The sequence below is a fragment of the Pantoea sp. AG1095 genome, assembly GCF_003208415.1.
GTDB lineage: Bacteria > Pseudomonadota > Gammaproteobacteria > Enterobacterales > Enterobacteriaceae > Pantoea > Pantoea leporis.
In genome coordinates this window covers 172,219-229,889 of the sequence record NZ_QKMJ01000003.1, presented here as the reverse complement: position 1 = coordinate 229,889, position 57,671 = coordinate 172,219, and the positions used below count along the sequence as shown (strand labels likewise).

Below are 57,671 nucleotides of genomic sequence, written 5' to 3'. Positions count from 1 at the left end.
TAATTCACAAGCGAAGCCTGAAAATAAACTCACCGCATTGTTTAAATCATTGCCAGACTTAAACCAGGTCAATCGGAGAGAACATAATGAAAAAGCCAGGCCCGCCAGAGCTCAACGGCGAAATTATTCACGAACGCAGATTAATGCCGCTCGGATTAATTTCTCTGTATGAAGTTACCTTCAACAATGGCAAATATGCCGTTATGCGTCTGGATAAATCTCAACCCTTTCATCAGGGTGACGTTTTTAAACGTGTTAATGACTGCTGGTATTGTGATGAACAACTGATACATCCTTACGCTTTTCAGTTTGTCGATCAGGCTGAAGCGCAACGGTCATTTATCGAATATGAGCGATAATATTATCTTGTGCTCTTTCATATCGGCGAATGAAACGCAGCGAGTTGGTCCGGTTGCGCTGGCGGCAATGACATCCAGAAATTCACCTCTTTGCTGGTTTCATATTCCGCATGCGCTTCAAGGAAAATATGCTCGCCGCTGCGCGATTGCCCGCCATAAAGCCAGCCGCCCTGCACCTCACCATTTTCAAATTGCACGATGCACTCCTGCTTGTAGCCGGGCGCTTGTTCATTTACATCAATCCATTCAAGAATATGGCGCATTCGCTTACTCCTCAGCAATAAACAGTGATTTACAGTGCGGGCACAACATAGCCTGTCCGCGCGCTTGCTTTAAGGAAGATTGTGGGCAAAACTTTTTACAGACTGGACACTGAGTTTTGACTTCCCGGCGTGATAAGCTTTCTAAAAATTGATTTAACCAGCTCATAATTCATTTCCTTTTTCCGTTAACTGATTCTAACACACCTGATTATTTTCATTGCCACTCACACTTGACAACCACGTTAAAGATCCTCAACCCCATCATTACGTTCAGTTAAATGTTCTAAATTAACTTTTATTTTATAAACCAACCGTAAGATCGATTTGGCACTATACTCAAAACAGACAAATATTTTCCCTCGCCCTCTCTTATACCGTCAACTTTCCTGTTGATAGTGCTGACTTTTATAATCCATTGGATTTTTTGCGACGCCATTATGAAAAATAAACTTTCCACCGGGCCATTCATTAGCAGTAGTGCGCTTCCTGCAACGGCACGCAGTAGTTTTGAGTTTTTACATCACAGCGGTGTTTACCAGGCGAACCGGCCAGATGTTTTTTCCGAGCGGCAAATGGAAATATATGGCGAGCGTCTGGCAAAAACGCATCATCTTTCCGACGCCAAAAAAAGCTATAAATTATTGCAGCGGCTGACGGAAAACGAACAGGCGCTGATAAAAAGCGCTGAAATATTAAGTACCGGTGAGAAGCGTAATTTGACACCGGCTGGCGAATGGTTGCTGGATAATTTTTATATTATTGAAGAGCAAATTCGGATGGTGCGCCATCTGTTGCCCACCAAATTTGGTCAGGGTTTACCTGCGCTGAAAGACCCCGCGCACTCTTTGCGCATTCAGGCGATCGCGGATGAGATGATCAGCCACAGTGATGGCCGCTTAGAGTCAGCAGTGTTGGCGACCTTTATTCATGCTTATCAACGCGTGACGCCGCTGCTGATGGGTGAACTCTGGGCGCTTCCCGCCATGCTGCGCTTTGCGCTGCTCGATAACCTCGCACGTATTGCGCAAGGCGTTGCTGAGATTCATCAGGAGCGCAGCCAGGCCGAAGCGTGGATTAATGAGATCGTTCATCACTCCGCCAGGGACGCCACTCGCGTGATTCAGGTGATCGCCGATATGGCGCACAAAAACGATCAGCTTTCCGGCGCGTTTGTCGCCGAACTGGCGCGTAAACTGAATGGGCAGAATCACTCGCTGGCGCTAACGTGGGTGGAGCAACACCTGCTGAACACCGGGCGTAATACTGCGGATGTGATTGAACAATTCAACCGCCAGCTGGCACTGAGTCAGCTCTCGGTCAGCAACAGCATTGCCGGATTGCGCCAGCTTGGCGAAATCAACTGGCAGGATTTGGTGGAGTCGCTGAGCCTCGTCGAGCAGGTGTTGGCGCAGGATCCCGCCGGAATTTATCCGCAGATGCATTTTGACAGCCGCGATCAATATCGGCATGTGATTGAAGAGCTGGCTCGCCAGAGCGAATTCGACGAGCTAAACGTGGCCAATCAGGTGCTGGCGCTGAGCCGTCAGGCCGCATTGCCAGCGCGCCAACAGCATATTGGTTACTTCCTGCTGGATAAAGGGCGTGCGCAGCTTGAGCAACAGCTAAAGCCGCGCCGTTCCTGGCTGAATCAGGCGCGCCATCATCTCAGCCAAACGCCGCTGCTCTCCTGGCTGGGCAGCCTGACGTTACTGACCACCGCTTTCAGCGCCGAAGCGCTGTTTTTCACTCATCAATCCGCGATGTCGGTGGTGCTGTGGCTATTACTGGTGCCGGCGGTGATCTTAATCAGCAGCCAGCTCGCCCTGCAGCTGCTCAGCGAAGTGACAACCCGCACCCGCCATCCGGTACCGCTTCCGCGACTTGATTACGAGCTGGCGGTACCGGATGGCGATCGCACGCTGGTGGTGATCCCCTGTTTAATCAGCAGCAAACATGGCACCGATGCGCTGTTGCGGTCGCTGGAAACCAGCTATCTCGGTAATGCGCTCGACAACATCAGCTTTATGCTGCTGGCCGATTTCACCGACAGCGCGGCCGAACACGATGACGATGATGCCGAAATCATCGGTTACGCAGTGCTGAAAATTCAGGCGCTCAACCGCCGTTACAGCAGCAAGTCGCACAATGATGTGCTGTTTTCTCTGCTGCATCGCAACCGCGTGCACAACCCTTCGCAGGGCGTGTGGATGGGTTATGAGCGTAAGCGCGGCAAACTGCATGCGCTCAATCGCTGGCTGCAGGGCGAAGCGGAGATGTTTAACGTCATCGTCGGCGCCAGCCAAGCGCAAATGCGCACGGTGAAATACGTCATTACCCTCGATAGCGACACCATTCTGCCGCGAGAAACCGCGCACAAGCTGATTGGCATTATGGCGCATCCGCTCAATGCGCCGGTGTTTGATGACAGCCTGAATCGCGTGGTGGAAGGTTATGCCATTCTGCAGCCCCGTCTGGCGGAGGAGATTCCGCCCTTCGGCCAGGGCCGCTACGCGCGTCTCTCCAGCAGCGTGCCGGGCAACGATGCGTATTCATCGATGTCTTCCGATATCTATCAGGATCTGTTTGGCGAAGGTTCGTTTGTCGGCAAAGGCATTTACGATGTGGCTGCCTTTACCCGCGCGACGCGTAATACCTGCCCGGAAAATCTGGTGCTCAGCCACGATCTGCTGGAAGGCTGTTATGCGCGTTCTGGCGTGGTCAGCAATGTGGTGCTGTACGAACACTACCCGGATAACTATCTCAGCGATGTCGCGCGGCGTTTTCGCTGGGTACGCGGTGACTGGCAGCTGCTGAACTGGCTAAAACTGCGCGTGCGTCTGGAGGATGGCGGCTATCAGGCCAATCCGCTTAGTGCACTGTCGCGCTGGAAATTGTTCGACAACCTGCGTCGCAGTCTGATTGCGCCCGCCTTGCTGCTGCTGATGTTCCTGGCATTTAGTTGGGTAGCGAATCCGCCGTTTTGGCTCGGCTGCATTGCGCTGTTCCTGCTGTTGCCCAGCGCCTTAGCGTTGAGCATGGAAGGCATGCGCAAAAGCAAGACGCGCGCCTGGCAGCATCATCTCTCTATCCTGTCTTTGGATGCGTTAATGCGCCTGAGCCGCGCGGGACTGACGCTGGCGACACTACCGCATGAAAGCTACTGGTCGCTGAAGGCGATTATCGTCACGCTGTGGCGACTCAACGTGAGCGGGCAGTTTCTCCATGAATGGAAAAGCGCCTCGGCGGGCAGTTCATCGCCCACGCCGTCACTGCGCCATTTTTATCAGGCGATGTGGTTTAACCCAGCAGCTGGCGTTGCACTGTCACTTTTAACCGCGCTGGTTAATCCTGAATTGATTGCGCTGGCGTTGCCGATCTCGCTGCTGTGGCTAATCACACCGTGGCTGTTGTGGCAGTTGAGTAAACCGGCCCATTCGCGCCAGAAAAAGCTCTCCGCTGAGCAGCAACAGTTTTTGCGCCACACCGCTCGTCACACCTGGGCTTGGTTTGAAGATTTCGTCACCGCCGAACATAACCACTTGCCACCGGATAACTTTCAGGAAGTGTTGCAGCCGGTGGTGGCGCATCGCACCTCGCCAACCAATATCGGCCTGTCGCTGCTGGCCAATTTAACCGCATGGGATTTTGGCTACATTACGCAGAAACCGGTGATAGCCCGTTCGCTCGCCGCGCTGGATAGCCTCGATCGCATGGAGCATTTTCGTGGACATCTCTACAACTGGTATGACACTTACACGCTGAAGCCATTAAATCCGCGCTACGTCTCCACCGTCGATAGCGGCAATCTCGCCGCGCACCTCGCCACCCTGCAGGCCGGGCTTGCGCAGTGGAAGCATCTGCCGGTGCTCGCCTTGCCAGTGATCATGGCCGGTCTGCATGACACCTTGCTGCTGGCGAAAGCGCAGATGGGCACAGAGCGTAACGATCGCTGGGATGAGTTAACCGCGCAGTTTGATGCGCTGCAACAGGCCGCGCCCGTTGCGATTGCCAGTCATCTCTCGTCGCTGATCGCGCAGAGTGAAATTCTGCTGGCGCAGATGCAGCTGCCGCCGTTGCAGGTGAAATGGTTCGAACGGTTTATCCACCAGCTCAGCGATTTGCAGCAGGAGTGGACGCTGTTTTTCAGCTGGCTCACGCCGGATGATGATCTGCCTGCCGCCTTACCTTCTCTGCTGTGGCTGAGTGAGTTGGAACTTCATCGCCCCGGCCTCAACTCTCAGCTCGCGGCGTCTGTGATGTGGGCCGCACGTGAACGCATGGCGACCTTGCTGGAGCTGGAAGGACGGCTGGAAGATCATGCAAAAATGGATTTCCGCTTTCTCTATGTCGAAAAAACCGCGCTGCTCAGCGTGGGTTACAATCTTGACAGCGGCGCGCTCGATAAAGGCCATTACGATCTCTTCCCGTCCGAAGTGCGCCTGACGCACTACTACGCCATCTCTGCTAATCAGCTGCCGGTAAAAAGCTGGTTCGTGCTGGGCCGTTTGTTCACCCAACTGGATAACAAACCGGCGGTGATGTCGTGGAGCGGCTCGATGTTTGAGTACCTGATGCCGCATCTGGTGATGCCGGTTTACCCGGATACGCTGCTGGAAAAAATGGCACTGTCGGCGGTGAAGCAGCAGATCGCGTCCGGTGATGCCGCGCAGATTCCGTGGGGCGTCTCCGAGTCGGCTTACGCCGCGTTCGATGACAGCCAAAACTATCAATACAAAGCCTTTGGTACGCCAGAGTTAGGGCTGAAGCGTGGCCTCAACGATGATCATGTGGTTGCGCCCTACGCCTCGCTGTTGGCGCTGATGGTGCTGCCGCATCAGGCCACCGACAACCTGATGCGACTGAAGAAAATGGGTGCCTGCGGCAAATACGGTTTTTACGAGGCGCTCGATTTCACCGCGCAGCGCCTGGTGCGCGGCCAGCAATTTGTCGCGGTGAAAACCTACATGGCGCATCACCAGGGCATGGGTTTTCTGGCGATTTCGCACCTGCTGCATGAAGCGCCGATGGTGGCGCGGTTTATGTCGAGTGCGCGCTTCCAGTCTTCCTACTTGCTGCTGCAGGAGCGCGTGCCGGATGACATTGAGCTGTATACCCCGCGTCGGCAGTTCGTTGACACCAGCGAGATCAAACCGCGTTCAGATACGCCCGAACTGCGCGAGTTCAGCGGCTCGGCGGCGCATCTGCCGCAAATCCAGCTGCTGTCGAATGCCAATTATCATGTGATGGTGACGCAATCCGGCACCGGGTATAGCCAGTGGAAAGGATTGGCGTTAACCCGCTGGCGCGCCGATGGCACCAGCAATCAGCACGGTATCTTCTGCTACATCCGCGATCGCCAATCCGGCGAGCTGATTAGCCCGACGTTCCAGCCCAGCGGTGATGCGCGCCCGCAGCACATTGCGCGCTTTACCGACGCCGGCGCGGAGTTTGAATCGCGCATGGAAACGCTCAGCACCCGCACTCAGGTGGTGGTGTCGCCAGAAGATGATGTGGAAATCCGCCGCATCGTCCTGACCAACCATTCACGCCAGCTGCGTGAAATAGACATCACCAGCTACGCGGAAGTGGTGCTGGCTTCTGCCGCCAGCGATATGGCGCATCCGGCGTTCAGCAACCTGTTTGTGCAAACCGAAATCGTCACTGAACTGGAAGCGATCCTGGCGCATCGCCGCCCGCGCGATGAGAAAACCGAACCGCTGTGGATGTTCCACGCCCTGCTGATTCATGGCACCAGCGAGCGCGATACGCATTATGAAACTGACCGCGCACAGTTTATTGGTCGCGGCAGAACCGCCGCCGATCCGCAGGCGATGGCAGCCGATGGTGTACTCAGCGGCAGCGCCGGTGCGGTGCTCGATCCGCTAATGTCGATTCGCCAGAAAATCGCCATCAAAGCGGGTAAATCAGTCACCCTCGATCTGGTGTATGGCGTCACCACGCAGCGTGATGTCTGCCTTGGCTTGATTGAGAAGTATCGCAACAATGTCTACGCCAATCGGGTATTTGAAATGGCGGCCTCGCACAGTCAGGTGGCGCTGCGTCAGCTGAATATCCTCGCTGAAGATGCCAGTTTGTATAACCAGCTCGCCAGCGCGGTGATTTTTGCCAGCCCTGAAATGCGCGGCGACAGCCAACGTCTGCAGCAGAATCGCCTGGGACAATCGTCGCTGTGGCGACACTCGCTGTCTGGCGACTTACCGATCGTGCTGGTGCGCATCGAAAACGGTACCCAGCTCAGCCTGGTGAGCAATATGATTAAAGCGCATCAATACTGGCGCCAGAAAGGATTGACGGTAGATTTGGTGATCCTCAACGGCGAGCAAATCGGCTATCAGCAGCTGTTGCAAAATCAGCTGATCAAAATGATTTCATCAGGCGAGATGCAGATGCTGACCGATAAGCCTGGCGGCATCTTCCTGCGCCAAAGCGAGCACTTTGCGCCCGAAGATGTCACGCTGCTACTCAGCGTAGCTGCCGTGGTGCTGGAAGGCCGCAACGGCAGTTTGGCCGACCAGCTGACGGTGCTGTTAAAACCGCAGCCGGTGGCGCCGCCTTGCCGCTTCCTGGCGCATAAACAGGCCTTTGCTGCGCCCGCCCGCCTCGCTGAGCCGGAAAACATGCAGTTGTTTAATGGCACCGGCGGCTACAGCGCCGATGGCAGTGAATATCACATTTTGTTGTCCCCACATCAGCAGACGCCCGCTCCCTGGTGCAATGTGCTGGCAAATAAACAGTTTGGTAGCGTGATTTCAGAAAGTGGTCAGGCCTACACATGGTATGAAAATGCGCATGAATACCGCCTGACGCCGTGGCACAACGATCCGGTCAGCGATACGTCGGGCGAAGCCTTTTATTTGCGCGATGAGGAGAGCGGCGATGTCTGGTCACCTATGCCGCTGCCGATGCGCGGCGCCGGAGATTATCTGGCGCAGCACGGCATGGGTTACAGCCGCTTTATGCATCAGGAGCAAGGCATTAGCAGCACGCTCACCACTTTCGTGGCTGGCGAAAAGGCGGTGAAAATCACCCTGATTCAGCTCAGTAATCTGTCTGGCAAAACCCGTCATTTGTCGATCACCGGCTACGTCGAATGGGTGCTGGGTGAGCTGGTGAGCCAATCTGCCCGCCATGTACAAACTTCTTCGGCGATAGTGGCAGATGGCAGCGCCATTCTGGCGGTAAATCCCTATACCAGCAGCGGATCGATGCGCACCGCCTTCTTCGCCGCATCCGGCAATCAGATTGCTTTCAGCGGTAATCGCCTTGAGTGTCTGGGCCGCAATGGTTCGACGCGCAAGCCCGCGATGATGCAAGCGCGAGGCTTGTCGGGTAACACCGGCGCGGGACTCGATCCCTGCGCCACTCTGCAAACGCTGGTCACCTTGATTGACGGCGATACGCGCACGCTGGTGTTCGTGTTAGGCGCGGCGGAAGATACCGCAGCGGCGTTGACGCTGATGCAGCAATTTCTGCCCACCGAACAAGCAGAAGCCGAGCTGCAGCAGGTACAACAGCAATGGCGCGGTTTGCTCAACAAAGTCGAGGTGCAGACGCCCGATGCGGCGGTGAATCTGCTGGCGAATAACTGGCTGCTGTACCAAACGATGGCCAGCCGTTTGCTGGCGCGCAGCGGTTATTATCAGTCCGGTGGCGCGTTTGGCTTCCGCGATCAGTTGCAGGATACGTTGTCGCTCACCCACGCCGCGCCAAACTTACTGCGCGATCAGCTGGTGCTATGCGCTTCCCGCCAGTTCCCTGAAGGCGATGTGCAGCATTGGTGGCATCCGCCTGCCGGACGCGGCGTGCGCACCCGCTGCTCAGATGATTATCTCTGGCTGCCCTTTGCACTCTGCCACTACATCACCGCCACGGAGGATCTTGCGCTGTTAGAACAGCCGATTAGCTATCTTGAAGCGCCACTGCTCACCGCCGAAGAAGAGTCAGTTTACAGCCTGCCGAACGTCAGTCAGCTGCAGGAAAACCTGTGGCAGCATGGCTTGCGTGCCATCCAGCATGGTCTGCGGTTTGGTGAGCATGGTTTGCCGCTGATGGGTTCCGGCGACTGGAATGACGGCATGAGCGAAGTGGGTATTGCCGGTAAAGGTGAAAGCGTCTGGCTCGGCTTTTTCCTCTACAGCGTGCTCACGCGCTTTGCCGCGCTCTCCACACGTATCGATCAGCCGGAAGCCGCCAGCTTGTGCGAACAACAGGCGGAGAAGCTGAAAACGGCGCTCAATCAGCTCGCCTGGGATGGTGAATGGTTCCTGCGTGGCTACTTCGATAACGGTGAAACCCTGGGTTCACAGCGCAACGCCGAATGTCGCATTGATGCCATCGCGCAGAGTTGGTCGGTGCTGTCTGCGGCTGGCGATCACGACAAATGCGCCTCGGCGATGCAGGCGCTCGATCAGCAATTGGTGGATAGCGATAACGGCCTGATTAAACTGCTGACGCCGCCGTTCAATGGCGCAGGCCCCAATCCGGGATACATTCGCGGTTATCTGCCTGGCATCCGTGAAAACGGTGGGCAATACACGCACGGCGCGCTGTGGGCAATTATGGCGTTCGCCGAGATGGGCCAGGTCGAGCGCGCATGGGCGTTGCTGGCGCTGATCAATCCGATCAATCACAGCCTGGATGCGAATGCTGTTGCAACTTACAAAGTCGAACCTTACGTGATGGCGGCGGATGTCTACAGCGCCGAGAACCATGAAGGTCGCGGCGGCTGGACGTGGTACACCGGGTCGGCGGGCTGGACTTATCAGCTGATCATCGAAAGCCTGCTCGGCATCACGCGCCACGGCGAAAAATTGCGGCTGCGTCCGCGTCTGCCCAAAGCATGGCCGGGCGCAAAGGTGATTTATCATGAAGGGTCCGCGCGCTATGAGATTGAGATGCGGCACACGCCCGGCGCTTATCAGCTGTGGCTGGATGATGTGCTGAGTGCCGATGATGCCATCACACTCAGCTGCGACGTCGGAAATCATCAGGTACGAATTCATCTCGCTGAGTAGCAATCACTGCGGTCATTAGTTTTCACCATAGCCAGCAGTGGAAAATATCGCAGCGCCCTGCCAGCGGCTATTTTAGGGTTATTCTCCCCTACAAGGAGAATAATTCATGAGCCTCTTATCACCCGGCAATCGCCGGGATTTTCTTTCCGCCGGCATGAAACTCACCGCCGCAGGCACCTTGCTCAGCGCGGGCATGAGCCGCAGCATTCAGGCGGTAGAAACCTGCCAACCGGCGCCTGCCGGCCGCGTTGATGTCATGCACTTTCTGCTGCGTAATGTGCGCCTGGAGGAAGCCTTTATCCGCAAACAGGATGTCATCACCGCCACGCAAACCGGTTTTTATGATGTTGAGGTGAATGCTGGCAAGATTGCCGCCGTTCATCCTGCGGGCGTCAGCATTAATCTGCCAACGTGGGACGCCGCAGGTTATCTGCTGCTGCCCGCCACGCGCGACATGCATATTCATCTCGATAAAACCTTTTACGGCGAAAGCTGGCGCGCCCCGCTGCCGCGCCACAGCGTGATCGATATGATTCATCAGGAAGAACAGATCCTGCCCGAACTGCTGCCGACTTCTGAAATCCGTGCCGGGAAACTGATTGGCCTGCTGCAATCCAAAGGCAGCAGTTCTGCACGAAGCCATTGCAACATCGATCCGGTCAGCAAATTACACGGTCTGGAGCATCTGCAGCAGGCGATTGCCAACCATCGTGATGATTTTCATGCCGACATTGTCGCCTTCCCACAACACGGATTACTTCGCTCAAACGTCGAAGGCATGATGCGCGAAGCGATGAAGATGGGCGCGAACTATGTCGGTGGACTGGATCCAACCAACGTTGACGGCGCGATGGAAAAGTCACTGGATACCCTGTTCAGCATCGCGCTCGATTTCGCTGCACCGATCGATATTCATCTTCATGAAACCGAACCGCACGGTGTGGCGGCGATCCGCTACATGCTGAAAACGGTGCGCGACAATCCGCAGCTAAAAGGCAAAGTCACCCTCAGTCACGCCTTTGCCCTGGGGACGTTACAGGGTAACGAACTGACGGCGATGATTGAGGAGCTGAAAGAGCAGCAGTTTAGTATCGCCACCACCGTACCGATTGGTCGCGTAATCATGCCGCTGCCGCAGTTGCGCGCCGCTGGCGTGCCGGTGTGGTCGGGCACCGACACCATCGCCGATCACTGGCAGCCCTTTGGCAGCGGCAGCATGCTGGAGAAAGCCAACGTCTATTCGCAGCTCTATCGTGGGCCGGATGAGTATTCTCTGAGCCGCGCGTTGGGTATCGCCACCAACGAGGTGTTGCCGCTGAATAGCCACGGCGAACAGCAATGGCCGAAAGCGCAGGACCACGCCACTATGATGCTGGTTAACGCCAGTTGCTCTGCGGAAGCTGTTGCGCACATCGCGCCGGTGATGGCGACGTTCTTTAACGGCAAACAGACGTTTGGCAGCCTGAAAAAGGTGTAAATTTCGACCTGGTGCGCATCAATGCGCACCCTAAAAAAGCTGTATGGCGAAAGCCAGCAATTCATAGTCAATTTAGGCATTTGCCTGCGGCCGTCCTTTTCCATAGCTTGAAATCATCAACAGGAGAGGAACTTATGACAGCATCAGTATTACCGGTCGCGATTGTCACCGGCGGCAACAGCGGCATTGGCCTGGAAACCGTGAAGTTATTGGCGGCCGACCATCAGGTTTACGCGATTGGGCGCAATCAGCAAACGTTGCAGGCTTTAGAACAGGTCACCAATGTAATTCCGGTTGCACTGGATATCACAGATTTTGCCGCCGTGGCCGCGTTCACCGCCACATTAAATCGGGTTGATGTACTGGTGCATTCGGCGGCGATCTCGATTCTCAGCACTACCTTCTCCGCCACGCCAGAACTGTGGCAACAACACCTGAACATTAATGTCATTGCGCCTGCAGAACTCACGCGCTTAACCTTGCCCGCCCTGCGCGCCTCACAGGGCAAAGTGGTGTTTATCAACTCCGGTTCGGGGACGCTGGCGTTAGCGGGACACGTCATTTACTCCGCCTCCAAATTTGCCCTTACCGCGCTGGCGCATGCGCTGCGTAGCGAAGAGAGCGAACATGGCGTGCGGGTCGCGACAGTCGCGCCCGGCCCAACCGATACGCCGATGAATCAAGCCTCGCGTGCCCGCGCGGGTAACCATGCGCCGATCAATCCGCAGGAGTATCTCGATGCGAGTTCGGTGGCGCGCGCCGTGCGGTTTATTGTGGATAGTCCGGAAGATACGCAGATTGCAGATATTGTTATTCGTCCACGCCGCGATAAAGCCAGGCGCTGATTCAGCAGTAAAAAATCCATAACGCGAGGCTGCCATCCGGCGGCCTTTTTCTTTTTTACGTTTTTTTCAGCAATATTCTCACTGCTCATTCGTCTACCTCATCACCAGCAGTTATCCGTTAATGTCATGAGGACAAAACATTGAGAGATTTTGATATGCACAGACACGGTCATCGGGATCATTTTGGCGGTCATCGCCTGGCGAAACCGCTGCTGATGGGCGCGGTGATTATCGCCGCGCTGGGCTTGTTGGTGATGTCGCTGTGGAATGCGTTGCTGCCGGGCATCATCGGTGTGAAAAGCATCGGTTTCTGGCAGGCGCTGGGCTTGCTGGCGTTGTGCCGCATCTTGTTTGGCGGTTTGGGATTCCGTCCGGGCATGTTCGGCATGGCGCGTCGCCGCATGCACGAACGTTGGATGCAGATGACGCCGGAACAACGCGAAGAGTTTATGCAGCATCGCCGCAATCGCTTTGGTCATCGTGGTCATCACGATCGTTGCGACTGGCATGGTCGTTGTGATGAGCGAGGTGAAACGCGTCCGCAGCCAGAGAATAATCCGCCCAAATCCAGCGACGCCGGGTAAGCGTGATGGCGCAGGATTCACTGCTGATGTCGGCAATCACCGCCTGCCGCACTAAGCTGAATGCGTTCATTCGCGGGCGAACCGCGGTACGTGAAGATGCCGACGATATCTTGCAGGAAGTCACTTATAAGCTGATGCAGGTGGAACAGCCGGTGGAGAATGTCGCCGCCTGGCTGTTCCGGGCGGCACGCAATGAAATGACCGACCGGGCGCGGAAAAAACGTGAGCTGCCGCTCGCTGATTATTTTGGTGATCGCGAAGAGCAGGATTTCCCGGAAGATGAGTTGGCAGAGACTTTATTTGGCGTGCCGCAGACGCCGGAAGATGAGTATCTGAAAACGCTACTGTGGGAAGAACTGGAAGAAGCCTTAGCCGAATTACCTGACGCGCAGCGCGAGGTATTCGAGAAAACCGAACTGCTTGGCTACAGCTTTAACCAGCTGGCGCAAGAGAGTGGCAGCAGCGTGCAGACGTTATTGTCGCGCAAGCACAAAGCGGTGCTATTTCTACGCACGCGCCTGCGTAACCTGTATGACGAAATAACCGGATAACCCGATTGCCTGGCAATCGGGCATCATTTACCACCACTTTTTCTCTTGCTGCGGCTGCAAAAATTGCACGCCTTGCCCGAGTTGTGGCATCGACACATTAATCTGCTGTTCCTGCGCCAGCGTCACTATTTGATTAAGCGGATCATTCCATGCATGAAACGCTAAATCGAAAGCGGCATTGTGAATCGGGAACAGCCATTTCGCGTTAAGGTCAATAAAGGCTTTGATGGTGTCTTGTGGCAGCATATGAATATCGGCCCAGCGGCGGTCATACGCACCGTTTTCCAGGAAGGCCATATCGAACGGGCCGAATTTATTACCGATGTGTTTGAAACCATCGAAATAACCGGAATCCCCGCCATAGAACAGGCGGAAATCATCGCTGATAATGCTCCATGAGCACCACAGCCGCTTATTACTGTCGAACATGCCACGGCCAGAAAAATGCTGCGATGGCGTGGCGACAAAATGAATACCGCCGATATTCTTTGATTCCCACCAATCCAGCTGGGTGATTTTTTCCGGCGCAACGCCCCAGGATATCAGTAAATCACCGACACCCAGCGGCGTTAGGAAATAGCGCACGCGATCTTTGAGCTGCAAAATGGTGTGATAATCCAGATGGTCATAATGATCATGCGAAAGAATGATCCCTTCAATAGTCGGCAAATCTTCAAGCGCAATTGGCGCAGGCTGGAAGCGTTTGGGGCCAAACCACGTAAAGGGTGAAGCGCGCTGCGTAAATACCGGATCGGTCAGCCAGTATTTGCCCTGCATTTTAAATAGCAATGATGAGTGGCCAAGGCGAAATACGCTGTTATCCGCCGCCGCCGCAAGTTGCTGCGCGTCGAGTTTGATGAGCGGCAGCGCAGATTCAGGTGCGGTATTTTTCGGTTTGTTAAAGGCAAAATCCCAGAATAGTTTGGCGAACTCAGTTAATCCTAACTGCTGGCGTGGGATCTTATTGTTAAACCTTTTGCCATCAAACTGAGCGGATTGCGGATAGCGTTTTATATTGCAGCGACAAATGCTCGAACTATTCAACATTGATCTTTTACCTCTCATCGCGGGTCCTTCAGAATAGTCATTTTTACGGCAATGCACATCGCATATTGGGCGGTCGATGACATCGCTAACGCCGAGAGTTAAAGTACCGCCTTTGCTTGATTTTATGAGGGAAAATGAAACGTTTATTTGTTTACGGTACGCTCCAGCCCGGCCATTCAAATGCGCATATTCTGGAAAACATCGGTGGCGAATGGCTGGCGGGAACGGTTTCAGGCACCTTTTATGAACGCGGCTGGGGCGCAGCAGCAGATTTCCCCGGCATTGTGTTGCAGGAAAACGGCCCACGCGTGCCAGGTTATCTGTTTATCTCAGAGAAACTTGAACCGCATTGGCCGATGCTGGATGAGTTTGAAGATGGCTACGATCGCGTGGAAGTTGATGTCACCACCAGCAATGGCGAGCAAATAATGGCGTGGATTTATCAGTTACAGCCGCAACTTTAACTTCACAATGCCAGTATTTACGCCCGATTTCGTAGGGTGCGCATGCATGCGCACCTGGTCACCATAAATGGCGACTCTACGGAATGCCCACTTTCCTCTTCCACCCCAAATGCGGTGCAACGTCCTCAATACAATCTGTAATGATCTGCGCACGCCCTGATTTCGGCTTCTAGAATGAATCTCAAATAGACGAGAGGAATTCATGATGATAAAAGTCTGCACCGCCTGCGGCACATCTTACGATGAGCAACAGAGTCAAATCGAACACTGCAAAATATGTGAAGATGAACGACAGTTTGTGCCGGCCAGCGGGCAAAAATGGACTTCACTGCATAGCCTGCAAGCCACACACTGCAATAAATGGCAGCAGCACGCTGCCAACCTGTTCAGTCTGCAAACCGTGCCCAGCTTTGCTATTAATCAACGCGCGTTTCTGCTGCAAACGCCGCACGGCAATGTTCTGTGGGATTGCATCGCCAATTTCGATAATGCCACCAAAGCGATTGTTACCGCGCTCGGTGGTATTCACGCCATCGCTATTTCGCATCCGCACTATTACAGCACCATGCAGGATTGGGCAGCGGCATTCGACGCGCCGATCTATCTGCATGCTAACGATAGTGAATGGATTATGCGCGACAGCCCGCACATTCATCTTTGGCAAAATGACGAGCTGGAAATTGTGCCGGAAGTGAAACTGGTCCGCCTTGGCGGGCATTTTGCTGGCGGATGCGTATTGCATTGGACGCACGATGACGGCGTGCTGTTGAGTGGCGATATCGTGCAAGTTACGCCCGGCGCGGATGCGGTGTCATTTATGTGGAGCTATCCAAATATGCTGCCGTTACCGGCGGCGGCAGTCAGCGATATTATGCGTCGGCTGGCGGCGCTAAAATTTTCGCGCTTATACGGCGCGTTCGAGCAGCGAGAAATTGTCGCAGACGCGCAGCGGATCGTGATGCAGTCGGGCGAGAAATATATTGCCTGCTTGCAGAAGTCTCTCTCCTGAACGAATTGTAAGCAAACGCGCTGCGGATGGATGTACAGACGTCTAAACATCCATTATAGTCCGTTCTCTAAGTTTAAAGGGAATCCGCGCAATGAAGAAAATTTTACTCACGACGCTGCTGGCTGCATCCGTGGCGCTGCTTAGTGGCTGCAACAAAGATGATGAAAATCAAATCAAAGTGGCCATTAATACCGGACCTGACCAGGCGCTGTGGGATACCGTGAAGCAAGTTGCGCACGACAAATATCAGCTGGATGTCGATGTGGTGGCCTTCAATGATTACGTGCAGCCGAATGAAGCGCTGTTCAACAAAGATGTCGATGCCAACGCCTTCCAGAGCCTGCCTTATCTGGAGATGCAATCCAAAGAGCGCGGCTACCACTTCGCCGTGGTCACCAACACCTTCGTGTTCCCGATTGCAGGCTACTCGCGCAAGATTAAAACGCTGAAAGCGTTGCCTGACGGCGCCACCGTGACCCTCTCCAACGAAGCCACCACGCTCGGCCGCAGCCTGCTGCTGTTGCAGGCGCAGGGCTTGATCAAAGTGAAACCGGAAGCGGGCCTGCTGCCAACCACGCTGGATATCACCGACAATCCGAAGAAGCTGAAAATTGTTGAGGTGGATACACCGCAGCTGGCGCGTACGCTGGACGATCCGCAGGTTTATCTTTCGATCATCAACAACAACTTCGCCGCGCTGGTTAATCTCTCTGCCTCGCGTGACGGTATGTTTATGGAAGGCAAAGCCTCACCTTACGTGAATGCGATTGTGGCGCGTGAAGATAATAAAGACAGCGCCAACGTGCAGAAGCTGAAACAAGCCTTCCAGTCACAGGAAGTGCTGGATAAAGCGAACGAGATCTACAAAGGCGATATTATTAAAGGCTGGTAATTCGGCAAAAACTGCGCAGATATTAACTGCGCAGTTTCAGCTTATTTAAAATCGACCTCCATCAATTCCGCAATAGTTGCATTACGCGTTGAAGCGACACAATGATGCAAATAGTCAGTAAACTTTGACGATGGCGGCATACCCAGCTCCAGCAATTTTTCATTGCTGAACACCACATTCAGTTTTGAAAAATGTCCATACAGATTCATGGCGCGTAATAAGATGCGTTCATTACAGGGACCAAACAGCGAAGAAAATGAGCTCCTGCTCGCTGCCAGTTCACGGTAATTCACTTTCTGATACGTTTCGGCCACCGCAACGTGTCCCGAGGCTTGTGCCATCGCCTGATCAATCTCAGCAAACGTGACGCTGCTATTTTCACCCGCTGAAATATGAATAATCGTCTTCTCCACGTTGGGAGCCGTCAATAACAACTCCAGCGCATCGGCACAGTAATCGACCGGCACCACATCAATACGGTCATTCAGCTCACACATAAATTTGCCTAACGTGAGCACCATGCGAAATACCCAAAAAATGCTTGGGGACGGCGCACAGCCACAGTCCGAATGCCCCACCACAATGGATGGTCGCGCGATGACTAAGGGCAGATTAGGTAACATCTCGCTCATCATTCTTTCAACCGTCGCTTTACTCCACGTATATTCCACAACGTGTTGTTCGCGCAGCGTATTCAACTCACTTTCCACCACCAGCGAATTGGCTTCGGGCGCACACGACATAGCGGTACCGACATGCACAAAGCGCTTGAGCCCTTTCACCCGCGCCATACGACTGGCAAATGCAAAGGTGCCTTCTACATTGACTTTCCAAATCAGGGGATTCGCGCCAAACGAGGCGACAGCGGCGCAGTTAAGCACATGCGTAACCTTGGTCAAGCGCGCATCGTCAATAAACCGTTCCGGCTCAGCAAGATCGCCTATTAAGATGTTCTCGTGGGTGAGCCTGTTTAATTGACCGGCTTCAACGCCAAATTTAATCAGGTTTTCCTTAATTCGCTCTAATCCTGCAGCTTGACTATTAGCCCGCACTAATAAAAGTAGTTTGTAATGATCACTTTTCTTGAGCAGATTAACCGCGACCGCACCGCCCAAAAATCCAGTTGCACCCGTTATGAGTACTGTATTCATATTTTTTAACCCACCGGTTCGTTACAGGAAAAACTGTGCATTTAGCTGGCTAGAATCTATGCTCGCGTGGGTAAATGATGAATAAATGCCCTGTGCTTTCCTGCGGGTAAAACCGCTCCAGTGAGCATTGGTTTATATATGTTTAAATGTGATATTTGGGCCTCAGTGCGCAGTCAAATATTCCACTACGCTCAGCGTGAAAAATGAGCGCGATATAAAAATGGTGTAAAAATATCGGCGTTACGCGTAAAAATGCTGTACGTAAATTCGCCTGCCACTGTTCGCTTCGGTCGCAAACAGGTATGTTCGCCCTCATTAGCCTCAACCCTGATAAACCACAGGAAATCTATGAGTCAAAGTGAAAAACAGTCCTTGCCTGCTGGCATGCTGGCGGCCGCGGGGATCGTGTTTGGGGATATCGGCACCAGCCCGCTTTATACCCTTAAGGAGTGCCTCTCCATTTTGCCTAATGGTGCCGTCTCCACCACCGCAGTGATGGGATTTTTGTCGCTGATTTTCTGGGCGCTGACGCTGATCGTGACGCTGAAATACGTCTGCTTTGTGATGCGCGCCGATCATGATGGCGAAGGCGGCGTATTAACGCTGATGTCGCTGGCACGCCAGCATGTCGGGCCGAGAGCCTCACACATCATTGTGTTAGCAGGCTTGATTGGCGGCGCGTTCTTCTACGGCGATGGCGTGATCACGCCGGCGATTTCGGTGCTGTCGGCGATCGAAGGTATCGAAGTGGTGTCACCTGAGCTGGATAAATATGTGGTGCCGCTGGCAGTGGCGATTCTCACGCTGCTGTTTATGATTCAAAAACACGGCACCGAGAAGGTCAGTAAGGTTTTCGGCCCGGTGATGTTTGTCTGGTTTGTGTCGATTGCCCTGTTAGGCATTCGCGGCATCCTGCTTAATCCTGAAGTGCTTTACGCGCTGAATCCCTCCTATGCGCTGACGTTCCTGCTTAGCCACAAAGCGCTTTCGTTTGCCGCGCTGGGCATGGTGGTGCTGGCGGTGACCGGCGCGGAGGCGCTGTACGCCGATATGGGACATCTGGGCAAAGCGCCGATTCGCATGGCCTGGTTGGTGATCGCCATGCCCGCGCTGGTGCTCAACTACTTTGGGCAGGGCGCGCTGGTCATTGCCGATGCGCAGGCTCTCAATAATCCGTTCTTTAATCTCGCGCCGGGTTGGGGACAGATCCCGCTGATTGTGCTGTCAACGCTGGCCACGGTGATCGCCGCGCAGTCGGTGATTACCGGCGTGTATACGCTGACGCATCAGGCGATCCGTCAGGGATTTTTGCCGCCGATGCGCATCATCTTCACCTCGCACACGGAATCCGGTCAGATCTATATTCCGGTGGTGAACTGGCTGCTGTTTGTCGCGGTGACGGTGATTGTGCTGGCGTTCCGACAATCATCAGCGCTCTCTTCGGCGTACGGCATAGTGGTGACCGGCACCATGGTGATCACCGCGTGTCTGGCGGGCGTGGTAGCGCTGCGTAACTGGAAGTGGCCGCTGCCGGTGGCGCTGGTTTTCCTGCTGTGTATGTTAAGCATTGATGTCCCGCTGTTCAGCGCTAACCTGATGAAACTGCTGTCCGGCGGTTGGGTGCCGGTGCTGCTGGCGCTGAGCATGATGGGATTAATGCTCATTTGGAGCAGCGAGCGTAACCGCCTGATCCGCAAGTTGAATAACGATCCTGAGAGCCTGCAGGCGCTGGTGCGATCGCTGGAAACCCATCCGCCCAGTCGTGTGCCGGGCACCGCAATCTTCCTCTCACGTAAAGAGCATGAGATTCCGCAGGCGCTGCTACATAACCTTAAACACAACCGCGTGCTGCATACACGTGTGGTGCTGCTGCATATTCGCACCACCGATATCCCACGCGTCTATAACCAGAAGCGTCTGAGCATCACTCAATTGTCGCCAACGTTCTGGCAAGTGACCGCCGCTTACGGCTGGCGCGAGACGCCATCGATGGCCGAGATCCTGCATTTGTGCGGACTGGAAGGATTGGGTTGTACCGTCAATGAAGCCTCGTTCTTCACCTCGCACGACACGCTGGTGATGAAGAAGAGAAAAGGTTTGATGCGCATTAAAGGCGGTATTTTCCACTTCTGCCAGCGCAATGCGCAGCGCGCACATGAGCAATTCAATATCCCACCGAATCGGGTCATTGAATTGGGCGGGCAGCGCGAATTTTAATCTGCCGATGACATAAAGCGCAGGGATTGTAGCGGCGCAGTTCATTGCGCGATAAATCGCGCCGCTACGATCAGGCTTTATATTCAACTTCCTGTCGACTGTTAGGGTTAACACACCAAATGTAACCAGATGCAAAAATAGTCGCGCAAGGTTGAATGAGTTGTGGCTGAATCTTTCTTAACATCTAATTAGCAATTAAAGCTAAAACGCTTAACCTGAAAAGGTGTTTATTAACTTCACCGGCAATCATCACTCGCCGTAAACATTTAGGGTGTCAGCACATTACCGACAATTGAAAGATTCGTAGCTGCGGCCATTGGCTCAGTTATTATTTGCGAGGAGTATCGCCATGAAACAATTAATTAATGACGTAATATCTATTTTCACACCGCAATCCGTTAAACCGGTTTTAATTCGCGGGGATTTAACCCATCGCGAACTTTCATCGATTCATCCGGTAGGCTTTACTTCGGTGAGCTGGGCGACTTCAATGGAAGAGCTGAATGACGCCTTTGTGCAGAAAGCCCTTGCTGCCGGTGCGGTGGGTTATCACATCACCGAAGTGGAATCCCACGAACCGGCGCACGATGGTCAGCACGTCATGGCCGCTACCGCAACGTTGTATCATATCAATAGCAAAGTGGCTTATGGCTAATGCTAATACCCGTCATACTTCAAGTTGCAGGAGCGTTGGCCGCGCATGTTCACCCCAGTCACTTACTAATGTAAGCTCCTGGGATTCACATACTTGCCGCCTTCCTGCAACTCGAATTATTTAGGGTATTTATAATTTACCCTTCATCATCGGCAGGCTTTTTTCTGCAAAATAGTCGGCAAGAAAATCAATAAACACTTTAATGCGCGGCGATTCAGAAGCACGCTGCGTGTAAACCGCCCAGATATTCGCTTCCTGATACCATTGAGGTAATACGTGCAGCAATTGGTTTTCGCTTAAATACGGCGCCACATCCCAGGCAGAACGCAACGCAATCCCGTGCGATTTTAATGCCCAATTCAGAATCACTTTTCCGCTATTAGATGAGTAATGGCTATTCAGGCGACAAACGATTTTATTTTCGCCGTCCGTTAACGTCCAGTGTCCAAAGGTATTATTATTCTCATTAATAATAAGACAGCTGTGATCGATTAAATTATCCAGCGTCTCCAGTGGACGCGACCGGGCTAAATAATCTGCCGTAGCACAAAGAATACGCCGATTGGCGGCTAATTTTCGTGCAATGTAAGAGTGATTCACATCATCACCCACCCGAATATCGACGTCAGTGCCTGACTGCAATAAATCAATATCGCGATCGCTGAGCATCAATTTGATGTTCAGTGACGGATGACGCGTCATAAATTCGGCAATCGCATCGGACAAATAATCCTGGCCAAAGCCAAATGAACAGGCCACAGTCAAATCGCCGGTTAATTCGCCGCGCCACTGCTGAAAGTTATTCAGGAAGGAATCCATTTCGTGCACCACGTGCAACGCACCTTCCAGCGCCTTTTCACCTTCTGGCGTCAGGCGCATCACGCGGTTGGTGCGGAAAAACAGCCGGGTTTCCAGCTGCTTTTCGAGGATGGCAATCCGCTTGCTGATGTAGGATGGCGACTGGCCGAGCTCAATCGCAGCTCGGCCAAAACCTTCATAGCGCGCTACGCTGATAAAGACATACAGATCTTCGACCGACGGCCAACCTTGAAGCGGCTTCTGATAACTTTTTCCGGCAAGCAGTATTTTCATCACCATCACGGCGTTAGCGAAATTTAGCCGGTTATAACACAGAATCCAGAAAGCGCTGAAGCTGACTTAAAAACAGTTCAGGCACTTCCTCATGCGGTGAATGACCGCCAGGTAATGCGTTGCCCTGAATATTGCGCGCTTTATCCCGCCAGGTTTCCACCACGTTATATAACTGGCCAACCGTGCCCTTTTCTCCCCATAACAACAGAAGCGGCGCTTCAATGCGTTTAGCGCTGTCCTGCGCATCATCGTCTAAATCAATCGTCGCCGCGGCGCGATAATCTTCGCACACCGCGTGAATCATCTCTTTATTTTGATAACAGCGCAGGTAATCGTTGAAGATGACCACCTCGGTGGCGCCCGGCGTTTTTAATTGCCCATCAATGTGTTTACGCAGGAATAATGCCGGATCGTGGCCGATCAGGATTTCAGGTAATGGATAAGGTTGAATCAGGAAGAACCACCAGAAATAGCGCGTGGCAAACGCTTTGTTGGTTAAGGCGTACATGGTCGCGGTCGGCGCAATATCAACAAACACGCAGCAGGAGAGTTTTTCTGGATGATCGAGCGCCAGTCGATGGCCCACGCGTGCACCGCGATCGTGCCCGACAAACGCCACGCGCTCTAATCCCAACTCCTCGATTAACAGGCTGATATCCTGCGCCATCACCCGTTTCGAGTAAGCGCGATGCGCCTCATCACTCGGCGGCTTGTCGCTGTCGCCGTAACCGCGCAGATCCGGCAGGATTACGCGATACTGCTGCGCCAGCTGCGGTGCAATTTTGCGCCACGCCAGATGATTTTGCGGATGTCCGTGCAGCATCAGCAGTGGCGGACCTTCGCCGCCCATCGCAACGCGCAGCGTCACGCCGTTCGCCAGACGCACATCGCTCAGCGTAAAGCCGTCAATAAAGGGTGAATCACCGCGTGGCGTAATCTCACTCATGCTGGTGCGTCCTGTTGGATTTGATCGCGCTTCAGCCACGGACGCTGAGCAAAATGCTGCGCTTCAAACTGTGTAATGTCGGATTCGTACTGCAACGTCCAGTCCACCGCGCTGCCGCCGCCCAATAACATCTCGCGTTTTAAGGCACTGATCGAAAAGGCAATGCGTTGATTATTAAAGAGGATTGCCTGTTGTTCCAGCGACACGGTAATGCGATTACTGGCGGCATTGTTCGCAACCTCGCTTAGGCGCTGATAATCCTCTTCGCATAACGTCAGCGTCAAAACGCCATTGCGCTGGCAGTTATCGTCGAAGATGCCGGCAAAGCTGGTGCCGATAATGGCGCGGATACCGAGCTGATTGAGTCCCCACACCGCATGTTCGCGGCTGGAGCCGCAGCCGAAATTGGCGCCCACCAGTAAGAAGGCGGCGTTTTCCCAACCGGCTTGATTAAGAATGAAAGCGGGATTTGGGCGGCCGTCGGGCAGGAAGCGCAGGTCGAAGAACACACCGCGATCCAAATTCTTACGATCGATGCCTTTGAGAAACTGCTTTGGCATGATCACATCGGTATCAATATTGGCCGCCGGTAGTGGCGCCAGCGTGCCCGTCATGTTGTTAAATGCTTCCATCTCAAACCTCTGCAGTCATGAATTTGCGGACATCAACCAGATGGCCGGCAATCGCGGCGGCGGCGACCATCGCCGGGCTCATTAAGTGCGTGCGCGCACCCGCGCCCTGGCGGCCAGGGAAATTGCGGTTGGTGCCGGACGCACAGCGATCGCCGGGCGCTAACACATCTTCGTTCATCGCCAGGCACATTGAGCAGCCCGATTGACGCCATTCAAAACCGGCGTTGACGAAAATCGCGGCTAACCCTTCCGCTTCTGCTTGCTGACGCACCTGCGTCGATCCCGGCACGATAATGCCACGCACGTGCGGGGCGATTTTGTGTCCGTCGATAATCGCGGCGGCAGCGCGCAGATCTTCAATGCGCCCGTTGGTGCAGGAACCAATAAAGGCATGCGTGATGGCGATCTCCGCCAACGGCGTGCCGGGTTCCAGCCCCATATATTGCAGCGCGCTCCGCAGCGTCTGCTGTTTCACCGCATCTGTTTCCTGCGCCGGGTCGGGCACGTGGCCGGTAATGGCACTGGCTTGATCCGGGCTGATTCCCCATGTCACTTTGGGTTCAAGATCGCTGCAGTCGATAGCGATGCGGCTATCGAAACGCGCGTCCGCATCGCTGCGTAAATCGCGCCACTCCGCAACGGCCTGCTGCCACAACTCGCCGGTCGGCATTTGCGGTTTGCCGGCGATATAGGCAAACACTTTTTCATCCGGCGCGATAATCGCACCGCGCGCACCGGCTTCCACTGCCATGTTGCACAGCGTCATGCGCCCTTCCATGCTCAGCGCTTCGATGGCAACACCGGCAAATTCAATGGCAAATCCGGTCGCGCCTGATGCACCAATCTGCTCGATCAGCGCCATGATGATGTCCTTCGCCGAACACCCAAACGGCAGCTCACCGCTCACCGTTACCAGCATGGTTTTAAGGGTCCGATAAATCAGGGTTTGCGTCGCCAGCAGGTGCTCGATTTCCGAAGTGCCGATGCCGAAACCGAGCGCGCCAAACGCGCCGTAAGTGGTGGTATGGCTGTCGCCTGCGGCAATCACCATACCGGGCATTACCAGGCCTTGCTCGTGTGCGACGACGTGTTCGATGCCTTGTCGCGGATCAAGCACATCGAACAGTTCGATGCCAAAATGCGCGGCGTTCTGGCGGAAGTAATCGACTTGTAACTGTCCGCCCGCGTCGGTCATCGCCTCATCACGCTCGGGGCGCGTTGGGTTAACGTGATCGACATTCAGCAAAATGGTGCCCGGATTGCGCACAAGACGCTGGTGATCGCGCAGGCCGCTAAACGCCTGCGGGCTGGTGTATTCATTGAGAATCGAGCGATCAATATAGAGCAGCACATGCCCTTCATCATCTAACTTACGAACCACATGCTGATCGATCAGTTTTTCATACAGTGTTTTGTTAGCCATGCCGTTGCCCACGCGAAAAGTAAAACAAGTCATTAGAGACGTTAGGGTAAATCAGTTTGTGCGCGAGGAACGAACACGCTTCGTGAAGTGATGTTTTATGAAATGTGCAGTAGCTAAGTTGGTCGCCATGAACAGCAAAAACTTCGCGCACGCTTTGTAGCGGCGCAATTGATTGCGCGATGAATCGCGCCGCTACGCAATGTGCGTAAAATAGCAGGAGTTTTATTTGACCTAAGTCGCGTCTACCGATATAAAGAATAACCGCGCAGCTTAAGCGGTTTATCTCCGATTAATTCCCCCTTCTGCTTATATTTCACGCTATTTTATTTTTTTAAGTTAATTAATTAACACCAATACTTTATTAACTAAAAACAAGTTAATCATTCCGTAACAATCTCTTAATGTGCAAACCGAATTTTTAACGTTCACCTGCATTGCATAATAAGTAGGACTGGAATGACTCACACCAAAAAGATCGTGTCTGCCCTATCGCTGGCAGCGCTGCTTGTCTCATCAGCGGTTCGCGCTGAAGACGCACCAGAAAAAACTGACGTTCTGCTGATTGGCGGCGGCATCATGAGCGCCTCGCTCGGCACCTGGCTGCAAGAGCTGCAACCGGGCTGGAAACAGCTGATGGTTGAGAAGCTGGACGGCGTCGCGCTGGAATCGTCCAACGGCTGGAACAACGCCGGTACGGGTCACTCTGCTAACATGGAGCTGAACTACACGCCCGAGCGTGCAGACGGTTCAATCGACGTTAGCAAAGCGCTGGAAATTAACGAATCCTTCATGATTTCGCGCCAGTTCTGGACGTCGCAGGTGCAGCGCGGTGTGTTGCACGATCCGCACTCCTTCATTAACTCTACGCCGCACATGAGCTTCGTCTGGGGCGACAAAAACGTCGAGTACCTGACAAAGCGTTACGATGCGCTGCAGAAAACCACCCTGTTCCAGGGCATGAAATTCTCTACCGATCATCAGCAGATCCAGCAATGGGCGCCGCTGGTGATGGAAGGTCGTGACCCGAACCAGAAAGTTGCGGCAACCTGGACGCCAGTCGGCACCGATGTTAACTACGGTGAAATCACCCGTCAGCTGATCGGTAGCCTGAAGAAAGATCAGAACTTCAAGCTGGAAACCTCGTCAGAAGTCACTGATTTCAAGCGTAACGGCGATAACTCGTGGCACGTCACTATTAAAGATGTGAAGAGCGGCGATAAGCGTTCAGTTGATGCGAAATACGTGTTCATCGGTGCTGGCGGCGGCGCGATTAAGCTGCTGCAGAAAACCGGCATTCCGGAAGCAGATAACTACGGCGGCTTCCCGGTCGGCGGTTCGTTCCTGATGACCGAGAACCCAGAGATCGCTAATCGTCACCTGGAAAAAGTGTACGGTCAGGCTTCCGTAGGTGCGCCACCGATGTCGGTTCCACACATCGATTCACGTACCCTCGACGGTAAGAAAGTGGTGCTGTTTGGACCTTTCGCCACCTTCTCCACCAAGTACCTGAAAAACGGTTCGCTGTTCGATCTGCTGAGCGCGACCACCACCAGCAACATCATGCCGATGACGCATGTGGGCATCGACAACTTCGACCTGGTGAAATACCTGATTGGTCAGGTGATGCTGAATGACGACGACCGTTTTGCGGCGCTGAAAGAGTACTATCCAAACGCGCGTAAAGAGGACTGGAAACTGATTCAGGCAGGTCAACGTGTGCAGATCATCAAGAAAGATGCCGAAAAAGGTGGCTTGCTGAAACTGGGTACCGAAATCGTGACCGATCAGCAGAAAACCCTGGCGGCACTGTTAGGCGCGTCACCGGGCGCATCGACTGCTGCACCAATCACCCTCGACGTGATGAAAAAGCTGTTCCCAGAGCAGTTCGCTTCGCCAGAGTGGCAGCAGAAGATCCGCGCTATCGTGCCAAGCTTCGGTCAGAAGCTGAACGGCAACACCGCGCTGACGCAGCAAGTTTGGGACAACACCGCAGCGACGCTGCTGTTGACCAAGCCGCCGGTCATCAACATGGGTGATCAGACGGTTGCACCAACGCAGGCTAAGCCGCGTACTGAATCAGGCAAACAGGATATGGCGCTGTAATTCCCGCCAGAAGTGAATCAAGCCGGACACTGTCCGGCTTTTTTATTGTCTTTTCTAGGGGCGCCATTAACGGCGATCTCACGGAGATTTTTACGACTTTTTATAATCGGTGTAGGCGTTTTGTAAAACCACATGGTCGGCAATATATTTGGCATCGTGCCATACGCCATAAATAAACGATGATGCGCGATTCACCAGATTGGGCAAGCCAAGGAAGTAAATACCCCGTTCGGCGGAAATACCGCGTTTATGGAACGGCGCACCATTAGCATCAAAGGCATCCACTTTCAGCCAACTAAAATCAAATTTAAAACCGGTGGCCCAGATAATGCTGGTAATACCTGCAGCCTGTAGATCCAGTTCTGATAATGGATTAATTAAACATTCTGGATCTGGCAATAATTCCCATGCTTGCGGCTCGGGCGGTAAGTCCAGGCCATTACGTTCAATATAGGCATCGGCATCACGCAGTACGTCGAAATACGCTTTGTCGCCTTCAGCAATATTGTCCATTATACCCTCAGCAAAGCTCAGCACGCCGTTATCCCAGGTTTTGGTGATCCCCACCAACGTAATGCCCATGTGCGCCAGTCGGCGAAAATCGACCGTTTTGCCACCTTCATAACCACTCACGGCAAAAGCAACGTGCTGTTTCTTCGGCTTGATTTTGACTTCATCCCATAAGCCCAGCGCGCCCAGCCACCAGCAATAATCGCGGTCACGATAGGAACGTGGCGGACGGTAATGTTCGCCGATGGAGAGCGTCACTTCACGGCCAGATTTACGCAACTCTTCGGCAATTTGTGAGCCTGAAGCACCTGCGCCCACCACCAGCACGCCGCCCTGCGGCAGCTGCTGCGGATTTTTATACGCCGATGAATGGATCTGATGCAGCGCAGCGCTTTCCGGCACGATCTGTGGAAAAGCGGGTTTCTGGAAAGGACCGGTAGCCGCCACCACATTGTCAGCTTCAAATTCACCGTCCGACGTCAGTATCTTAAAACCGCTACGTTCTGGTAGACGCTCAACCGAATGGACTTCCACGCCGGTGCGCACCGGCGCATCGAGCATTTTTACGTAGTCTTCGAAATATTGCGCCATCCGCTCTTTCGGTGGGAACGCTTCCTGGGAAATATTATCGAATTTCATTGAAGGAAAACGATCGTGCCAGGCTGGGCCATTGGCCACCAATGAATCCCAACGTTCTGAACGCCAGCGTTCAGCAATACGGCTACGCTCTAACACCACATGTGGCACGCCCATTAACGACAGATGTTCACTCATCGCAATACCTGCCTGACCCGCTCCGACCACCACGGTATTAATTTTTTCTACTGACATGTGAGATCCCTAAAGATGATCGACCCCGATCTTTTCATGGAAAAGAGTAATCAGGTGCCGGATGACTACTATTCAGATTAATAAATGCTGTGCTATTCAATAAGCACAGCATTTCGTGCGAATACATTAATGCCCTGCTTCGACGTTCAATATTCTCCCCAAGCCTAAAAACTTATTCGCGATAATTAACATCGTCGCCGTTACGGCAATATAAATAACCGACAGTGCAGCCAGCGTTGGGTCGGCAAATTCACGCACATAGTTGTACATTGCCACCGGTAAGGTCTGCGTCGCTTGCGTGGTGATAAACAGCGAAGCGGTAAATTCGTTGAAGGAGAGAATTGCGGCAAATAACCAACCGCCAAACAAACCCGGTAAAATCAACGGCACGGTTATGGTCCATACCACGCGCAACGGCGAAGCGCCGAAGCTTGCAGCCGCCATTTCAATACGTTGCTCAAGGTTTTTCAGCGACACATACACGCTGCGCAGCACAAACGGCAGCACCAGCACAACATGGCAGAAGATCACCAGTGAATAACCGCGTCCAATGCCCAACTGCGAGACCAGCATCAGTAAGCCGAGGCCAATGGTGAAGTGCGGAATAAACAGCGGTGACAACAGCACGCCTTCCAGCACCTGTTTACAGGGGAAAGTGTAACGTTCAATGGCAATCGCCAGCGTGGCGCCAATAATTACCGCCAGCGTTGAGGCCCATGCTGTCACAATCAACCCCGAATAGAAGCCGTGGCGGAAGTCATCGTAGTTCACTGCACGCTCAAACCAACGCAGCGACCAGCCTTTCGGTGGGAAGAACAGCACCGAGGTGCTACTGAAGGAAGAGATCAACACCACAATGGTTGGCAGCAACACGAACAACAAAATCGCAATCACCAGCGAGCGTCCCGCCAGGGTAATCAATTTGTCGTTGAGGGATCGGGTCATTTCAGTGGTCTCCCATCGCATGGAGGAAGCGGCTCATACGTTTCAGCGCCATCAACAGCAGAATGGTCAAAATCAAACCGGCAATGCTGAGCGCAGCGGCAAACGGAAAATTCATTGAAGAGAAGCCCAGTTGATACACCATGGTAGCCACGGTGCTGACGCGTCCGCCACCAATGAGTTGCGGCGTAGCGAAGGCGCTGAACGTCCAGGCAAACGCGGTGGTCAGGCTGGAAACGATACCGGGAATCGACAACGGAATGGTCACCGTCATCAAGGTGCGAATCGGCCCTGCCCCCAGACTGGTGGCGGCTTTCTCATAATCAGGATTGATGTGCGACAGCGCAGTCGCCAGCATCATCACCATGATTGGCATGGTCACATGCACCAGCGCGACTACCACGCCGGTTTGGGTAAACATAAACTGGCTCGGCTTATTGATCAGACCCATTGCCAACATCAGGCTGTTGAGAAAGCCACTGTTGCCCAGCACGATGATCCACGAATATGTCCGTACCACTTCGCCGAGAAACAGCGGCGTAATGGCGATAATCAAGATGGTGGATTTGATCCAGGTGGTGCGCGTTCTCACCAGCGCATACGCCAGCGGATAACTCATCAGCAGCCCAAAAATCGCCGTTTTCGCACTGAGCATCACCGTGTTGATAAACGCATCGGCATAGATTTTCTTGAATAGACCGTTAAAGTTCGCCAGCGTGAATCCGCCTACATCAAGCGATCCAGGAATATAGGCCCGCACGCTAAACTGCATCACGGCAAACATGGCCACCACCAGCCCAAGCGCCGTGAACGTAGCGGGGATAATGAACCAGGGTAAGAATGTCGGTTTTTTCGTCATAGACGTTGCTGCCTGAATAAAGTGTTGCGACTCACCGGGCGGCCAATCGGCCGCCGCTATTTATCAATGTGACATGATGTTTTCAGAGAACCACTGCCGCCACTCGGCGGTTTTCTCCGCGCGCAGTTGCGGATCGGTGTTGATGGTGGCATTCCACTGCTCAGGCGTGGTCAGCATCCCAGGCAGCTTCGCCAGTTCTGGATCGATATGCGCATTGGTCACCGTTGGGCTGCCGCGATAAATTTTCGCCACTTCCTGCTGGATTTCCGGTTTCAGCGCGATATTTATGAACTTGTAGGCCAGTTCCGCATGTTTGCTGCCTTTATTGATACCGACGGTATCGACGCCCAAAATCGCGCCCTCTTTTGGCACTGCCAGCTTAATGTTGACGCCTTCTGCAATCATGCTGTAGGCGTTCATCGACAGCATCACCTGTACCGGCGTTTCACCTGTGGAGATCAGCTGCTGGCTGTTGGCATCATCGGTATAGAAGGATTTGATGTTCGGGATCAGCGCTTTCAGCCTGGACTGGCCTTGTTCCCAATGCGCTGCGTCCGAGCCAGAAAGTTTGGCGGACACCGCGATGATATGGCTCGGATCCCAATCTGGCAGCGCAATCGAGCTCTTCAGTTCCGGACGCCACAGATCGTTCCAGCTGGTAAATTCTTCGCCCTTCGGCACTAAATCTGGACGGTAGCCGATGGTGTAAACGTAGCCCCACACGCCAAGGTGATACGGGCTGACTTTGGCCTGCTGTACCAGATTCACTGCGTTAGGGATTTTGCTCATGTCGAGCTTTTCAAACAGGCCGCTATTGGCATACAGATAACCGACATGCGCGGTGGTAAAGGTGACGTCAGTTTCCGGCGAACCGCCCGCCAGCTTGGCTTTGTTCAAACGATCGATGGTGCCGCCGGTGACGAACTGCACTTCTACGCCGGTTTCTTTGGTGAACTCTTTGGCGATAGTTTGATCAATCAGATCCTTAAAGCTGCCACCCCAGGTGCTGACAATCAGCTTATCTGCGGCCACTGCATTCCCTGCGCTTAATACACACGTGGTCAATAACGTTAAGGCACCTATCTTACGCAACATATTCTTGTCCCCAATGAATGAAATGGCTGTTGTCGCTGCTTTGCACCACCGTCTGGTCCATCGCGTCGCAATGCTCTAAAACAGTGCGAAGGCGGCTCTCGGGTGTTGAAGCGATAATGCCGTTGCGGTGAGATGGGGTAAAACAGCATTTCCCTCGCTGTTGCATCAGGATTTCTGAGGCTAAAAAAGTGGCCTGCTTAACAAGGATTTTCTGAAGCAGGAGTGAGGCAGACGCGAATGGTCGCTGGCGCAAGGACAGGTGATTATGCTGTGAGTCGGAATTTGGCATGAGAAATGCTTGAGTTGAATCGACCTTATTAGAATGACTGACGCGACATGAGCGTGTCAGCGATCTCAGGAGAACCTGCATGCTCAGTCGCATCACCCAGCGTCAGCTGGAATATTTTGTCGCTTCCGGTGAAGCGGGCAGCATTATTGGCGCCTCGGAGCGTATTCACGTCTCCTCTCCGTCAATTTCCGCCGCCATCACCCACATTGAGTCTGAGCTTGGCGTGCAGCTGTTTGTGCGTCACCATGCCCAGGGCGTTTCACTCACCGCTATCGGCCATCAGGTATTAAAAGAGGCCAAACTGATCCTCGAACAGATGTCGAACCTTTACACCATTGCATCGGAATCAATGAACAACGTACGCGGCCCGCTGCGTGTTGGTTGCCTCGATACGTTAGCGCCAATGTTGACGCCGGAATTGGTGTTTGGCTTTGGCCGCGCCTTTCCCGGCGTGCGTATTTCGCTGGTGGAAGGCAATCATGAGTTGCTGTTAAAGCAGCTGCGTTCAGCGGATATCGATATCGCCCTCACCTATGATTTGGTGCCCGCCAGCGATGTGACTTTCCAGTCGCTGGCGCAACTGCCGCCCTACGTGATGGTGGGCGAGCATCATCCGTTCGCCACACAGTCCGCGGTTTCGATGCAGGATCTGGCTGCTGCGCCGATGGTGTTGCTGGATATGCCGTGGAGTCGTGAATATTTTCTTGGCTTGTTCAGCGAAGCCGGGGTGACGCCAAATGTGGTGATGCGATCCAGCAGTATGGAAACGGTGCGCGCGATGGTGGCCAACGGAGTCGGCTTTGGTATCGCTAACGTACGACCTAAAGCGCATTTGTCGCAGGATGGTAAACGCTTGATTCGCGTGCGGTTGGCGGGGGTTAACAAGGCGATGCAGTTGGGTTATGCCACCATGGCGCAGGTACAGCAATCCAGGGTGGTGAGCGCTTTTGCCGAGCGTTGCCGCATGTTTATTTCCGACCAATATATTCCCGGCATGGCGGCACCGAGTTATTTCGATCCGCAAGTGGTGCGAGTGGCTTGAGATCCCTGGTCGCCATGAATGGCGACCAGCGGTTAATACCCCTGCTGCGGGAAGACCTGATGCAATACCGCTTCGCCGCGTGCGGCGCGCTGGATATTCGCGGCGACCTGCGGTGCCGCGCTGGCCGGAATGGCAACCGAAGCCAGATGCGGCGTAATCAATACATTATCCATACCCCACAGCGCATCTTCGGGCGGCAACGGTTCGCGGTCAAACACATCCAGCGTCGCCTCGGCGATCTGTCCACGCTGCAACGCCTGCGTTAACGCCGCCTGATCAACAATCGCCCCGCGCGACACATTGATAAACGCACAGCCGTGCGGTAACCGTGCCAGTCGTTCAGCACTTAGCAAGCCCTGGGTTTGCGGCGTGAGCGGCAGCATCACTACCAAAATATCGCTGCCGGCGAGGAAAGCATCCAGCGCGTCTATTCCGCTGCTACAGGTAATGCCGTCGATGGTTTTCTGCGATCGTGACCAGCCGCGCACATCCAATCCCTGGCGCGCCAGCTCAAGCGCGGCGTGCGCGCCCAATTCACCCAATCCCAGCACGCCAACGCGCACGGTTTCCGGCGACCGCGGATGCAGGTAATGCCAGCGTCGTTCACGTTGTGCCCGCTCAAAAGCCGGAATGTCACGCACATAACGCAGCACGGCAAACAGCACGAAGCTGGCCATCATCCGCGCCATATGCGGGTCAGACAAACGAACAATGGGAATATCTGGCAAATCATCGCGCCCGACCAGCGAATCAACCCCCGCACCCAGATTTATAAGCAGTTTCAGCTTGCGATAAGGGGCGAAAAAACCGTGCGGCGGCTTCCACACCAACGCGAAATGCACCTCATCATCGTTTTGCACCTCTTCCGCCCGGCAAAGCGTTACGCCCGGCAGATGCGGTGCGAGCAACGCTGACCACTGTTCAAAACTGTCGAACTCGCTGTAAAAGACCAAAATACTCATGCCGCATTCGCCTTGATCAACTCAACTACCGCATCTATTGCCAGTTCGTAACCAACCACGCCCAAGCCGGCAATCACGCCAGTGGCGGCTTTTGATACCAGCGAATGATGGCGGAACGGCTCGCGTTTCCAGATGTTACTCATGTGCGCTTCGATGATCGGGCCATCAAACATCAGCAATGCATCGAGAATCGGCACCGAACTGTAGGTTAAACCGGCGGCGTTAATGATCAATCCGGCAGCCTGCTGACGCGCTTCCTGAATCCAGTCAACCAGCACGCCTTCGTGATTGCTTTGGCGAAATTGCAGTGCGATGTTGTGTGATGCTGCCCGGCGCTGGCAGCGTTCATCAATGCTGGCAAAGCTTTCGCTGCCGTAAGTGCCGTTCTTGTCCATGCCGTACAGATTAGCGTTCGGGCCGTTAAGGAAAAAAATCTGCTGTGTCATCTGAGCTCCTGAGTCACTGTGCCGTTGTCGCCCGAAAGGGTGACCGAATGACGATTAATGGCGATCAATGCGGGCGCGTGGCGGCCATCGCGGGATGGGCATCGAACAGGGCGAACCACGCGGCAGTCAGCGGATGGTTTGCCCGCCAGTTAAGAGCATCGAAGCGGAAATCGAGATAACCGAGCGCGCAGCCGATGGCAATCAAACCCACGTCATCAGGCTGCGTACTAAAACCCGCAACCTGACACTCAATTTCCCGTAGCGCCGCATGGACTTTTTTCAGCTGAGCATCGGCCCAGCCTTGCCACTGCTTTTCCAATGGGCGGGCACTGAACTCGTAACGCGCCAGCAAGGCGGCATCGATCAAACCGTCGCCTAACGCCTGGCGCGACAAACTCAACCAGCGCGCATCATCCTGTGACGGGATTAAATCGCCTTGCGCGCGAGCATTGAGGTATTCGCAAATCACGCGGCTGTCGTAGAGACATGCCCCTTGTTCGGTTCGCAGTGCGGGCACTTTGGCTAACGGATTAACGATGGCGATGCGCTCATCACGTTCAACCGGATGCGCCGCCGAATCCAGAAGCTCAATCTCATTCGTGAGCCCAAGACAATACGCAGTCACCATCACTTTGCGCACATAGGCAGAGGTGGTGGCGTAAAACAGTTGCATCATGCCAACGCTCCCTGCTGATCCACGCTCAGCAACACTTTGCCAATGTTGGCGTTGGCCTCGAGGATACGATGAGCGTCCGCTGCCTGCGCCAGCGGCAAAATTTGATGCAGCATGGGGAAGATTTTGCCTGCTACGATTAGCGGCAGCAGATGTTTGCGGATGCACGTCGCCAGGCGCGCCTTTTCAGCAGCGCTTTTGGGGCGCAGCGTGGAAGAGGTTAAACTCAATCCTTTTCGCATCACCAATTGCAGATCGAGCTCGATCTTCGCACCCTGCATAAATGACAAGCTCACATGACGTCCGCCTTGCGCTAACACGCCAAGATTACGCGCCACGTAATCACCACCCACGTTATCCAGCACCACATCCACGCCTTGCCCTGCGGTTTCTGCTGCAATCACCGCGACAAAATCCTCTTTATGACGATCGATGGCGCGCCAGACGCCAAGCTGTTGCAGCGCCGCAGTTTTGTTGGCACCACCTGCGGTGGCCACCACACGTGCACCACAGGCGTGCGCACATTGGATGGCAAAGGTGCCAACGCCGCTGGCGGCACCGTGAATCAGTACGGTTTCACCGGGGGCTAAACGGCCCAGCTCAAACAGGTTGTGCCACACAGTAAATGCCGCTTCGGGGATGCCCGCTGCATGCGCCAACGGCAGATTATCGGGCACCTGCAAACACAATTCAGCGCGCGCCACGCAATAGTCGGCATAACCGCCACCGTTCAGCAGCGCCATTACCGCGTCGCCGATGGTGAAACCACTAACCCCTGCACCTAACGCCACCACGTTACCTGCTACCTCCAGACCGAATACATCTGAGCTGCCCGGTGGGATTGGCATGCCGTTACGCTGCATAATGTCAGGACGATTAACGCCCGCGCTGGCGACGCGAATCAATACCTCACCCGCCGCAGGTTGTGGCACGGTACGTTCTACCACCGTTAACACCTCTGCGCCGCCCGGCTGGCGGGCAATTACCGCGTTCATCATTTCAGGCAACATCGGATCTTATCCTTGCTTAGCGGCGGTAAAGGCGCACACGCCTTCATCATCAAAGGTGATGCCCACTACGCTACCCACTGGCCAGCGGGTTAGGGATTCCAGACCCGACTGGCGCGCAAACAGCGAGGCGCTGCCGAGGGCTGGCACATCAAGATGCACATCAACGTGATCGCCCTGAAACACATGGGTGATCACCGTGGCGCTCAGGAAACAATGCGAAGAGAGCGGCCCCAATTGAATGTTTTCCGGACGCACGTACACATCGAGTCGCTCGCCAACGCTCGCCTGCACGCGCTCTGCCGGCAGACGCAGCGCGTTGCCGCCCAGCTCAAGCACCGCAGCGTGATCGCGCCCGGCATAACGTCCAGGCAAGATGTTGACGTCACCGACAAAGCCCGCCACAAAAGGATCGCGCGGCTGGCGATAGATTTCATCCGGTGTACCGATTTGGCGCACATGCCCCGCTGACATCACCACCACACGATCGCTCATGCTAAGCGCTTCGCCCTGATCGTGGGTGACAAACACCGTGGTGACGCCTAACTTGCGCTGGATGGCTTTCAGTTCGACCTGCATCGATAAACGCAGATTCTTGTCCAGCGCGGAAAATGGCTCATCCAGCAACAAGACTTTTGGACGGATCACCAGCGCACGCGCCAGTGCCACACGCTGCTGTTGTCCGCCGGAGAGTTCACGCGGTTTGCGATGGCCGTAACCCGCCAGTTTGACCAACGCTAATGCTTGCTCAACGCGCTCCGCGATTTCGGCCTTTGGCACCCCGCGCATACGCAGGCCATAACCCACATTTTTCTCCACCGTCATATGCGGAAACAGCGCGTAGTTCTGGAACACGATGCCGATTTCACGCTGGTAAGGGGGGATTTCCGTGACCAATTCGCCATCAATAAAAATCTCGCCGCCATCAGCTTCAGCAAAACCGGCCATCAAATTGAGCAACGTGGTTTTGCCGCAGCCCGATGGGCCAAGCAGGGTAATAAATTCCCCTTCCTCAATAGTCAGGGAAATTTTGTGTAGTGCGATAGCGTCGCCAAACTTCTTCAGCACGCCATCTAACTGTACGGCGATGTTGCTGCTTTTCACTGCGAGGCGCGGCATATCGGGCTGTGGGAATCGGGTGATTTCTGCACTAACCATGAACTCTCCAAAGCAATTGGTGTGACGTTGTCACAGTAATCATTGACTCATCCATGCGGCTAAGCGCTGCATCATGGCGTCACAGGCATCCAACTGAGCGATGCTGATGAATTCGTCGGGTTTATGACCTTGCGCCATGCTGCCAGGCCCACAAATCACGCTGGGAATACCGGCCTGGTGGAACAAGCCGCCTTCGGTGCCAAAGGCTACCGTGCTGAAGTCGCTGGATTGAGTGAGATAGGCGATTAATCGCGCAGCGTCACTTTGCGCATCGGTTAATAACCCGGGATAGCCACTGATAGGATAAAAACGGATCGCGCTGTCCACTGCGACGGCCTGCATACGCGGCACCAGCTCTGATTGCGCGAAGGTCTCGATCTCAGCGGCAACGGCTTGCGCGTCATGCTGGGGCAAGGTGCGCACTTCAAAATCAAAGACACATTCAGCGGGCACAATGTTCAATACAGTGCCGCCACGGATAATGCCGGTTTGCACCGTCGTAAAAGGGGGATCGAAACGTGTGTCATGTTGTTCAGTCTGCGCCAGGCGCTCGCCGATCGCCGTTAATTGATGAACAAGCTGCGCAGCATATTCGATGGCATTGACACCCTGCGGCGCATAGGCAGAATGGCAAGCCGCGCCCTTCACTTCGCAGCGCACACCCAGTTTTCCCTTATGACCGAGCACCGGTAGCAATTCGGTGGGTTCACCAATCAGGCAGATTGACGGCTTTTCCGGGCGCTGCAACAGCGCCTCCAGCAAGGTGCGCACGCCCAGGCAGCCGACCTCTTCGTCATAGGAGATTGCCAGATGCAGCGGCTGCTTTAGCGGCTGTGCCAGAAAATGAGGCACTGCCGCCAGCATGCAGGCGATGTAACCTTTCATATCGGCGGTGCCGCGCCCGTATAACTTGCCGTCACGTTCGGTGAGCACGAACGGTGGCACGCTCCAGTTTTGTCCCTCCACTGGCACCACATCGCTGTGGCCGGAGAGCATCACGCCGCCATCGCCAGCGGGTCCAAGACGTGCATACAAATTGGCTTTACTGCGTTCCGCGTTGTGAATTAGCTCACCGCTTACACCCAAATCATTCAGGTAACGCCAGACGAAATCGATCAATGCCAGGTTGGATTCACGGCTGGTGGTGTCAAACGCCACCAGCTTTTCAAGCAGTTGTCGGCTGGTAAACATGGAAACTCCTACTCGTCGCCCGGCACGCCATAACGGGGTGCCTGCGTTGGATCAATGGCGCGCGTCACGTAATCGTTCATTTGCGGTTGATAAGCCAGCCACAGCTGGTCGAGTTCGCTAATTGGATCGCCCTCCGTCCAGTCAACACGCAGATCGACAATCGGCCACACCTGATCATCAACGATCGACAATGCAGAGGAGTGCACCGGCCCCGCTTCCCCGCCCGCCTGCATGCCCGCTTGCAGCGCTGCCATTAAGCGCTCGGCTAAATGACCTGAATGCTGTTCGAAGGCGCTTACCATCGCCGGAATTACCTCAGGATTAGCCAACAGATTGCCCGCCGCAACACAGTGATGACCGGTTTGCGCGTTATGAATGCCCAGCGTTTTGTCACCGCTAAAGCAGGCCGTTTGGCCATCGGCGGCTAACACCGTCACCTGGCGATAAGAGGAAAAGTCGTCGCTGGCGAGTCCGGCTTTAAGCGCGGCTTCTGCGCTGTCGCCTTGTTGCAGGCGATCAAGAATGCGCGGGCCTAGCGCAGGTAAGGTAATGTTCTGGGTTGATACTGCGCCCACTACCGCGCGTAGCCATGGGCAACGTGCGCCTACCGCAATGCTGGATGAGCTAATGGCAATGCCGATTTGACCGGTTGCGTCGCAGCGTCCCACAATGGATAACGTCATCGTCTCGCGCCTCTTATTCCGCTTGCCAGTCGTCAGGAATAACCGCGATCACATCGATTTCCATCAACCATTGCGGCTGACCTAAACCGGAAATCACCAAACCGGTGGAGATCGGGAACACACCTTTCAGCCACTTGCCTACCACCTGATACACCGGCTCGCGATAGCGGGGATCAATGATGTAAGTGGTGGTTTTAACGATATGCGATAAATCGCTGCCCGCTTCTTCCAGTAGCTGTTTAACGTTTTTCATCGCCTGTTCGGCTTGCGCGGCGGGATCGCCTAATCCTACCAGGTTGCCCGCAAAGTCGGTGCCAATCTGCCCACGGACATACACGGTATTGCCTGCGCGCACCGCCTGACAGAGATCGTTATCCAGTGCCTGATTGGGATAGGTTTCTTTGGTGTTGAATTTACGGATGCGAGTATGTGTGGTCATGCTGGCCTGCTCTGCGAAAAAAGGGTTTCGCAAGGTATACCCTCCTACGCCTGGCAGCGAAAACAGCATTAACCGAGGTGTTGCTTTAAAAAATCCGAAGGAGCTAACGGTGATGATTTTTAGCATTAAATTGTGAACACCATCACCTGCCGACTAACCGGCGTTTACCGGACGTGCGTTCTGAGGTATACCACCCTCCTTATTCCCCTAACTCTCAGATAAGGATATAAAAATGTTTGCAAAGCAGTATGAGGTGGATGAAAAGCATATCGATTTTCAGGGCGTGGTCGATGGCCTTTATTATCCGTTTTATATGGAGTGGACGCGCCACGCTTACATGCGTGAGGCTTTAGGTATCGATATTGAAGAAGAGTTTCAACAGGGCAAAATTACGCTCCCGCACCGGATTGCGGTGCGGGGGGAACCCGTTTTCCCCTCAGCCTGTTAATAGAGAAATAAATTTCCACATAACATCAGTGGCTAAATGACTGGAATAAGAAACCCCAATTTTTCATCACTGATGGTGATGCGGTCCCGGCCCAACTGATTCACGCATAATTAATTCCCCGGCAAAGGTTTTGTCGTTGCGCATTTCGCCGCCATCCAGCATGGAAATCAGGCGTTCAATGGTTTCCTGAATCATCTCGGTTACCGGCATTTTCACGCTGGATAACGCCGGAATGGTAAACGGCGCCAGCGGGATATCATCGAAACCGATCACTGCCACTTGTGCAGGCACCGCAATCTGCGCGGCCGCCAGCGCTTTGAGCGCGCCCACCGCCATATCATCGTTACTGGCCACCAGCGCCGTGAAATTTCTGCCCTGCTTCAGTAACTGTTGCACCGCTGTCATGCCGTTTTGCGCCTGCCATTTTCCTTCGACAACCAGCGCATCTTCAACGGCAATGCCATGTTTGGTCAGCGCCGCGTGGTAGCCCGCCAGACGTTCGCGGCCGGTCGGCGAATCCAGTGAACCGGTGATAAAGGCGATGTCGCGATGGCCCAGCGCAATCAGCTGCTCCACCGCGACGCTGCTGCTGCGCTGTTGATCCGAGTAAATGCAGTAACTGTCGTGCTGACGCAGACGGCGGTTGATCACCAATATCGGGTGTTTATGCTGCGCAATGATGCTGTCCATTTCATCGGTGGTGAGAAAACGCGGATAGATGATCACGCCATCGCAGCGCAAATCGAGCAGGAACTGAATGGCCGCACGCTCCTCTTCGGCGCTGTGTTTACCATCCACCAGCAACAACTGACGTCCCTGCTGTTCCATCAGGCGCGCAGAGTGCTGCATCAACTCGCTGAAGTAGCTGCCGGTGTAAAGGGTATTGGTGATCACTAGCCCAATCGTCTGGCTGGATTTGGTCGCCAGATTGCGCGCCAGCAAGTTAGGGCGGAAATCAGTAGCGGCAATCGCCTGATACACCTTCTCGCGTTTTTCCTGGCTGACATAGCCGTTGCCAGACAGCACACGCGATACAGTCGCTTTGGATACGCCTGCTACTTTTGCCACCTCGATTATCGTCGCCATGATTCACTCTTTTTCCATGCTCATTGCAGCAGTGTACCTAAGCTACGAAACAGGCGGCAATTTTTCTGCCATTACCGCATAGCCGTCCAGTTAGTCAAAGCGATCAACTTCACACTTTCAACTATCGAATTTTAAATTTCTTGCCTGGATTACATTGCATCTTCATGATTTTGTGAAACCGGTTTCTCATGATGAAAAATCACGCAGAAACCGTTGTACCCCTACCAAATAATCAGAGATTAAAAATCCATGGCTAAAAATTATGCGGATGTCTCGCGCGCCATCGTGGCTGCGCTCGGCGGCCTGAACAATATCGAAGCGGTGACGCACTGCATGACGCGCCTGCGTTTCGTGGTGAAAGAGAGCGCCAGCATTGATAACGCCACACTGAAAGCCATTCCCGGCGTGATGGGCGTGGTGCACACCGACACGCAGTGTCAGGTGATCATTGGTAACAATGTGAACCTCGCTTATCAGGAAGTGTTGAAGCTCGGCACGCCGAACAGCGAAGGCGCCGCGCCAGTGAAACGCAAAATCACCCTACGCAGCATCGGTGCCGGTATTCTTGATGCGCTGGTGGGCACCATGTCACCGTTGATCCCGGCGATTATTGGTGGCTCGATGGTAAAGTTGCTGGCGATGGTGCTGGAGATGAGCGGCGTGCTGGAGAAAGGCTCATCCACACTGATCATCCTCAACGTGATAGGTGACGGCGCGTTCTTCTTCCTGCCGATTATGGTGGCCGCCTCCGCCGCGCTGAAATTCAAAACCAACATGTCGCTGGCGATTGCCATCGCGGGTGTGCTGGTGCATCCCAACTTTGTCGATTTAATGGCGAAAGCCGCACAAGGCCAGGCGGTGGAATTTGCTTACATTCCAGTGACGGCGGTGAAGTACACCTACACGGTTATTCCGGCGTTAGTGATGACGTGGATTCTGTCGCATATCGAATACTGGGTTGATCGCATCACGCCTGCGGTTACCAAGAACTTCCTCAAGCCGATGCTGATCGTGCTGGTGGCCGCACCGATTGCCATTGTGCTGATTGGACCGCTCGGCATCTGGATTGGTAGCGGCATTTCCGCGCTGGTCTACACCATTCACGGCTATCTTGGCTGGTTATCGGTGGCGATTATGGGCGCGCTGTGGCCGCTGCTGGTGATGACCGGGATGCATCGCGTATTTACCCCCACCATCATTCAAACCATCGCCGAAACCGGCAAAGAAGGCATGGTGATGCCGTCAGAGATCGGGGCCAACCTGTCGCTGGGCGGTTCTTCGCTGGCGGTGGCATTCAAAACCAAGAACCCTGAACTGCGTCAAACCGCTTTTGCGGCGGCGGCATCGGCGATTGTCGCGGGCATTTCTGAACCGGCGCTGTATGGCGTGGCGGTCAGGTTGAAACGTCCGCTGATCGCCAGCCTGATCAGCGGCTTTATCTGCGGCGCAGTGGCCGGGATTGGGGGACTTGCCAGCCATTCAATGGCCTCGCCAGGCTTGTTCACCAGCGTACAGTTTTTCGATCCTACCAATCCGATGAGCATCGTGTGGGTCGCTGGCGTGATGGTGCTGTCGGTGGTGCTCTCCTTCATTCTGACGTTGATTCTCGGCTTTGAAGATATCCCGGTCACCGAGCCCGCACAGCCAAAGCCGGTGACGGATGATGCCAACTCCGCCAACGTTAATTTATCCAAGGTGTAAAAGAGGTTTTTATGTCTGAAGTGACATTTCCAGAGGGATTTTTGTGGGGCGGCGCGTTAGCCGCTAATCAGTCAGAGGGGAGCTATCTGGCGGGTGGTAAAGGTTTAACCACGGTGGATATGATCCCCCACGGCGCGCATCGCATGCCGGTAAAGTTGGGCCAGGAAAAGCGCTTCGAACTACGCAGCGATGAGTATTACCCAAGCCATGACGCCATCGATTTTTACCGTCGCTATAAAGACGATATCGCGCTGATGGCAGAAATGGGTTTTACCGTGTTTCGTACCTCGATTGCCTGGAGCCGTATTTATCCGCAAGGCAATGAATTGACGCCTAACGCGGAAGGCATCGCGTTCTATCGCAGCCTGTTTGAAGAGTGCCAGAAATATGGCATCACGCCGCTGGTGACGCTGTGCCACTTCGATGTACCGATGCATTTGGTGACCGAATACGGTTCGTGGCGCAATCGCAAAATGATCGAATTTTTCAGCCGCTATGCGCGCACCTGCTTTGAAGAATTTAACGGTCTGGTGAAGTATTGGCTGACCTTTAACGAGATCAATATCCTGCTGCACAGCCCGTTTTCCGGCGCAGGTTTGGTGTTTGAACCGGGCGAAAACCCGGAGCAGGTGAAGTATCAGGCGGCGCATCACGAGCTGGTGGCAAGCGCGCTGGTGACCAAAATCGCCCATGAAATTAACCCGGAAAACCAGGTCGGCTGCATGCTGGCGGGTGGCAACTTCTATCCGTGGTCATGTAAGCCGGAGGATGTATGGGCCGCGCTGGAGAAGGATCGCGAAAACCTGTTCTTTATCGATGTGCAGGCGCGCGGCGCTTATCCTTCGTATGCCGCGCGGGTGTTCCGCGAGAAAGGCGTAGAGATTACGATGGAAGCGGAAGATGCCGCTACGCTGCGTCACACCGTTGATTTCGTCTCCTTCAGCTATTACGCCTCACGCTGCGCCTCGGCAGAGATGAACGAGCAAAACAGCAGCGCCGCCAACGTAGTGAAATCGCTGACCAATCCGCATGTTAAACGCAGCGATTGGGGCTGGGGCATCGATCCACTCGGTCTGCGTATCACCATGAACATAATGTATGACCGCTACCAGAAGCCGCTGTTTCTGGTGGAAAACGGCCTCGGCGCGCACGATGAAATCAATGCCGACGGCGAGATTAACGACGATTACCGCATCAGCTATCTGAAAGAGCATATTCAGGCGATGGGCGAAGCGATTGCCGATGGTATTCCGCTGATCGGTTATACCACGTGGGGCTGCATCGATTTGGTGGCGGCCTCGACCGGCGAAATGAGTAAGCGCTACGGGTTTGTTTATGTCGATCGTGATGACAAAGGCAACGGCAGCCTGGAACGCATCCGCAAAAAATCATTCTGGTGGTACAAGCAAGTGATCGCCAGCAACGGGCGGAATCTGGAGGCGCTGTAAATAAGTGGTCGCCATGAATGGCGTAATGCCGATCAGTTAAGCGCCGTTTCAAATCACCGCACCTTCCGTAGCGGCGCGATTTATCGCGCAATGAATTGCGCCGCTACAATGTGTGCTCTCGGTGATGAGGGTTTCATGTCTTAACTGACGAGCATTACTCCATGAATGGCGACCCTACTTAATGATTGGCCACGCTTGTTGCGGGAAAAGATAGAGCCGAATACTGAACAGATGGAACAGCGGCGTCAGCACCCTTTCGTCGTGTTTCGCCAGTTGTTCCAGCTTCAGCAACAGTAAATCCAGCTCATCCTGCAAATCCGCATGCGGTGGGGTTTGCAGTGACTTCAGGCGGCGTTTGAGAAACAGCGCCAGCTCATGAAACATCTGTCCACTATCCAGATGATATTGCTGCAGCAGCTCTTTGTGGCGCGCGTAATAATCAAAGCTATTCACGCCCAGCCACACTTCCTTGAGCAACATGCCGGCTGAACGCATATCGGGATGCGGATCGAGCCGTAAGCGCGGCAACACCACATTCACTTTATCCAGCATCAGGCTGATAAAACGTTGCCGTCCCAGCAGTGACGAACCGTTTCGTTCGGTCTCTTTAATAAAGCGCAATAGCTCGCGCAGACCTTGTCGCACGGCGCGGCGCGCGGTCCATGATGGGCGTTTGTTACGCATGATGGCGGTGATGATTACCGCAAACATCACGCCCGCCATGGTGGCAATCGCGTTATTGATTAGCAGCACCAAATCGGGTTTTAAATGGTGGCCGAGGCCGATAAAGCCGGGGATCTGAATCGCTACGCTCAGGCCTATCATGTTGGTCGAGGGCCGCGCGATCATCAGCGCCAGAATCATCAGTCCGGGTGCAAGACAAATCATCAGCGCCTCAAACGAGGTGGCTTGCGGCAGCAGCAGCGCCACGTAAATTACGCTGATAATGATCGCCACGATTACGCCACGCACAAACAGCTTCATTGAAGTCAGCGGCGTATCCTGGCTGGCGAGCAATGAGCAGAGAATCGCCGCCATCACCGGTGCCGATGCGCCATCACGCCAGCCCGTTCCCATCCATAACAAGCAGGAACCGAAGGTGGCACAGAACGCGGTTAACGCCGAAAGCCGAATTAACCCTTTATCAAAAAAGCGGTGCGTGCGTTTGCCGCGCGCCAGTGTAGTGTCGCCCGACAGGTCGCTTACCAATCCACCAACGCTTTGATAGGCCCCGGCAATACGGACAAAATCCGCCAGCCGTTCCATTAATCCGGTAAAAAGCAGCCAGTTTTCAGTAGGCAATTCGCCGTTTTGCCAGGCGAGGTTAAGTTCAGCCTGACAAGCGCTTAACGTCAGCTGGATGCCGCTGGTTTCCCCTACCGCTTCACCATCATTGAGCCACTGTAGAAACAGCTGAAAGGTTTGCGCCACGTTTTCCGGAAAGGCGATTTGCAGTATCGAGAGCCGCTGCAGGCGCATCTCGATAGCCGTCAGCGTCGGGATCAAATAGGAGAGATGTTGATACTGCACGCTAACCAGGCGAATCAGTCTCCGCGCGGCGTCACCTTCATAAACGCAGTGGGTGATCAGCACTTCCACCTGCTGCGGATGCGTTGCCATGCGGATCAGAATATCGTCACGCTCAGGCGAACTATCGCTGGGAATGCCGGAAAGCAAATCGCTGCACAGTTTGCGCGCGTTAAGATACCAGTGGCTGACACTCTGCTCCAACAGACTGCGCATCGATACCGGAAACAACAGCGCATGCACAAGGCTGCTGCAGACGATGCCGAGCGTGATCTCTTCTATACGTGAAATCACCGTGCTGGTGATCGACAGCGGCGTGGTGACTTCCGGAAAACCCATGATCGCCGCGCTGTAACCAGCCAGCATAAACACGTAACTCTTTGGCGTGCGGTCGTGCAGTGACAGATAGAGGCAAACGCTGACCCATAACGAAATGCAGAAACAGAACAGCAGCGGATGCTGCACGGTCGGCGGAAAGATAAAGAAGACGAATACGCCGCCCAATAGTGTCCCCAGCAGACGGAACACCGATTTGGAAATGGTTGAGGCGGAATAGAGCTGTGACGCGAGCAACACCGTGGTCACCGCCCACGCCGGTTTATCCAGATTCAGTTCGAGTGCGAAATAGAGTGCCAGAAAGGCGGCCAGACAGGTTTTTACAGCAAAAAAAACGGCGTTTTTTGAAAACCACTGCATGACACGGTGACCAGGATGTACTGAATGTTGCGTATCCTGCCAGAATGTGAAAAAGCCTCACCTCGATAAATATGTCGAATTATTTCGTAATCGAAAACCATGTTCATCGCGCGGTTTGCATGTGGCGCAAATGCGTAAGCACGGCTAATGAAAATCCACGTTAAAGATGCGGTTTTGTCGCTAATTTACCCGGCATCAGCGATTTCAGCCGTTTTAACGCGTAGCAGTTATCAGGCCGATAAATGTGTGCTGGATCACACTTTAGTGAAGTGCGCCTTTTTTGGTCGTTTATCCATAAAATAATTTCGCGCAATGCCGTCTACAAATATCGCAGAAATTTGTGGAATGCTCGGGTGAGCATTTTGCGAGAAAAGTCGCCATGAATATCGGCCCTACGAACTGTAGGTACATTTTTAACCGTAGCGGTGCTACTATTTGCGCGCTGAATAATGCGAAGAACTCTCGGGAACGCAGTATGTTACGTAAACATCAACTTCATCGGGAAGCCGACGTACTGCTTTCCCTGCTCCATATCTGCAAAATCGTCGTAACTGCCCTATTTCTGCTGCTGTTTATTTCTCGCTCAGCAATTGCTGAAATAAAAGACGATAAAGCCAATCGCATTGTCAGCGGTATTATTAGTTTTACCCATTGGCCGGGTTTAACCGGCGCGCCGCAACTCTGCGTATTTTCCTCCGCGCAACATCTCTCATTGCCACAAAATAGTGTGCCTTCAGCCGTTCCGTTTAGCGTGGTTTATCTCTCCAGCGAAAGTGAACTGGCAACGCAGCATTGCGATGCGGTCTATTTTGGCGATCAGACGCCGCAACAACAGGTTGAACTTTTTAATCACCTCAAAGGTAAGGCGGTATTAACCCTCGCTGAAAACAATGCGGAATGTACCATTGGCGCCGCCTTCTGCCTGATTTTTAAACCCGACCACACGCTGTTCTCAGTCAACCTTGATTCGCTTGCCAGGAGCGGCGTCAAGGTGAGTCCGGACGTACTGTTGCTGTCCCGCAATGGAAGCAAATAAGATGAAAATAGAAAATTCACTAAATGACAAATCATCGATTCGTAACAAGCTGCGCAAGATTAGCACCATTAACTCTGCAGTGATTTTATTGCTGTGCTGGCTGCTACTCTCGTCAACGTCCCTGCTGTTTATTAAAAGCTACGAGAAAAGAAATCTGGAATTAATTGCCGCCACGCTCAGCACCACGCTGACGGCCGCCACGGTATTTGAAGACAGCTACGACGCGCATAATAAAATCGCGCGCCTCGGCAATGAAGGCATGTTCGATTCCGCAAAACTGGTGACTGACGATCACACTGTTTTAGTTGACTGGCATGATCGACAAGAACAGACCGGCTGGTATCCGCGATTATTACGTGAGTGGATTTATCTTAAACCGCTCAGCGTTAATATTAACCACTCGGAAGCCAATGTCGGTACGCTGACGCTGGAAGGCACCGTTACCGGTGCGGCCGATTTCATCCGTTATTCGCTGATGATTCTGACCAGCGGCATGCTGTGCGTGTTAATCATCTCCTTCCTGCTGAGTGAATTTCTCCATCGCGGCATACTTGCCTCGTTGCGTAATATCACCAGCTCGATCCACTACGTGATCCATTCTGGTGATTTTTCCTTACGTATCCCGGAAAGCCCGACGCGCGAATTTCAGCTGTTTTCCAATGACCTCAACTCGTTGCTGACAGAGATGCAGACGCTGCAGGCTTCTCTGATCCGCGATAATCGCACGCTGGCCGCCAAAGCGCTGGAAGACCCGCTAACCGGCCTCGCCAATCGCGCCGCCTTTGTGGCGCGTTTAACCCAACTGCTCGATCAGCAACTGGCGAAAGAGCGCTTTGCTTTGCTGTTTCTCGATGGCGATCGCTTTAAAAGCATCAATGATAACTGGGGCCATGCCGCCGGTGATGAAGTACTGAAAGCGATTGGTTCGCGCCTTTCCGCATTGGCGTATAAACAGGATTTAGTCGCGCGTTTAGGCGGCGATGAGTTTGCCATGCTGGTGAGCAGCCGCGCCAGCGAGGCGCAATTGCAGTTGCTGATGCAGGATATTAATGAAGCCATCAGCCAGAAAATAGTTATTGCTGAAGGCACTCCGATTTCCACCTCGGTGACCATTGGCTACGCCTGGTCGCAGCACGGCGATACGGTTGAGTCGATTCTGGAACGCGCAGATACGAACATGTACAAAAATAAGGGAAAGAGTAAGGTGCGGAGATGAAGATGAAAATTTTCCTGATGGTGTGTGTGCTGGCGCTGGTCGGTTGCCAGGCAAAGGGACGTTTCAGCGATGAACAGATCGCAGCGATGCGTAATGCCGGTTTCAGCCAAAATAGCGAAGGTTGGGGATTAGGTTTGTCGGACAAAATTCTGTTTGGCGTCAACGAATCTGAACTCACTCCCGCCAGTAAAAACACCATTCAGACAATGGCGAAAAATCTGGCGACGACCGGCATTGAGCATGTGCGTATTGATGGTCATACCGATAATTACGGCAAAGCGGATTACAACCAGCAGCTGTCGTTGAAAAGAGCCAACGCCGTTGCGACACAATGGGCGCAAGGCGCGGGAATTCCGCGCGAAAATATCGTTACGCGCGGCTTAGGAATGAGCGCGCCGATTGCCAGCAACAATAACCCGCAGGGCCGGGCGCAAAACCGCCGCGTGGCGATTGTGATTACGGCGCCGTGATGATCTGGCGCTCGACTGCATAATCGTACAAACGGTCGCGCGCTAAATTCTTCATCTTCACTTCGCACATAATATCGAAGGCATCAAACGACAGCGCCCAATCATTTAAGCTTTGATTGAAGTAATAATCGGCATGGGCGCGAAGTTTGGTTTTCGACACCGCTAAATCCTGCTGATCCGGGAAACCGTGATCGGGAATCAAACCTTCCTGCGCAATCGAATAGTGCAAAACTGGCCGCACACCGCGCCACGACGCTTTTATCAGCGCGATGCGCGCATCATCAGCCTGAATATAGTGATTCTCTTTCACCCAATGATGGTGAATATCCAGCACTACCGGACACAACTCATGCGCCTGCAACACATCGTCCAGCGAACATGATATTTCATCATTTTCCACCGTTAGCATATTGCGCGCTTCAGGGGTGAGCCGCAGAAACGCGGCGCGGAATCCCTCAAAGCCCTTTTTGCCGTTCATATGGATGTTGATTTTGAAATCCTGAAACTGTCGGCCATAACCCATTAATACCGCACAGGTGGCGTGATACTCCACATCCTCAATCGCGCGATCGACCACGCCGTCATTATCGGAGGCCAGCACCGTATATTGGCCGGGGTGGAATGAAAGCCGAATATTATTAGCGCGCGCCAGCTCGCCGCAGCGGCGCAGTAACGGCGTAAGATCGGGCAATAATTCACCGTACAGCTGAGTCGCATGCGGCACCGTGTAAAGCGGCAATAGATCGCTGCCGATGCGCATCATGCGCAGCGCGTCGGGCTGCGTGGCCAGCTTTTCAAGCGTGAGAGTGAGATTTTGCAGATTGTTTTGCGCCAGCTGGTTCAGCAGCGTGATGCGTGATTCATCATCGAGGCCGAGAAAGCGCGTGCGGGTGGTGCTTTTGAAGGGATACGGCTGTTTAGCCTGTTGATCCAGATACTTACAAGCAAAGCCTAATTTCATTTCATCCCCCGTTTAATCAGCGTGAAAGTGTAGCTGCGATCGGAGAAAGTGCCAGGTGCGCATCGAGGCGCACCTGGCTGAGATCACACGTCCGGGAAGGTCATATTGCTGCCCGGCGCTTCACGATGCAGGTGGATAAAGTTCAGGTGACGTTCGTACTGATCGAGAATATCGATGATCACCTGCTCTTTGTTGTAGTCCATTAAATCATTGCCCTGGCTGCCTTCCAGCAAGAAGGTTTCCAGGCGGTAATAGGTCGATTTACCGCTACGTGCGCGATAGGTAAAGCCCGGTACCGAATACTGCTGTGGCCAGATTTGATAAACGAAATCCTGCTCCTCGCCCAGCAACACGCGCAGATCAAGGTGGCCCAGCGGCTGCCCCTCTTCTGGCTCGGCACGCTCCAGCGATACACGTCCACCGCGCAGCTCCAGCTCTTTCGCCACATCCTGCATCGCCGGGAACAGCACCTCTTCCATCATCTTCTGCGTATAACGCGTGCCCGGATAGTTCATCAGACGCGACAGGCGCTTCTTCCAGCTCAGGCGATCGTTACTGGCCGAAATGTACGGCGCAGTGTCGCGGCTGGCGCTGGCGCGGCGGTGATCTTCCACCTTCAGCGATTTATACAGCCCGGCCATCACAAAGAAGATCACAAAGCTAAACGGTAAGCCCATGATCACCGTGGCGTTTTGCAGGGCAGAAATCCCGTTGGTCATTAGCATGCCCATCGTCAGCACACCAATCGCAATCGACCAGAAGATACGCAGCCAGTTCGGTGCATCGCTGTTGATGTCTTTCAGCTTCGAGGTGAAGTTACCCAGCACCAGCGAACCGGAATCCGCCGACGTCACGTAGAACAGCATGCCGGTGATGGTGGCCACCGAAGCACTGAATTTAAACGCCGGATACTGCGCCAGCAGGCTATAGAAGCCGCGTTCGGCATGCGCCATCACTTCCTGCGCAAAGCCGGCATCGCCGTGAATGATTTCATACAGCGCCGCGTTACCAAACACCGACAGCCACAGCAGCGTAAAGGTGAACGGAATAATCAGCGTACCCAACACGAACTCACGAATGGTACGACCGCGCGAGATACGTGCGAGGAACAGACCGACAAACGGCGACCAGGCAACCCACCACGCCCAGAAGAACAGCGTCCAGCTATTCATCCACTCGCGTGGCTGATCGAAGGCAAAGGTATTCAACGTCATGCCCATAAAGCGATTGACGTAATCACCAACGTTCAGCACCAGCGCGTTGAGCAGGAAATCGGTTTTGCCCATAAACAGCACGAACAGAATTAAGCCCAGCGCCAGCGCGACGTTCAGCTCAGAAAGAATACGGATGCCTTTATCCACGCCGGATGTTACTGAGATGGTGGCGATGATCACTGACAGCACAATTAGCGCGGCCTGCGCCGTGAAACCTTCCGGCACATCGAACAGCACGTTGAGGCCGTAGTTCAGCTGCACCACACCAATCCCCAACGTGGTGGCGATACCAAAGATGGTGCCGATCACCGCAGCGATATCCACCGTGTGACCAATCGGGCCATTAATGCGTTTGCCGAAAATCGGATAGAGCGCCGAACGGATGGTGAGCGGCAGGTTGTAGCGATAGCTGAAGTAGCCGAGCGCGATGCCCATTAATGCGTACATCGACCAGCCGGTGACGCCGTAGTGGAACAGCGTCCACACCATCGCCTGACGCGCGGCTTCCATGGTCTGCCCTGCACCTTCTGGCGGCTGCATGTATTGGGTTACCGGCTCGGCAACCGAGAAGAACATCAGGTCAATACCGATGCCGGCGGCAAACAGCATCGCCGACCAGCTCAGTAAGCTGAACTCGGGTTTAGATTGCTCCGGCCCCAGCTTGATGGCGCCGTAGCGCGAACATGCCATGTAGATGACGAACACGATGTACAGCGTGGCAGCGAGCATGTAGTACCAGCCAAACGTGGAGGTGACCCAATTAACGGCGGTCAGAAGCCAGCTGGCAGCGAGTTCGCTGTAAAAAATCGTGACAAGTGAAAATGTCAGAATCAGTCCGGCGGAGGTGTAAAACACCACAGGATTGATTCTGTCTTTTTCACTGGCAGGTGGATTAATCATCGATTACCTCTGGTTAATTTCCTGTAGTACGTGCCAAAGAAGCTCGCGGAGATCGCCATTAACGGCATCCCGACGAGGCAAAATGCGGTTTTCGTGGGATGCGCGTGCATACGCATCCGCTGAGTCCCTTCGCTTCCCCGCTTCGTTTTTGTAACAATCCAAGCACAGCATCCTAACAAATTTCTTTTTTATATTGAACGTGCAATCAAAAAAAGTTTTAATAGTGTTCTAAGATTGAAGTGGAGCTGGAGTGTTATGCCAAAGGTGGGAATGCAGCCGATACGTCGTCGGCAACTGATTGATGCGACCCTGAGCACCATCAACGAAGTCGGGATCAACGATGCCACCATTGCGCAGATTGCGCGACGTGCTGGCGTATCGACAGGCATCATTAGCCACTACTTCAAAGACAAGAACGGTCTGCTGGAAGCCACGATGCGTGACGTAACACGTCAGCTACGTGATGCGGTAGCAGCAAGGTTAAAACCGCTGGCAGACGCCACAACGGAAGCGCGCCTGCTGGCGATTGTGGAAGGCAACTTTGATGATTCGCAGGTGCACAGCGCCGCAATGAAAGCCTGGCTGGATTTCTGGGCCAGCAGCATGCATCAGCCACAGTTGGGCCGCTTAGAACGCGTGAGCAGCCGTCGCCTGTTTTCCACATTGGCAGCCGAGTTTCGTCGCGTTATCCCGCGCGAAAAGGCGCGTCTGGCGGCACATGGCCTCGCGTCATTGATTGATGGCCTGTGGCTGCGCGCGGCGCTCAGCGGCAAACCGTTCGATTTGGCTATCGCCAGACAGCTCACCACCCAATTCATTCGTCAGCAATTGGCTGACCAGAATCACTGAGGAAGGAGAAATCATGTCCCGATTCACCGAGCAACACCTTTATATTGATGGCGCATTGGTTCCCGCTGCGGCAGGTAAGACATTCCAGACCATCAACCCGGCGAACGGCGAAGTGCTGGCCGACGTGCATGAAGCGGAACGCGCAGATGTTGATCGCGCTGTTGCCGCCGCGAAAAAAGGCCAGAAAATCTGGGCGGCGATGACCGCGATGGAACGTTCACGCATTCTGCGCCGTGCGGTCGATATTCTGCGTGAGCGCAATGACGAACTGGCCGCGCTGGAAACCCTCGACACTGGCAAACCGCTGAGCGAAACCCAATACGTGGATATCGTCACCGGAGCCGACGTGCTCGAGTACTACGCGGGCTTGATTCCTTCTCTGGAAGGCCAGCAGATCCCGCTGCGCGATACCTCGTTCGTTTACACCCGCCGCGAACCGCTGGGCGTGGTAGCCGGGATCGGCGCGTGGAACTATCCGATTCAGATCGCGCTGTGGAAATCCGCGCCAGCATTGGCCGCCGGTAACGCGATGATCTTCAAACCCAGCGAAGTCACGCCGCTGACCGCGCTGAAACTGGCGGAAATCTATACTGAAGCGGGCGTGCCGAACGGCGTGTTCAACGTGTTGAACGGTCGCGGCGCGGTCACCGGCCAGCTGCTTACCGATCATCCGGGCATCGATAAAGTCTCCTTCACCGGCGGCGTTGCCAGCGGTAAGAAAGTGATGGCCAATGCGGCCGGTTCGACGCTGAAAGATGTCACCATGGAGCTGGGCGGCAAATCGCCACTGATCATCTTTGACGACGCCGATCTCGACCTCGCCGCAGATATCGCGATGATGGCGAACTTCTACAGCTCGGGCCAGGTTTGCACCAACGGCACGCGCGTGTTTATCCCAGCTAATTTGCAAGCGGCGTTTGAAGCCAAAATCGCTGAGCGCGTGGCGCGTATTAAGGCCGGCGATCTCAACCATCCAGATACCAACTTCGGTCCGCTGGTGAGCTTCGCGCATCGCGACAACGTGATGCGCTTTATTGAATCCGGCATCAGCGAAGGTGCGCGCCTGCTGTGCGGCGGTAAACGTCTGAGCGGTGCGGCTTTCGATAACGGCGCATGGGTGGAACCGACCGTGTTCACCGACTGCCGCGATGAGATGACCATTGTGCGTGAAGAGATCTTCGGGCCAGTGATGTCGATTCTGACTTATGAAAGCGAAGAAGAAGTGGTTCGCCGCGCCAACGCTACCGAATTTGGCCTGGCGGCCGGTGTGGTAACCCAGGATCTTAACCGCGCGCACCGCGTAATTCACCAGATTCAAGCGGGCATTTGCTGGATCAATACCTGGGGCGAATCTGACGCTGCAATGCCGGTGGGCGGTTACAAACATTCGGGTGTGGGCCGTGAAAATGGCCTGATGACGCTGCAAAACTACACGCAAGTGAAATCTGTGCAGCTCGAAATGACCCGTTTTCAGTCCGTATTTTAATTTTGGCTTTTAACCTGAGGAACGACTAATGGAATTTGATTACATCATTATCGGAGCCGGATCCGCAGGGAACGTTTTGGCAACAAGACTGACCGAAGATAGCAGCGTCAATGTGCTGCTTTTAGAAGCGGGCGGCCCAGATTACCGCTTCGACTTCCGCACGCAGATGCCTGCGGCGCTGGCGTTCCCGCTTCAGGGAAAACGCTACAACTGGGCGTATGAAACTGAACCTGAGCCGTACATGAACAACCGCCGCATGGAGTGCGGGCGCGGTAAAGGCTTGGGCGGATCGTCGCTGATCAACGGCATGTGTTACATCCGTGGTAACGCGATGGACCTCGATAACTGGGCCAGGGAGCCTGGCCTGGAAAACTGGAGCTACCTGAACTGCCTGCCCTACTATCGCAAATCAGAAACGCGCGATATCGGTGCCAATGATTATCACGGCGGCGAAGGTCCGGTGAGCATTACCACCTGTAAACCTGGAAACAATCCGCTGTTTGCGGCGATGATTGAAGCGGGCGTGCAGGCAGGTTATCCGCGCACTGATGACCTGAATGGCTATCAGCAGGAAGGTTTCGGGCCAATGGATCGCTTTGTGACGCCGAAAGGTCGCCGCTCCAGCACCGCGCGCGGTTATCTCGATACCGCGAAAACCCGTCCGAACCTGAAAATCGTCACCCATGCGACCACCGACCGCATTCTGTTTGAAGGTAAACGCGCGGTTGGCGTGCAGTATCTGCTGGGTTCCAGCAATACCTCGCACCAGGCGCATGCACGTCGTGAAGTGCTGCTGTGCGCCGGAGCCATCGCCTCGCCGCAGATTCTGCAGCGTTCCGGAGTCGGATCCGCTGAATTGCTGAAACAGTTCGATATCCCGCTGGTGCATGATTTGCCGGGCGTGGGTGAGAACTTGCAGGATCACCTCGAAATGTACCTGCAATATGAGTGCAAAGAGCCAGTTTCGCTCTACCCGGCCTTGAAGTGGTGGAACCAACCGAAAATCGGTGCGGAGTGGCTGTTTAATGGTACCGGCGTCGGCGCCAGCAACCACTTTGAAGGCGGCGGCTTTATCCGCAGCCGTGAAGAGTTCAGCTGGCCGAATATTCAGTATCACTTCCTGCCGGTGGCGATTAACTACAACGGCTCGAACGCGGTGGAAGCGCACGGCTTCCAGTGCCACGTTGGTTCGATGCGCTCACCAAGCCGCGGTCATGTACGCCTGAAATCACGCGATCCGCGTCGCCATCCAGCGATTCTGTTCAACTACATGTCACATGAGCAGGATTGGCAGGAGTTCCGCGATGCGATTCGTATTACGCGCCAGATCATCAACCAGCCGGCGCTGGATAGATATCGCGGTAAGGAGATCAGCCCAGGCCTGGATTGCCAGACCGATGAGCAGTTGGATGAGTTTGTGCGAAATCACGGCGAAACGGCTTATCACCCGTGTGGCACCTGTAAAATGGGTAACGACGAGATGTCTGTCGTCGATGGTGAAGGCCGCGTTCACGGCGTTGAAGCCCTGCGCGTGGTAGATGCTTCAATCATGCCGCTGATCATCACCGGTAACCTGAACGCGACGACCATCATGATCGGCGAGAAAATCGCAGATAACATTCGTGGTCGACAGCCGCTGCCGCGCAGCGAAGCGGATTACTTTGTTGCCGGTGATAAACCGGTCCGCGCTGAACCGATGCGTGGTTGAGGTTGATTTGGGGGCGACGTTGGTCGCCCTTTTCTTTGGTGGCTAGCTAGCCCAATCCTGAAGATCTAAATCAACTACCCGAGCGAATTCCCGAGTATTGTCAGGGACTAAAATTGTGCCTGCCGCAATGGCATGTCCGGCGATCGCCGCATCATTAGCACCCATCGGAGTACCAGACGCAGCCGAGGACATTGTCACTTTCGTCGTAGCATCTATAGCCGCGCTTCACTGTCACAACGACAACCGCACTGCTGCCAGGCTCACGATTAGGGAAACAATTAATAGTATGTTGTAACTACAAACCTTAACGCTTGTCCCGTCGCATTTGTTCATACATAGCAATGCCCTCTTCATCTTTTCTGCTGATTTATCTGCTTTAATAAGCCTCCAATTTCGTGAGGAGCTGCCATGGAGCGCCGCCATTTTTTGTCGTATCTCACTCTTTCCACGCTGACAGTGCGCAGCGGGCTAATCTGGGCTGCTTCGAAACGCGTAACAACCCAAATCTTGCCGCTATGGCCAGATTTACCGCCGGGCGGTGGCGGTCCTGCTGGCGCTTTGGTGATTTCAACCAAAGGCGCGCAGCGTAATATCGTACAGCCCACACTCACCGTATTAACGCCGCCCTCGCCTAATGGTCGCGCGGTATTGATTGCCGCAGGTGGCGGCTATTCGCGCATTGAAATGGGTAAAGAAGCCTGGCCTGCCGCAGCCTGGCTGACGGCGCGCGGATATACCGTTTATGTGCTGAGTTATCGTTTACCGCATGAAGGCTGGAAAGATGGTGCGATAGTTTCTCTGCAGGATGCCCAGCGCTCGCTGCGCCTGGTGCGGCAACGGGAAAAAAATGTCAGCGTGTTGGGGTTTTCTGCCGGTGGGCATCTGCTTGGTATGGCGGTCTCGCGAGCTGATTTTCGATCTTATAGGGCAACCGATGCCCTGGATAACCTGCCCGCCACGGCCGATCGCGCGGCGCTGATCTATCCCGTCATCACGCTGGAAGCGCCTTACACCCACACTTCAACCCACAAAATGCTGGTTGGTAACCACGCGCCCGCCAGTGAAAACGCCGCATGGTCAGTGCAGGAGTTTGTCAATCCGCAATCGCCGCCCTTCTTTCTGGTGCAGGCAGAGGACGATCCGATTTCCGATCCGCATAACACGCTGATTATGGCTGACGCCTGTAAGCGTGAGCATGTGCCGGTTGAGATGCATCGCTACAGCAGCGGCGGACATGGATTTGGTATGGGCAGGCCCGGCACGCCGACCATAGCGTGGCCTGAGCACTACGAAAAGTGGTTAAGGAGCTAATCCACCTCAACCGTTTGCTTGCTAATTAATCCCGCCAGCAAGGTCTGCGAACTGGCTACGGCACCAAAAATTCCGCCCTGCATATGGATCATGCTAAGCGCCGCTTCGTGGTGTTTCAGCTCCGTCGCCGCGCAGCAATCTGACAACACCAAACACTCAAAACCGCGATCGTTAGCCTCGCGCAGCGTGGTGTGGACGCAGACATCAGTGGTGATGCCGCTGATGATCAGATTGCGAATGCCGCGGCTGCGCAGAATCAGTTCGAGATCGGTAGCGTAAAACGAGCCTTTGCCCGGTTTATCGATGATGACTTCTCCCGGCAATGGCGCCAGTTCCGGGATAATTTCCCAGCCCGGTTCACCGCGCACCAAAATGCGCCCGCACGGACCCGGCGCGCCAATTTCCGCCTGCATGCGCCTGGATCGCCAACGCTTATTCGCAGGCAGATCACTTAAATCCGGCCGATGCCCCTCGCGCGTATGGATGATCGGGAAGCCCAACTCGCGCATCGTTGCCAGCACCTGCTGCAACGGCTTGATAGGCGCGCGCGTTAAGGCAATGTCGTAGCCCATGCTATCGACGTAACCGCCCTTACCGCAGAAATCGGTTTGCATATCGATAACGATCAATGCGGTATCCTGCGGGCTGCAGCGACCGTCATACGGCCACGAGTAAGGGGTTGAATCAATGGCGTAATCAGGCATTTTTTTCCTCCATCACAGTTACTGTGCTTTCACCTTTT

General features: G+C 54.2%; 49 protein-coding genes and 2 pseudogenes (1 of these 51 running past the window's edge). 23 read left to right on the top strand and 28 right to left on the bottom strand.

All coding sequences use genetic code 11. From position 1 onward, the window contains the following. The first annotated feature begins 86 nt into the window (after positions 1-86). Positions 87-359, top strand: coding sequence for a hypothetical protein (locus tag DEU53_RS09690; protein WP_110866867.1), 273 nt, complete (start codon positions 87-89; stop codon positions 357-359). A 17-nt stretch (positions 360-376) separates the two neighbouring features. Here the strand turns inward: DEU53_RS09690 and DEU53_RS09685 are convergent, their stop codons facing one another. Both DEU53_RS09685 and DEU53_RS23145 read right to left on the bottom strand, forming a co-directional pair. Next, positions 377-622, bottom strand: a complete 246-nt coding sequence (locus DEU53_RS09685) for a hypothetical protein (protein WP_110866866.1) — start codon at positions 620-622, stop codon at positions 377-379. A gap of 4 nt (positions 623-626) precedes the next feature. Further along, positions 627-788 carry a YnfU family zinc-binding protein gene (locus DEU53_RS23145; protein WP_217548267.1) on the bottom strand — a complete coding sequence of 54 codons (162 nt, stop codon included), beginning with the start codon at positions 786-788 and terminating at the stop codon, positions 627-629. Between the two features lie 271 nt (positions 789-1,059). Between DEU53_RS23145 and DEU53_RS09680 the strand changes: the two genes are divergently transcribed. The 5 genes from DEU53_RS09680 (at position 1,060) to DEU53_RS09660 (ending at position 13,114) form a co-directional block, all read left to right on the top strand. After that, positions 1,060-9,657 (top strand): GH36-type glycosyl hydrolase domain-containing protein, encoded by an 8,598-nt coding sequence (locus DEU53_RS09680; RefSeq protein ID WP_110866865.1) that lies wholly within the window; start codon positions 1,060-1,062, stop codon positions 9,655-9,657. Positions 9,658-9,763: 106 nt separating this feature from the next. Then, positions 9,764-11,134 carry an amidohydrolase gene (locus DEU53_RS09675; protein WP_110866864.1) on the top strand — a complete coding sequence of 457 codons (1,371 nt, stop codon included), beginning with the start codon at positions 9,764-9,766 and terminating at the stop codon, positions 11,132-11,134. A 134-nt stretch (positions 11,135-11,268) separates the two neighbouring features. Beyond that, positions 11,269-11,979 (top strand): SDR family oxidoreductase, encoded by a 711-nt coding sequence (locus DEU53_RS09670; protein ID WP_110866863.1) that lies wholly within the window; start codon positions 11,269-11,271, stop codon positions 11,977-11,979. Positions 11,980-12,119: 140 nt separating this feature from the next. Then, a complete protein-coding gene (locus DEU53_RS09665) occupies positions 12,120-12,563 on the top strand; it encodes a hypothetical protein (RefSeq protein ID WP_370445558.1) in 444 nt (147 codons plus the stop codon). A 5-nt stretch (positions 12,564-12,568) separates the two neighbouring features. After that, positions 12,569-13,114, top strand: coding sequence for an RNA polymerase sigma factor (locus tag DEU53_RS09660; protein WP_110866861.1), 546 nt, complete (start codon positions 12,569-12,571; stop codon positions 13,112-13,114). A 27-nt stretch (positions 13,115-13,141) separates the two neighbouring features. Here the strand turns inward: DEU53_RS09660 and DEU53_RS09655 are convergent, their stop codons facing one another. Continuing rightward, positions 13,142-14,161, bottom strand: coding sequence for an MBL fold metallo-hydrolase (locus DEU53_RS09655; protein ID WP_110866860.1), 1,020 nt, complete (start codon positions 14,159-14,161; stop codon positions 13,142-13,144). 134 nt (positions 14,162-14,295) lie between these two features. Here DEU53_RS09655 and DEU53_RS09650 point away from each other — a divergent pair, with 134 nt between their 5' ends. The 3 genes from DEU53_RS09650 to DEU53_RS09640 all read left to right on the top strand — a co-directional run bounded on the left by DEU53_RS09650 (position 14,296) and on the right by DEU53_RS09640 (position 16,526). Next, a complete protein-coding gene (locus tag DEU53_RS09650; protein WP_110866859.1) occupies positions 14,296-14,625 on the top strand; it encodes a gamma-glutamylcyclotransferase family protein in 330 nt (109 codons plus the stop codon). 205 nt (positions 14,626-14,830) lie between these two features. Further along, positions 14,831-15,634, top strand: a complete 804-nt coding sequence (locus DEU53_RS09645; protein WP_199559699.1) for an MBL fold metallo-hydrolase — start codon at positions 14,831-14,833, stop codon at positions 15,632-15,634. Positions 15,635-15,725: 91 nt separating this feature from the next. After that, positions 15,726-16,526 (top strand): MetQ/NlpA family ABC transporter substrate-binding protein, encoded by an 801-nt coding sequence (locus DEU53_RS09640; protein WP_110866857.1) that lies wholly within the window; start codon positions 15,726-15,728, stop codon positions 16,524-16,526. A gap of 41 nt (positions 16,527-16,567) precedes the next feature. On the opposite strand, the gene DEU53_RS09635 is transcribed toward DEU53_RS09640, so the two are convergent. Next, positions 16,568-17,677: an SDR family oxidoreductase gene (locus DEU53_RS09635; protein ID WP_110866856.1), complete on the bottom strand. Its 1,110-nt coding sequence runs from the start codon at positions 17,675-17,677 to the stop codon at positions 16,568-16,570. A gap of 348 nt (positions 17,678-18,025) precedes the next feature. Between DEU53_RS09635 and kup the strand changes: the two genes are divergently transcribed. Continuing rightward, a complete protein-coding gene (kup, locus tag DEU53_RS09630; protein WP_110866855.1) occupies positions 18,026-19,894 on the top strand; it encodes a low affinity potassium transporter Kup in 1,869 nt (622 codons plus the stop codon). 349 nt (positions 19,895-20,243) lie between these two features. Further along, complete coding sequence (locus tag DEU53_RS09625; protein WP_110866854.1) at positions 20,244-20,549, top strand: DUF1471 domain-containing protein; 306 nt, start codon at positions 20,244-20,246, stop codon at positions 20,547-20,549. A 129-nt stretch (positions 20,550-20,678) separates the two neighbouring features. On the opposite strand, the gene DEU53_RS09620 is transcribed toward DEU53_RS09625, so the two are convergent. From DEU53_RS09620 to leuC, 4 genes are read right to left on the bottom strand one after another with little or no spacing between them, the layout of a single operon-like run. Next, complete coding sequence (locus DEU53_RS09620) at positions 20,679-21,641, bottom strand: LysR substrate-binding domain-containing protein (protein WP_110866984.1); 963 nt, start codon at positions 21,639-21,641, stop codon at positions 20,679-20,681. Between the two features lie 31 nt (positions 21,642-21,672). Then, positions 21,673-22,587, bottom strand: coding sequence for an alpha/beta fold hydrolase (locus tag DEU53_RS09615; RefSeq protein ID WP_110866853.1), 915 nt, complete (start codon positions 22,585-22,587; stop codon positions 21,673-21,675). After that, on the bottom strand, positions 22,584-23,219 hold the full coding sequence (gene leuD / locus DEU53_RS09610) for a 3-isopropylmalate dehydratase small subunit (protein WP_110866852.1): 636 nt from the start codon (positions 23,217-23,219) through the stop codon (positions 22,584-22,586). The genes DEU53_RS09615 and leuD overlap by 4 nt, the downstream gene beginning before the upstream one ends. A 1-nt stretch (position 23,220) precedes the next feature. Then, the gene (leuC, locus tag DEU53_RS09605; RefSeq protein WP_110866983.1) at positions 23,221-24,642 is read right to left on the bottom strand and encodes a 3-isopropylmalate dehydratase large subunit; all 1,422 of its coding nucleotides are present in this window, start codon (positions 24,640-24,642) and stop codon (positions 23,221-23,223) included. Positions 24,643-25,098: 456 nt separating this feature from the next. Here leuC and mqo point away from each other — a divergent pair, with 456 nt between their 5' ends. After that, the gene (mqo, locus tag DEU53_RS09600; RefSeq protein ID WP_110866851.1) at positions 25,099-26,745 is read left to right on the top strand and encodes a malate dehydrogenase (quinone); all 1,647 of its coding nucleotides are present in this window, start codon (positions 25,099-25,101) and stop codon (positions 26,743-26,745) included. Between the two features lie 90 nt (positions 26,746-26,835). Here the strand turns inward: mqo and DEU53_RS09595 are convergent, their stop codons facing one another. From DEU53_RS09595 to DEU53_RS22940, 5 genes are all read right to left on the bottom strand, one after another. Beyond that, positions 26,836-28,086: an NAD(P)/FAD-dependent oxidoreductase gene (locus DEU53_RS09595; protein WP_110866850.1), complete on the bottom strand. Its 1,251-nt coding sequence runs from the start codon at positions 28,084-28,086 to the stop codon at positions 26,836-26,838. 126 nt (positions 28,087-28,212) lie between these two features. Further along, positions 28,213-29,031, bottom strand: a complete 819-nt coding sequence (locus DEU53_RS09590; RefSeq protein WP_110866849.1) for an ABC transporter permease — start codon at positions 29,029-29,031, stop codon at positions 28,213-28,215. Position 29,032: 1 nt separating this feature from the next. After that, positions 29,033-29,887, bottom strand: coding sequence for an ABC transporter permease (locus DEU53_RS09585; protein ID WP_110866848.1), 855 nt, complete (start codon positions 29,885-29,887; stop codon positions 29,033-29,035). A 63-nt stretch (positions 29,888-29,950) separates the two neighbouring features. Next, positions 29,951-30,982, bottom strand: coding sequence for a polyamine ABC transporter substrate-binding protein (locus tag DEU53_RS09580; RefSeq protein ID WP_110866847.1), 1,032 nt, complete (start codon positions 30,980-30,982; stop codon positions 29,951-29,953). Then, positions 30,972-31,271, bottom strand: a complete 300-nt coding sequence (locus DEU53_RS22940) for a hypothetical protein (RefSeq protein WP_146222850.1) — start codon at positions 31,269-31,271, stop codon at positions 30,972-30,974. Before DEU53_RS22940 ends, DEU53_RS09580 begins: the two co-directional genes overlap by 11 nt. 79 nt (positions 31,272-31,350) lie before the next feature. Here DEU53_RS22940 and DEU53_RS09575 point away from each other — a divergent pair, with 79 nt between their 5' ends. Continuing rightward, complete coding sequence (locus DEU53_RS09575; protein ID WP_101761546.1) at positions 31,351-32,313, top strand: LysR substrate-binding domain-containing protein; 963 nt, start codon at positions 31,351-31,353, stop codon at positions 32,311-32,313. A 32-nt stretch (positions 32,314-32,345) separates the two neighbouring features. Here DEU53_RS09575 and DEU53_RS09570 read toward each other — a convergent pair whose 3' ends face one another. The 8 genes from DEU53_RS09570 to DEU53_RS09535 form a co-directional block, all read right to left on the bottom strand. Further along, on the bottom strand, positions 32,346-33,275 hold the full coding sequence (locus tag DEU53_RS09570) for a glyoxylate/hydroxypyruvate reductase A (RefSeq protein WP_110866846.1): 930 nt from the start codon (positions 33,273-33,275) through the stop codon (positions 32,346-32,348). Beyond that, positions 33,272-33,721: a type II 3-dehydroquinate dehydratase gene (locus tag DEU53_RS09565; RefSeq protein WP_110866845.1), complete on the bottom strand. Its 450-nt coding sequence runs from the start codon at positions 33,719-33,721 to the stop codon at positions 33,272-33,274. The genes DEU53_RS09570 and DEU53_RS09565 overlap by 4 nt, the downstream gene beginning before the upstream one ends. A 64-nt stretch (positions 33,722-33,785) precedes the next feature. Next, positions 33,786-34,397, bottom strand: a complete 612-nt coding sequence (locus DEU53_RS09560; protein WP_110866844.1) for a glutathione S-transferase N-terminal domain-containing protein — start codon at positions 34,395-34,397, stop codon at positions 33,786-33,788. After that, on the bottom strand, positions 34,394-35,404 hold the full coding sequence (locus tag DEU53_RS09555; RefSeq protein ID WP_110866843.1) for an NAD(P)H-quinone oxidoreductase: 1,011 nt from the start codon (positions 35,402-35,404) through the stop codon (positions 34,394-34,396). Before DEU53_RS09555 ends, DEU53_RS09560 begins: the two co-directional genes overlap by 4 nt. 6 nt (positions 35,405-35,410) lie before the next feature. Next, positions 35,411-36,559 carry an ABC transporter ATP-binding protein gene (locus tag DEU53_RS09550; RefSeq protein WP_110866842.1) on the bottom strand — a complete coding sequence of 383 codons (1,149 nt, stop codon included), beginning with the start codon at positions 36,557-36,559 and terminating at the stop codon, positions 35,411-35,413. A gap of 39 nt (positions 36,560-36,598) precedes the next feature. Beyond that, positions 36,599-37,750, bottom strand: a complete 1,152-nt coding sequence (argE, locus tag DEU53_RS09545) for an acetylornithine deacetylase (protein ID WP_110866841.1) — start codon at positions 37,748-37,750, stop codon at positions 36,599-36,601. Between the two features lie 8 nt (positions 37,751-37,758). After that, positions 37,759-38,433 carry a DUF1028 domain-containing protein gene (locus DEU53_RS09540; protein WP_110866840.1) on the bottom strand — a complete coding sequence of 225 codons (675 nt, stop codon included), beginning with the start codon at positions 38,431-38,433 and terminating at the stop codon, positions 37,759-37,761. A 13-nt stretch (positions 38,434-38,446) separates the two neighbouring features. Then, entirely contained in the window at positions 38,447-38,872 is a 426-nt protein-coding gene (locus DEU53_RS09535) for a RidA family protein (RefSeq protein ID WP_008106850.1), read from the bottom strand. Between the two features lie 232 nt (positions 38,873-39,104). On the opposite strand from DEU53_RS09535, the pseudogene DEU53_RS09530 reads away from it, so the two are divergent. Next, a pseudogene (locus tag DEU53_RS09530) lies at positions 39,105-39,263 on the top strand (acyl-CoA thioesterase); the annotation flags it as partial. Positions 39,264-39,386: 123 nt separating this feature from the next. Here DEU53_RS09530 and DEU53_RS09525 read toward each other — a convergent pair. Next, positions 39,387-40,406 (bottom strand): LacI family DNA-binding transcriptional regulator, encoded by a 1,020-nt coding sequence (locus DEU53_RS09525; protein ID WP_110866839.1) that lies wholly within the window; start codon positions 40,404-40,406, stop codon positions 39,387-39,389. 249 nt (positions 40,407-40,655) lie between these two features. On the opposite strand from DEU53_RS09525, the gene ascF reads away from it, so the two are divergent. Together ascF and DEU53_RS09515 are read left to right on the top strand one after the other, a co-directional pair. Next, the gene (gene ascF / locus DEU53_RS09520; protein WP_110866838.1) at positions 40,656-42,107 is read left to right on the top strand and encodes a PTS cellobiose/arbutin/salicin transporter subunit IIBC; all 1,452 of its coding nucleotides are present in this window, start codon (positions 40,656-40,658) and stop codon (positions 42,105-42,107) included. Positions 42,108-42,118: 11 nt separating this feature from the next. Further along, complete coding sequence (locus DEU53_RS09515; RefSeq protein ID WP_110866837.1) at positions 42,119-43,555, top strand: 6-phospho-beta-glucosidase; 1,437 nt, start codon at positions 42,119-42,121, stop codon at positions 43,553-43,555. A gap of 174 nt (positions 43,556-43,729) precedes the next feature. Here the strand turns inward: DEU53_RS09515 and DEU53_RS09510 are convergent, their stop codons facing one another. Further along, complete coding sequence (locus DEU53_RS09510) at positions 43,730-45,778, bottom strand: FUSC family protein (protein WP_110866836.1); 2,049 nt, start codon at positions 45,776-45,778, stop codon at positions 43,730-43,732. A gap of 379 nt (positions 45,779-46,157) precedes the next feature. Between DEU53_RS09510 and DEU53_RS09505 the strand changes: the two genes are divergently transcribed. Genes DEU53_RS09505 through DEU53_RS09495 form a run of 3 tightly spaced genes read left to right on the top strand, consistent with a single transcriptional unit; the run spans position 46,158 to position 48,500 of the window. Next, complete coding sequence (locus DEU53_RS09505; protein ID WP_233501695.1) at positions 46,158-46,814, top strand: YfiR family protein; 657 nt, start codon at positions 46,158-46,160, stop codon at positions 46,812-46,814. 1 nt (position 46,815) lies between these two features. Then, positions 46,816-48,030, top strand: a complete 1,215-nt coding sequence (locus DEU53_RS09500; RefSeq protein ID WP_110866835.1) for a diguanylate cyclase domain-containing protein — start codon at positions 46,816-46,818, stop codon at positions 48,028-48,030. Beyond that, complete coding sequence (locus tag DEU53_RS09495) at positions 48,027-48,500, top strand: OmpA family protein (RefSeq protein WP_110866834.1); 474 nt, start codon at positions 48,027-48,029, stop codon at positions 48,498-48,500. The genes DEU53_RS09500 and DEU53_RS09495 overlap by 4 nt, the downstream gene beginning before the upstream one ends. On the opposite strand, the gene uvsE is transcribed toward DEU53_RS09495, so the two are convergent. Then, positions 48,487-49,461 carry a UV DNA damage repair endonuclease UvsE gene (gene uvsE / locus DEU53_RS09490; protein WP_110866833.1) on the bottom strand — a complete coding sequence of 325 codons (975 nt, stop codon included), beginning with the start codon at positions 49,459-49,461 and terminating at the stop codon, positions 48,487-48,489. The genes DEU53_RS09495 and uvsE overlap by 14 nt on opposite strands. Before the next feature lie 83 nt (positions 49,462-49,544). Further along, a complete protein-coding gene (locus DEU53_RS09485; RefSeq protein WP_101761562.1) occupies positions 49,545-51,575 on the bottom strand; it encodes a choline transporter in 2,031 nt (676 codons plus the stop codon). A 255-nt stretch (positions 51,576-51,830) separates the two neighbouring features. On the opposite strand from DEU53_RS09485, the gene betI reads away from it, so the two are divergent. The 3 genes from betI to betA are packed head-to-tail and all read left to right on the top strand — an operon-like array spanning position 51,831 to position 55,618. Then, positions 51,831-52,424, top strand: a complete 594-nt coding sequence (betI, locus tag DEU53_RS09480; RefSeq protein ID WP_101761563.1) for a transcriptional regulator BetI — start codon at positions 51,831-51,833, stop codon at positions 52,422-52,424. A 13-nt stretch (positions 52,425-52,437) separates the two neighbouring features. Continuing rightward, positions 52,438-53,910, top strand: coding sequence for a betaine-aldehyde dehydrogenase (gene betB / locus DEU53_RS09475; RefSeq protein ID WP_110866832.1), 1,473 nt, complete (start codon positions 52,438-52,440; stop codon positions 53,908-53,910). A gap of 28 nt (positions 53,911-53,938) precedes the next feature. Continuing rightward, complete coding sequence (gene betA, locus DEU53_RS09470; protein ID WP_110866831.1) at positions 53,939-55,618, top strand: choline dehydrogenase; 1,680 nt, start codon at positions 53,939-53,941, stop codon at positions 55,616-55,618. Between the two features lie 42 nt (positions 55,619-55,660). Here betA and DEU53_RS23140 read toward each other — a convergent pair. After that, positions 55,661-55,840, bottom strand: a pseudogene (locus DEU53_RS23140) (VapC toxin family PIN domain ribonuclease); the annotation flags it as partial. A gap of 186 nt (positions 55,841-56,026) precedes the next feature. On the opposite strand from DEU53_RS23140, the gene DEU53_RS09465 reads away from it, so the two are divergent. Continuing rightward, positions 56,027-56,929 carry an alpha/beta hydrolase gene (locus DEU53_RS09465; RefSeq protein ID WP_110866830.1) on the top strand — a complete coding sequence of 301 codons (903 nt, stop codon included), beginning with the start codon at positions 56,027-56,029 and terminating at the stop codon, positions 56,927-56,929. Here the strand turns inward: DEU53_RS09465 and DEU53_RS09460 are convergent. Together DEU53_RS09460 and DEU53_RS09455 are read right to left on the bottom strand one after the other, a co-directional pair. Next, positions 56,926-57,633 carry a cysteine hydrolase family protein gene (locus DEU53_RS09460; protein WP_101761567.1) on the bottom strand — a complete coding sequence of 236 codons (708 nt, stop codon included), beginning with the start codon at positions 57,631-57,633 and terminating at the stop codon, positions 56,926-56,928. The genes DEU53_RS09465 and DEU53_RS09460 overlap by 4 nt on opposite strands. Further along, positions 57,626-57,671: the end of a cytosine permease gene (locus DEU53_RS09455; RefSeq protein WP_110866829.1), read on the bottom strand. Its footprint extends 1,265 nt past the window's final position; 46 of the gene's 1,311 nt are visible here — the last part of the coding sequence; the start codon falls outside the window, past its right edge; its stop codon occupies positions 57,626-57,628. Before DEU53_RS09455 ends, DEU53_RS09460 begins: the two co-directional genes overlap by 8 nt.

Coding starts and splice junctions, on each gene's coding strand:
- DEU53_RS09515 (WP_110866837.1), top strand. CDS start 42,119: ATGTCTGAAGTGACATTTCCAGAGGGATTTTTGTGGGGCGGCGCGTTA.
- DEU53_RS09640 (WP_110866857.1), top strand. CDS start 15,726: ATGAAGAAAATTTTACTCACGACGCTGCTGGCTGCATCCGTGGCGCTG.
- betB (WP_110866832.1), top strand. CDS start 52,438: ATGTCCCGATTCACCGAGCAACACCTTTATATTGATGGCGCATTGGTT.
- DEU53_RS09570 (WP_110866846.1), bottom strand. CDS start 33,275: ATGAGTATTTTGGTCTTTTACAGCGAGTTCGACAGTTTTGAACAGTGG.
- DEU53_RS09510 (WP_110866836.1), bottom strand. CDS start 45,778: ATGCAGTGGTTTTCAAAAAACGCCGTTTTTTTTGCTGTAAAAACCTGT.
- argE (WP_110866841.1), bottom strand. CDS start 37,750: ATGTTTACCAGCCGACAACTGCTTGAAAAGCTGGTGGCGTTTGACACC.
- DEU53_RS09690 (WP_110866867.1), top strand. CDS start 87: ATGAAAAAGCCAGGCCCGCCAGAGCTCAACGGCGAAATTATTCACGAA.
- DEU53_RS09535 (WP_008106850.1), bottom strand. CDS start 38,872: ATGACCACACATACTCGCATCCGTAAATTCAACACCAAAGAAACCTAT.
- DEU53_RS09655 (WP_110866860.1), bottom strand. CDS start 14,161: ATGTTGAATAGTTCGAGCATTTGTCGCTGCAATATAAAACGCTATCCG.
- DEU53_RS09560 (WP_110866844.1), bottom strand. CDS start 34,397: ATGATGCAACTGTTTTACGCCACCACCTCTGCCTATGTGCGCAAAGTG.
- DEU53_RS09565 (WP_110866845.1), bottom strand. CDS start 33,721: ATGACACAGCAGATTTTTTTCCTTAACGGCCCGAACGCTAATCTGTAC.
- betI (WP_101761563.1), top strand. CDS start 51,831: ATGCCAAAGGTGGGAATGCAGCCGATACGTCGTCGGCAACTGATTGAT.
- DEU53_RS23145 (WP_217548267.1), bottom strand. CDS start 788: ATGAGCTGGTTAAATCAATTTTTAGAAAGCTTATCACGCCGGGAAGTC.
- ascF (WP_110866838.1), top strand. CDS start 40,656: ATGGCTAAAAATTATGCGGATGTCTCGCGCGCCATCGTGGCTGCGCTC.
- DEU53_RS09540 (WP_110866840.1), bottom strand. CDS start 38,433: ATGACGTTATCCATTGTGGGACGCTGCGACGCAACCGGTCAAATCGGC.
- DEU53_RS09525 (WP_110866839.1), bottom strand. CDS start 40,406: ATGGCGACGATAATCGAGGTGGCAAAAGTAGCAGGCGTATCCAAAGCG.
- DEU53_RS09585 (WP_110866848.1), bottom strand. CDS start 29,887: ATGACGAAAAAACCGACATTCTTACCCTGGTTCATTATCCCCGCTACG.
- DEU53_RS09645 (WP_199559699.1), top strand. CDS start 14,831: ATGATAAAAGTCTGCACCGCCTGCGGCACATCTTACGATGAGCAACAG.
- DEU53_RS09635 (WP_110866856.1), bottom strand. CDS start 17,677: ATGAATACAGTACTCATAACGGGTGCAACTGGATTTTTGGGCGGTGCG.
- DEU53_RS09675 (WP_110866864.1), top strand. CDS start 9,764: ATGAGCCTCTTATCACCCGGCAATCGCCGGGATTTTCTTTCCGCCGGC.
- DEU53_RS09555 (WP_110866843.1), bottom strand. CDS start 35,404: ATGTTGCCTGAAATGATGAACGCGGTAATTGCCCGCCAGCCGGGCGGC.
- DEU53_RS09595 (WP_110866850.1), bottom strand. CDS start 28,086: ATGTCAGTAGAAAAAATTAATACCGTGGTGGTCGGAGCGGGTCAGGCA.
- DEU53_RS09590 (WP_110866849.1), bottom strand. CDS start 29,031: ATGACCCGATCCCTCAACGACAAATTGATTACCCTGGCGGGACGCTCG.
- mqo (WP_110866851.1), top strand. CDS start 25,099: ATGACTCACACCAAAAAGATCGTGTCTGCCCTATCGCTGGCAGCGCTG.
- leuC (WP_110866983.1), bottom strand. CDS start 24,642: ATGGCTAACAAAACACTGTATGAAAAACTGATCGATCAGCATGTGGTT.
- DEU53_RS22940 (WP_146222850.1), bottom strand. CDS start 31,271: ATGCCAAATTCCGACTCACAGCATAATCACCTGTCCTTGCGCCAGCGA.
- DEU53_RS09505 (WP_233501695.1), top strand. CDS start 46,158: ATGAATATCGGCCCTACGAACTGTAGGTACATTTTTAACCGTAGCGGT.
- uvsE (WP_110866833.1), bottom strand. CDS start 49,461: ATGAAATTAGGCTTTGCTTGTAAGTATCTGGATCAACAGGCTAAACAG.
- DEU53_RS09580 (WP_110866847.1), bottom strand. CDS start 30,982: ATGTTGCGTAAGATAGGTGCCTTAACGTTATTGACCACGTGTGTATTA.
- DEU53_RS09550 (WP_110866842.1), bottom strand. CDS start 36,559: ATGGTTAGTGCAGAAATCACCCGATTCCCACAGCCCGATATGCCGCGC.
- DEU53_RS09670 (WP_110866863.1), top strand. CDS start 11,269: ATGACAGCATCAGTATTACCGGTCGCGATTGTCACCGGCGGCAACAGC.
- DEU53_RS09615 (WP_110866853.1), bottom strand. CDS start 22,587: ATGAGTGAGATTACGCCACGCGGTGATTCACCCTTTATTGACGGCTTT.
- leuD (WP_110866852.1), bottom strand. CDS start 23,219: ATGGAAGCATTTAACAACATGACGGGCACGCTGGCGCCACTACCGGCG.
- DEU53_RS09575 (WP_101761546.1), top strand. CDS start 31,351: ATGCTCAGTCGCATCACCCAGCGTCAGCTGGAATATTTTGTCGCTTCC.
- DEU53_RS09620 (WP_110866984.1), bottom strand. CDS start 21,641: ATGAAAATACTGCTTGCCGGAAAAAGTTATCAGAAGCCGCTTCAAGGT.
- DEU53_RS09465 (WP_110866830.1), top strand. CDS start 56,027: ATGGAGCGCCGCCATTTTTTGTCGTATCTCACTCTTTCCACGCTGACA.
- DEU53_RS09680 (WP_110866865.1), top strand. CDS start 1,060: ATGAAAAATAAACTTTCCACCGGGCCATTCATTAGCAGTAGTGCGCTT.
- DEU53_RS09625 (WP_110866854.1), top strand. CDS start 20,244: ATGAAACAATTAATTAATGACGTAATATCTATTTTCACACCGCAATCC.
- DEU53_RS09460 (WP_101761567.1), bottom strand. CDS start 57,633: ATGCCTGATTACGCCATTGATTCAACCCCTTACTCGTGGCCGTATGAC.
- kup (WP_110866855.1), top strand. CDS start 18,026: ATGAGTCAAAGTGAAAAACAGTCCTTGCCTGCTGGCATGCTGGCGGCC.
- DEU53_RS09660 (WP_110866861.1), top strand. CDS start 12,569: ATGGCGCAGGATTCACTGCTGATGTCGGCAATCACCGCCTGCCGCACT.
- DEU53_RS09650 (WP_110866859.1), top strand. CDS start 14,296: ATGAAACGTTTATTTGTTTACGGTACGCTCCAGCCCGGCCATTCAAAT.
- DEU53_RS09485 (WP_101761562.1), bottom strand. CDS start 51,575: ATGATTAATCCACCTGCCAGTGAAAAAGACAGAATCAATCCTGTGGTG.
- DEU53_RS09495 (WP_110866834.1), top strand. CDS start 48,027: ATGAAGATGAAAATTTTCCTGATGGTGTGTGTGCTGGCGCTGGTCGGT.
- DEU53_RS09500 (WP_110866835.1), top strand. CDS start 46,816: ATGAAAATAGAAAATTCACTAAATGACAAATCATCGATTCGTAACAAG.
- betA (WP_110866831.1), top strand. CDS start 53,939: ATGGAATTTGATTACATCATTATCGGAGCCGGATCCGCAGGGAACGTT.
- DEU53_RS09685 (WP_110866866.1), bottom strand. CDS start 622: ATGCGCCATATTCTTGAATGGATTGATGTAAATGAACAAGCGCCCGGC.